Origin of the sequence: Nonomuraea sediminis, from assembly GCF_018531495.1 — a bacterium.
Taxonomy (GTDB): domain Bacteria; phylum Actinomycetota; class Actinomycetes; order Streptosporangiales; family Streptosporangiaceae; genus Nonomuraea; species Nonomuraea sediminis.
The window spans coordinates 169,402-223,380 of the sequence record NZ_JAHDTI010000009.1 but is presented as its reverse complement, the minus strand read 5'-3'; the positions used below and the strand labels follow the sequence as shown (position 1 = coordinate 223,380).

Annotated in this window: 60 protein-coding genes and 1 tRNA gene (2 of these 61 cut by a window edge); 32 read left to right on the top strand and 29 right to left on the bottom strand. The window is 70.0% G+C overall.

Features of this window, described 5'->3' with window-relative positions; all coding sequences use genetic code 11:
* The 3 genes in view from KIK09_RS32725 to KIK09_RS32715 are tightly spaced (each overlapping or abutting the next) and all read right to left on the bottom strand, a layout consistent with a single transcriptional unit that may run on beyond the window.
* Positions 1 to 710, bottom strand: partial view of a sugar ABC transporter permease gene (locus KIK09_RS32725; protein ID WP_214323270.1) — the 5' portion only. Its footprint begins 514 nt before the window's first position; 710 of the gene's 1,224 nt are visible here — the first part of the coding sequence; it begins with the start codon at positions 708 to 710; its stop codon lies beyond the left edge, outside the window.
* Positions 707 to 1,480, bottom strand: coding sequence for an ATP-binding cassette domain-containing protein (locus tag KIK09_RS32720; RefSeq protein ID WP_214323269.1), 774 nt, complete (start codon positions 1,478 to 1,480; stop codon positions 707 to 709). The genes KIK09_RS32725 and KIK09_RS32720 overlap by 4 nt, the downstream gene beginning before the upstream one ends.
* Complete coding sequence (locus KIK09_RS32715) at positions 1,480 to 2,547, bottom strand: ABC transporter substrate-binding protein (RefSeq protein ID WP_214323268.1); 1,068 nt, start codon at positions 2,545 to 2,547, stop codon at positions 1,480 to 1,482. The genes KIK09_RS32720 and KIK09_RS32715 overlap by 1 nt, the downstream gene beginning before the upstream one ends.
* A gap of 195 nt (positions 2,548 to 2,742) precedes the next feature.
* Here KIK09_RS32715 and sigJ point away from each other — a divergent pair, with 195 nt between their 5' ends.
* Positions 2,743 to 3,591, top strand: coding sequence for an RNA polymerase sigma factor SigJ (gene sigJ, locus KIK09_RS32710; RefSeq protein WP_214323267.1), 849 nt, complete (start codon positions 2,743 to 2,745; stop codon positions 3,589 to 3,591).
* Between the two features lie 90 nt (positions 3,592 to 3,681).
* Here the strand turns inward: sigJ and KIK09_RS32705 are convergent, their stop codons facing one another.
* From KIK09_RS32705 to KIK09_RS32695, 3 genes are all read right to left on the bottom strand, one after another.
* Complete coding sequence (locus KIK09_RS32705) at positions 3,682 to 5,043, bottom strand: hypothetical protein (protein ID WP_214323266.1); 1,362 nt, start codon at positions 5,041 to 5,043, stop codon at positions 3,682 to 3,684.
* Positions 5,044 to 5,074: 31 nt separating this feature from the next.
* Positions 5,075 to 6,025: a sugar-binding transcriptional regulator gene (locus KIK09_RS32700; RefSeq protein WP_214323265.1), complete on the bottom strand. Its 951-nt coding sequence runs from the start codon at positions 6,023 to 6,025 to the stop codon at positions 5,075 to 5,077.
* A gap of 350 nt (positions 6,026 to 6,375) precedes the next feature.
* A complete protein-coding gene (locus KIK09_RS32695) occupies positions 6,376 to 7,353 on the bottom strand; it encodes a helix-turn-helix domain-containing protein (RefSeq protein ID WP_308164414.1) in 978 nt (325 codons plus the stop codon).
* A 58-nt stretch (positions 7,354 to 7,411) separates the two neighbouring features.
* On the opposite strand from KIK09_RS32695, the gene KIK09_RS32690 reads away from it, so the two are divergent.
* Positions 7,412 to 8,611 carry an MFS transporter gene (locus tag KIK09_RS32690; RefSeq protein WP_308164413.1) on the top strand — a complete coding sequence of 400 codons (1,200 nt, stop codon included), beginning with the start codon at positions 7,412 to 7,414 and terminating at the stop codon, positions 8,609 to 8,611.
* Here the strand turns inward: KIK09_RS32690 and KIK09_RS32685 are convergent.
* Complete coding sequence (locus KIK09_RS32685) at positions 8,577 to 9,557, bottom strand: LacI family DNA-binding transcriptional regulator (protein ID WP_372455706.1); 981 nt, start codon at positions 9,555 to 9,557, stop codon at positions 8,577 to 8,579. The two genes, KIK09_RS32690 and KIK09_RS32685, sit on opposite strands and share 35 nt — an antisense overlap.
* 68 nt (positions 9,558 to 9,625) lie before the next feature.
* Between KIK09_RS32685 and KIK09_RS32680 the strand changes: the two genes are divergently transcribed.
* Together KIK09_RS32680 and KIK09_RS32675 are read left to right on the top strand one after the other, a co-directional pair.
* Positions 9,626 to 10,786: a CynX/NimT family MFS transporter gene (locus KIK09_RS32680; protein ID WP_214323263.1), complete on the top strand. Its 1,161-nt coding sequence runs from the start codon at positions 9,626 to 9,628 to the stop codon at positions 10,784 to 10,786.
* Positions 10,776 to 11,438 (top strand): (2Fe-2S)-binding protein, encoded by a 663-nt coding sequence (locus tag KIK09_RS32675; RefSeq protein WP_214323262.1) that lies wholly within the window; start codon positions 10,776 to 10,778, stop codon positions 11,436 to 11,438. Before KIK09_RS32680 ends, KIK09_RS32675 begins: the two co-directional genes overlap by 11 nt.
* On the opposite strand, the gene KIK09_RS32670 is transcribed toward KIK09_RS32675, so the two are convergent.
* Both KIK09_RS32670 and KIK09_RS32665 read right to left on the bottom strand, forming a co-directional pair.
* Positions 11,410 to 11,922 (bottom strand): cysteine dioxygenase, encoded by a 513-nt coding sequence (locus KIK09_RS32670; protein ID WP_214323261.1) that lies wholly within the window; start codon positions 11,920 to 11,922, stop codon positions 11,410 to 11,412. The two genes, KIK09_RS32675 and KIK09_RS32670, sit on opposite strands and share 29 nt — an antisense overlap.
* Positions 11,919 to 12,785, bottom strand: coding sequence for an amidohydrolase family protein (locus tag KIK09_RS32665; protein WP_308164412.1), 867 nt, complete (start codon positions 12,783 to 12,785; stop codon positions 11,919 to 11,921). Before KIK09_RS32665 ends, KIK09_RS32670 begins: the two co-directional genes overlap by 4 nt.
* A gap of 169 nt (positions 12,786 to 12,954) precedes the next feature.
* Here KIK09_RS32665 and KIK09_RS32660 point away from each other — a divergent pair, with 169 nt between their 5' ends.
* On the top strand, positions 12,955 to 13,947 hold the full coding sequence (locus KIK09_RS32660; protein WP_214323259.1) for a LacI family DNA-binding transcriptional regulator: 993 nt from the start codon (positions 12,955 to 12,957) through the stop codon (positions 13,945 to 13,947).
* Between the two features lie 334 nt (positions 13,948 to 14,281).
* Here KIK09_RS32660 and KIK09_RS32655 read toward each other — a convergent pair whose 3' ends face one another.
* On the bottom strand, positions 14,282 to 15,157 hold the full coding sequence (locus KIK09_RS32655) for an NAD(+)/NADH kinase (protein ID WP_214323258.1): 876 nt from the start codon (positions 15,155 to 15,157) through the stop codon (positions 14,282 to 14,284).
* A 326-nt stretch (positions 15,158 to 15,483) separates the two neighbouring features.
* Here KIK09_RS32655 and KIK09_RS32650 point away from each other — a divergent pair, with 326 nt between their 5' ends.
* The 11 genes from KIK09_RS32650 (at position 15,484) to KIK09_RS32600 (ending at position 25,955) form a co-directional block, all read left to right on the top strand.
* Entirely contained in the window at positions 15,484 to 17,004 is a 1,521-nt protein-coding gene (locus KIK09_RS32650; protein WP_214323257.1) for a phage tail sheath family protein, read from the top strand.
* 15 nt (positions 17,005 to 17,019) lie between these two features.
* On the top strand, positions 17,020 to 17,463 hold the full coding sequence (locus KIK09_RS32645) for a phage tail protein (protein WP_214323256.1): 444 nt from the start codon (positions 17,020 to 17,022) through the stop codon (positions 17,461 to 17,463).
* Positions 17,460 to 17,888, top strand: a complete 429-nt coding sequence (locus tag KIK09_RS32640; protein WP_214323255.1) for a hypothetical protein — start codon at positions 17,460 to 17,462, stop codon at positions 17,886 to 17,888. The genes KIK09_RS32645 and KIK09_RS32640 overlap by 4 nt, the downstream gene beginning before the upstream one ends.
* Positions 17,885 to 18,049 carry a DUF6760 family protein gene (locus tag KIK09_RS32635; protein ID WP_214323254.1) on the top strand — a complete coding sequence of 55 codons (165 nt, stop codon included), beginning with the start codon at positions 17,885 to 17,887 and terminating at the stop codon, positions 18,047 to 18,049. The genes KIK09_RS32640 and KIK09_RS32635 overlap by 4 nt, the downstream gene beginning before the upstream one ends.
* Before the next feature lie 1,915 nt (positions 18,050 to 19,964).
* On the top strand, positions 19,965 to 20,402 hold the full coding sequence (locus KIK09_RS32630) for a phage tail protein (RefSeq protein ID WP_214323253.1): 438 nt from the start codon (positions 19,965 to 19,967) through the stop codon (positions 20,400 to 20,402).
* A gap of 2 nt (positions 20,403 to 20,404) precedes the next feature.
* Positions 20,405 to 21,160 carry a CIS tube protein gene (locus KIK09_RS32625; protein WP_214323252.1) on the top strand — a complete coding sequence of 252 codons (756 nt, stop codon included), beginning with the start codon at positions 20,405 to 20,407 and terminating at the stop codon, positions 21,158 to 21,160.
* The gene (locus KIK09_RS32620) at positions 21,150 to 22,787 is read left to right on the top strand and encodes a VgrG-related protein (RefSeq protein ID WP_214323251.1); all 1,638 of its coding nucleotides are present in this window, start codon (positions 21,150 to 21,152) and stop codon (positions 22,785 to 22,787) included. Before KIK09_RS32625 ends, KIK09_RS32620 begins: the two co-directional genes overlap by 11 nt.
* Complete coding sequence (locus KIK09_RS32615) at positions 22,787 to 23,071, top strand: PAAR domain-containing protein (protein ID WP_214323250.1); 285 nt, start codon at positions 22,787 to 22,789, stop codon at positions 23,069 to 23,071. The genes KIK09_RS32620 and KIK09_RS32615 overlap by 1 nt, the downstream gene beginning before the upstream one ends.
* The gene (locus KIK09_RS32610; protein WP_214323249.1) at positions 23,068 to 23,475 is read left to right on the top strand and encodes a GPW/gp25 family protein; all 408 of its coding nucleotides are present in this window, start codon (positions 23,068 to 23,070) and stop codon (positions 23,473 to 23,475) included. Before KIK09_RS32615 ends, KIK09_RS32610 begins: the two co-directional genes overlap by 4 nt.
* Positions 23,472 to 25,409 carry a putative baseplate assembly protein gene (locus tag KIK09_RS32605; protein ID WP_214323248.1) on the top strand — a complete coding sequence of 646 codons (1,938 nt, stop codon included), beginning with the start codon at positions 23,472 to 23,474 and terminating at the stop codon, positions 25,407 to 25,409. Before KIK09_RS32610 ends, KIK09_RS32605 begins: the two co-directional genes overlap by 4 nt.
* A 3-nt stretch (positions 25,410 to 25,412) precedes the next feature.
* Complete coding sequence (locus KIK09_RS32600; RefSeq protein WP_214323247.1) at positions 25,413 to 25,955, top strand: phage tail protein I; 543 nt, start codon at positions 25,413 to 25,415, stop codon at positions 25,953 to 25,955.
* Between the two features lie 2 nt (positions 25,956 to 25,957).
* Here KIK09_RS32600 and KIK09_RS32595 read toward each other — a convergent pair whose 3' ends face one another.
* Both KIK09_RS32595 and KIK09_RS32590 read right to left on the bottom strand, forming a co-directional pair.
* Positions 25,958 to 26,230 (bottom strand): hypothetical protein, encoded by a 273-nt coding sequence (locus KIK09_RS32595; RefSeq protein WP_214323246.1) that lies wholly within the window; start codon positions 26,228 to 26,230, stop codon positions 25,958 to 25,960.
* An 18-nt stretch (positions 26,231 to 26,248) separates the two neighbouring features.
* A complete protein-coding gene (locus tag KIK09_RS32590) occupies positions 26,249 to 26,638 on the bottom strand; it encodes a hypothetical protein (protein ID WP_214323245.1) in 390 nt (129 codons plus the stop codon).
* A gap of 237 nt (positions 26,639 to 26,875) precedes the next feature.
* Here KIK09_RS32590 and KIK09_RS32585 point away from each other — a divergent pair, with 237 nt between their 5' ends.
* The 4 genes from KIK09_RS32585 (at position 26,876) to KIK09_RS32570 (ending at position 30,712) form a co-directional block, all read left to right on the top strand.
* Positions 26,876 to 27,499, top strand: coding sequence for a helix-turn-helix transcriptional regulator (locus tag KIK09_RS32585; RefSeq protein WP_214323244.1), 624 nt, complete (start codon positions 26,876 to 26,878; stop codon positions 27,497 to 27,499).
* Positions 27,496 to 28,092, top strand: coding sequence for a Pvc16 family protein (locus KIK09_RS32580; protein WP_214323243.1), 597 nt, complete (start codon positions 27,496 to 27,498; stop codon positions 28,090 to 28,092). Before KIK09_RS32585 ends, KIK09_RS32580 begins: the two co-directional genes overlap by 4 nt.
* Positions 28,089 to 29,807 (top strand): zinc ribbon domain-containing protein, encoded by a 1,719-nt coding sequence (locus KIK09_RS32575; RefSeq protein ID WP_214323242.1) that lies wholly within the window; start codon positions 28,089 to 28,091, stop codon positions 29,805 to 29,807. The genes KIK09_RS32580 and KIK09_RS32575 overlap by 4 nt, the downstream gene beginning before the upstream one ends.
* A 173-nt stretch (positions 29,808 to 29,980) precedes the next feature.
* Positions 29,981 to 30,712: a fasciclin domain-containing protein gene (locus tag KIK09_RS32570; RefSeq protein ID WP_214323241.1), complete on the top strand. Its 732-nt coding sequence runs from the start codon at positions 29,981 to 29,983 to the stop codon at positions 30,710 to 30,712.
* Between the two features lie 53 nt (positions 30,713 to 30,765).
* Here KIK09_RS32570 and KIK09_RS32565 read toward each other — a convergent pair.
* From KIK09_RS32565 to KIK09_RS32555, 3 genes are all read right to left on the bottom strand, one after another.
* A tRNA-Lys gene (locus KIK09_RS32565) sits at positions 30,766 to 30,839 on the bottom strand.
* A gap of 34 nt (positions 30,840 to 30,873) precedes the next feature.
* Positions 30,874 to 31,785 carry a nucleoside hydrolase gene (locus KIK09_RS32560; RefSeq protein WP_214323240.1) on the bottom strand — a complete coding sequence of 304 codons (912 nt, stop codon included), beginning with the start codon at positions 31,783 to 31,785 and terminating at the stop codon, positions 30,874 to 30,876.
* 284 nt (positions 31,786 to 32,069) lie between these two features.
* A complete protein-coding gene (locus KIK09_RS32555; protein WP_214323239.1) occupies positions 32,070 to 32,462 on the bottom strand; it encodes an OsmC family protein in 393 nt (130 codons plus the stop codon).
* Between the two features lie 52 nt (positions 32,463 to 32,514).
* Between KIK09_RS32555 and KIK09_RS32550 the strand changes: the two genes are divergently transcribed.
* Together KIK09_RS32550 and KIK09_RS32545 are read left to right on the top strand one after the other, a co-directional pair.
* Positions 32,515 to 33,201 (top strand): ferredoxin reductase domain-containing protein, encoded by a 687-nt coding sequence (locus KIK09_RS32550; protein WP_214323238.1) that lies wholly within the window; start codon positions 32,515 to 32,517, stop codon positions 33,199 to 33,201.
* 51 nt (positions 33,202 to 33,252) lie between these two features.
* The gene (locus tag KIK09_RS32545; RefSeq protein WP_214323237.1) at positions 33,253 to 34,029 is read left to right on the top strand and encodes an FAD:protein FMN transferase; all 777 of its coding nucleotides are present in this window, start codon (positions 33,253 to 33,255) and stop codon (positions 34,027 to 34,029) included.
* Here KIK09_RS32545 and KIK09_RS32540 read toward each other — a convergent pair.
* Entirely contained in the window at positions 34,026 to 34,301 is a 276-nt protein-coding gene (locus KIK09_RS32540) for a hypothetical protein (RefSeq protein WP_214323236.1), read from the bottom strand. The genes KIK09_RS32545 and KIK09_RS32540 overlap by 4 nt on opposite strands.
* A 111-nt stretch (positions 34,302 to 34,412) precedes the next feature.
* On the opposite strand from KIK09_RS32540, the gene KIK09_RS32535 reads away from it, so the two are divergent.
* The 4 genes from KIK09_RS32535 (at position 34,413) to KIK09_RS32520 (ending at position 38,210) form a co-directional block, all read left to right on the top strand.
* Positions 34,413 to 35,600: a cation:proton antiporter gene (locus KIK09_RS32535; RefSeq protein ID WP_214323235.1), complete on the top strand. Its 1,188-nt coding sequence runs from the start codon at positions 34,413 to 34,415 to the stop codon at positions 35,598 to 35,600.
* A complete protein-coding gene (locus KIK09_RS32530) occupies positions 35,597 to 35,974 on the top strand; it encodes a phage holin family protein (protein ID WP_214323234.1) in 378 nt (125 codons plus the stop codon). The genes KIK09_RS32535 and KIK09_RS32530 overlap by 4 nt, the downstream gene beginning before the upstream one ends.
* Before the next feature lie 8 nt (positions 35,975 to 35,982).
* On the top strand, positions 35,983 to 37,287 hold the full coding sequence (locus KIK09_RS32525) for an aromatic amino acid ammonia-lyase (protein WP_214323233.1): 1,305 nt from the start codon (positions 35,983 to 35,985) through the stop codon (positions 37,285 to 37,287).
* Between the two features lie 131 nt (positions 37,288 to 37,418).
* Positions 37,419 to 38,210: a hypothetical protein gene (locus KIK09_RS32520; RefSeq protein WP_214323232.1), complete on the top strand. Its 792-nt coding sequence runs from the start codon at positions 37,419 to 37,421 to the stop codon at positions 38,208 to 38,210.
* A gap of 557 nt (positions 38,211 to 38,767) precedes the next feature.
* Here the strand turns inward: KIK09_RS32520 and KIK09_RS32515 are convergent.
* From KIK09_RS32515 to KIK09_RS32495, 5 genes are all read right to left on the bottom strand, one after another.
* Positions 38,768 to 40,546: an alpha/beta hydrolase gene (locus KIK09_RS32515; protein ID WP_214323231.1), complete on the bottom strand. Its 1,779-nt coding sequence runs from the start codon at positions 40,544 to 40,546 to the stop codon at positions 38,768 to 38,770.
* Positions 40,547 to 40,611: 65 nt separating this feature from the next.
* Positions 40,612 to 41,259 (bottom strand): adenylate kinase family protein, encoded by a 648-nt coding sequence (locus KIK09_RS32510; protein WP_214323230.1) that lies wholly within the window; start codon positions 41,257 to 41,259, stop codon positions 40,612 to 40,614.
* Positions 41,244 to 42,074, bottom strand: coding sequence for a CDP-alcohol phosphatidyltransferase family protein (locus KIK09_RS32505; protein WP_214323229.1), 831 nt, complete (start codon positions 42,072 to 42,074; stop codon positions 41,244 to 41,246). Before KIK09_RS32505 ends, KIK09_RS32510 begins: the two co-directional genes overlap by 16 nt.
* A complete protein-coding gene (locus tag KIK09_RS32500; protein ID WP_214323228.1) occupies positions 42,071 to 43,186 on the bottom strand; it encodes a CU044_5270 family protein in 1,116 nt (371 codons plus the stop codon). Before KIK09_RS32500 ends, KIK09_RS32505 begins: the two co-directional genes overlap by 4 nt.
* Positions 43,179 to 43,778, bottom strand: coding sequence for an RNA polymerase sigma factor (locus KIK09_RS32495; RefSeq protein WP_250574126.1), 600 nt, complete (start codon positions 43,776 to 43,778; stop codon positions 43,179 to 43,181). Before KIK09_RS32495 ends, KIK09_RS32500 begins: the two co-directional genes overlap by 8 nt.
* A gap of 118 nt (positions 43,779 to 43,896) precedes the next feature.
* Here KIK09_RS32495 and KIK09_RS32490 point away from each other — a divergent pair, with 118 nt between their 5' ends.
* Complete coding sequence (locus KIK09_RS32490) at positions 43,897 to 44,697, top strand: SAM-dependent methyltransferase (RefSeq protein WP_214323227.1); 801 nt, start codon at positions 43,897 to 43,899, stop codon at positions 44,695 to 44,697.
* Here the strand turns inward: KIK09_RS32490 and KIK09_RS32485 are convergent.
* From KIK09_RS32485 to KIK09_RS32470, 4 genes are all read right to left on the bottom strand, one after another.
* Complete coding sequence (locus KIK09_RS32485; protein WP_214323226.1) at positions 44,694 to 45,842, bottom strand: thiolase family protein; 1,149 nt, start codon at positions 45,840 to 45,842, stop codon at positions 44,694 to 44,696. The two genes, KIK09_RS32490 and KIK09_RS32485, sit on opposite strands and share 4 nt — an antisense overlap.
* Positions 45,843 to 45,844: 2 nt before the next feature.
* The gene (locus KIK09_RS32480; protein ID WP_214323225.1) at positions 45,845 to 47,134 is read right to left on the bottom strand and encodes a M14 family zinc carboxypeptidase; all 1,290 of its coding nucleotides are present in this window, start codon (positions 47,132 to 47,134) and stop codon (positions 45,845 to 45,847) included.
* Between the two features lie 65 nt (positions 47,135 to 47,199).
* Complete coding sequence (locus KIK09_RS32475; protein ID WP_214323224.1) at positions 47,200 to 48,120, bottom strand: slipin family protein; 921 nt, start codon at positions 48,118 to 48,120, stop codon at positions 47,200 to 47,202.
* A 52-nt stretch (positions 48,121 to 48,172) separates the two neighbouring features.
* Complete coding sequence (locus KIK09_RS32470; protein ID WP_214323223.1) at positions 48,173 to 48,556, bottom strand: nuclear transport factor 2 family protein; 384 nt, start codon at positions 48,554 to 48,556, stop codon at positions 48,173 to 48,175.
* 58 nt (positions 48,557 to 48,614) lie between these two features.
* Here KIK09_RS32470 and KIK09_RS32465 point away from each other — a divergent pair, with 58 nt between their 5' ends.
* Complete coding sequence (locus tag KIK09_RS32465; RefSeq protein WP_250574124.1) at positions 48,615 to 49,052, top strand: MarR family winged helix-turn-helix transcriptional regulator; 438 nt, start codon at positions 48,615 to 48,617, stop codon at positions 49,050 to 49,052.
* Positions 49,042 to 49,440, top strand: coding sequence for a RidA family protein (locus tag KIK09_RS32460; protein ID WP_214323221.1), 399 nt, complete (start codon positions 49,042 to 49,044; stop codon positions 49,438 to 49,440). The genes KIK09_RS32465 and KIK09_RS32460 overlap by 11 nt, the downstream gene beginning before the upstream one ends.
* Here the strand turns inward: KIK09_RS32460 and KIK09_RS32455 are convergent.
* A complete protein-coding gene (locus KIK09_RS32455; RefSeq protein WP_214323220.1) occupies positions 49,427 to 49,996 on the bottom strand; it encodes a DUF421 domain-containing protein in 570 nt (189 codons plus the stop codon). The genes KIK09_RS32460 and KIK09_RS32455 overlap by 14 nt on opposite strands.
* Entirely contained in the window at positions 49,993 to 50,766 is a 774-nt protein-coding gene (locus KIK09_RS58165; RefSeq protein ID WP_214323219.1) for a DUF2127 domain-containing protein, read from the bottom strand. Before KIK09_RS58165 ends, KIK09_RS32455 begins: the two co-directional genes overlap by 4 nt.
* Positions 50,767 to 50,795: 29 nt before the next feature.
* Here KIK09_RS58165 and KIK09_RS32445 point away from each other — a divergent pair, with 29 nt between their 5' ends.
* A complete protein-coding gene (locus KIK09_RS32445; RefSeq protein WP_214323218.1) occupies positions 50,796 to 51,017 on the top strand; it encodes a CDGSH iron-sulfur domain-containing protein in 222 nt (73 codons plus the stop codon).
* Here the strand turns inward: KIK09_RS32445 and KIK09_RS32440 are convergent.
* Positions 51,004 to 51,978, bottom strand: a complete 975-nt coding sequence (locus KIK09_RS32440; RefSeq protein ID WP_214323217.1) for a rod shape-determining protein — start codon at positions 51,976 to 51,978, stop codon at positions 51,004 to 51,006. The two genes, KIK09_RS32445 and KIK09_RS32440, sit on opposite strands and share 14 nt — an antisense overlap.
* Positions 51,979 to 52,097: 119 nt before the next feature.
* On the opposite strand from KIK09_RS32440, the gene KIK09_RS32435 reads away from it, so the two are divergent.
* On the top strand, positions 52,098 to 53,435 hold the full coding sequence (locus KIK09_RS32435; protein WP_214323216.1) for a threonine/serine exporter family protein: 1,338 nt from the start codon (positions 52,098 to 52,100) through the stop codon (positions 53,433 to 53,435).
* Here the strand turns inward: KIK09_RS32435 and KIK09_RS32430 are convergent.
* The gene (locus KIK09_RS32430; RefSeq protein ID WP_214323215.1) at positions 53,409 to 53,918 is read right to left on the bottom strand and encodes a PadR family transcriptional regulator; all 510 of its coding nucleotides are present in this window, start codon (positions 53,916 to 53,918) and stop codon (positions 53,409 to 53,411) included. The genes KIK09_RS32435 and KIK09_RS32430 overlap by 27 nt on opposite strands.
* 56 nt (positions 53,919 to 53,974) lie before the next feature.
* On the opposite strand from KIK09_RS32430, the gene KIK09_RS32425 reads away from it, so the two are divergent.
* Positions 53,975 to 53,979, top strand: the 5' portion of a protein-coding gene (locus KIK09_RS32425; RefSeq protein WP_308164411.1) for an MDR family MFS transporter. The gene runs 1,429 nt beyond the window's last position; the window shows 5 of its 1,434 coding nt (coding positions 1-5); its start codon is at positions 53,975 to 53,977; the stop codon falls past the right edge of the window.

Sequence of the window (53,979 nt, the reverse complement as noted above, 5' to 3'; positions counted from 1 at the left end):
AACCCGAGCCCGACCAGCAGCGCCGCGCTCCTGATGACCAGCGTCGACAGGCCGCGCGCCGACAGGTTCGCCTTGCGGCGTTCGCTGGCGTGCAGGTAGCCGGTGACGAACAGCCACGCCGAAGCCGCGATCACCAGCGCGTACGACAGCCACGGCGGGACGAAGTCCAACTGGGCGAAGTTCACCAGGCCTGAGTCGAACGGCAGGTTGACCGCGCCCTTGGTGCCGAGCACGTAGATCTGCAGTCCCAGGAACGTCAGCAGGCCGGCCAGCGTGATGACGAAGCTCGGCACCCCGAACCGGTTGAACAACTGGGCGTAGATCCAGCCGATCACCGCGCCCCCTGCCACCGTGATCGGGATCGCGGCCCAGACCGGCCATCCCTTGGTCACGAACAGGATGGCCAGCACCGCGCCCGAGAATCCGCCCACCGACCCGACCGACAGGTCGATCTGGCCGACGAGCAGCACGCACACGATGCCCAGTGCCACGATCCCGATCGCGGACAGGTCGAGCAGCAGGTTCACCAGGTTCGCGCTGGACAGGAAGATCGGGTTCAGTATCTGCAGGACGGTCCAGATGACCACCAGCCCGACCACCACCGGGATCATCCCGAGGTCGCCGCCCCTGGCCCGCTCGAGCACGTCGGCGACCGCGCCGCCGATCCCTCCCTGCAGGCGCTCGTCCTGCCTGTCCGTTGTCAGAGTCACGAGGGCTGTCCTTCTGTACGGCGGGCCGCGCGCTGGGCGACGACGTTGTCCGTCGCGCCGGTGATGGCGGCGATGATGTCCTCGGTGGTGACGTCCCCGACGTCGAACAGCCCGTTGTTGCGGCCGAGCCTGAGCACCGCGACCTTGTCGGCCACCGCCCGCACGTCGGCCATGTTGTGGCTGATCATGATGACGCCCAGGCCGTTCTCCCGCAGCCGCTCGACCAGGTTGAGCACCTCGGCCGTCTGGGCAACGCCGAGTGCGGCCGTGGGCTCGTCCAGGATGATGACCTTCGGGTCGCCCAGCAGCGACCTGGCGATCGCCACGGTCTGCCGCTGGCCACCGGAGAGCGAGGCCACCGGCACCCGCACGCTGGGGATCTTCGCCGAGAGCTGCCGGAGCAGCTCCCACGAGCGGGTCTCCATGGCCACGTCGTTCAGCCGCAGCGGCCGGACCTCCTGGCCGAGGAACAGGTTCTGGATGACGTTGAGGTTCTCGCACAGCGCCAGGTCCTGGAAGACGGTGGCGATGCCGAGCTTGTGCGCGGCCGCGGGTGTCGGGATGTCGACCTCACGCGACTCGAAGGCGATCGTGCCCGAGTCGGGCGGATGCACCCCCGACAGGATCTTCACCAGCGTCGACTTGCCGGCGCCGTTGTCGCCGACGACGGCCACCACCTGACCGGCCTCGACGTCGAGGTCGATGTCGGTCAGGGCGGCCACCGCGCCGAAGGTCTTGCTGATCCCGCGCAGGGACAGGGTGGGGGACATTACTTGATACCCAGCTCCTCGCACCCCTTGGCGTACGCGCCGGTGCAGGCGTCCGAGGCCTTCATGATGCCGCTGTCGAAGAGCACCTGCTTGATGTTCTCCTTGGTCACCACGCTCGGCACGAACAGCTGCGACGGGGTGTTGTACAGGGTGGTCTTGCCCTCGGGCTTCTTGCCCTGCATGAACTGGTAGGCCACGTCGGCCGACGCCTCGGCCACGATCTTGATCGGCTTGGAGATCGTGTTGTACTGGTCGCCGGCGATGATCCGCTGGGCGGCGGCCAGCTCGGCGTCGTTGCCGGTGATCGGCGGGACCTTGACCCCGGCCGCCTTGAAGGCGGAGATCGAGCCGCCGCCGGTGCCGTCGTTGGCCGCGACCACACCCACGATCTGGTCCTTGAACTGGGTGATCTGGCCGCCCACCCACTCCTGGGCCTTCTCCGGCTTCCAGTCGGGCGTGTCGTACTCGGCCAGCAGCTTGAAGCCGCTCGGGTCGACCGCGCTGTGGATGCCCTTCTTGATCAGGCCGGCCGCGGCGTCCGTCGGGGAGCCGTTGACCTGGAGAATGCCGCCCTGGGCGTTCTCCTTCTTCAGGTGGTCGACCAGCGACTGCGCGATCATCGCGCCGATCTTCTCGTTGTCGAAGGAGATGTAGTAGTCGGCGGGCGTGGCAGGGATCGGCCGGTCGTAGGCGATGACCGGGACCTTCTGCGACTGCGCCGACTTGACGATGGTGGCCGCCGCCGCGGAGTCGACCGGGTCGATCACGATCGCCTTGACGCCCTGCGCGAGCGCCGAGTTGGCCTGCTGTTGCTGCTTGGCCGCGTCGGAGTCGGCGTTCTGGTAGATGACCGTGCAGCTCGGGCAGAGCTGCTTCATCTTGGCCTCGAAAAGCGGCTTGTCGGCCAGCTCGTACCTGGTCGAGGCGAGGTCCGGCATCAGGAAGGCCACCTTGGCGTTCTCGGCGCCGCCTCCGCTGCCGCCGGTGCCTCCGGAGGACCCCGAGCCGCACGCGGCCAGCGTTGAAGCGGCGAGTACTGCCACTGCGGCGATCTGAGCTTTGTTCACGGGTCTTCCCTCTCGCTCGGCGTGTTGCTCCCCCGAGGTTCACAAGGGCTTGGCCCCTGCGGTGCGCCTCACGCTAGCGCGCAGTCGGAATATTTGTCCAGCACGAATGTTCACGCCGCGTTTACCTGCGGGGATGCTTGGTAGTGTCACATCCGCCCGATGCGGGGCGTCAAGAGAGATGTGAGAGTGCGAGTGATGGACGACAGCGATCTTCTGGCCGAACGCTTCGAGGAACACCGAGCCCATCTGCGGTCGGTGGCCTACCGGATGCTCGGCTCGGTCAGCGAGGCGGAGGACGCCGTCCAGGAGGCGTGGATCCGGCTGAGCCGCTCCGACGTCAGCGAGGTGCAGAACCTGGTCGGCTGGCTCACCACGGTCGTCGGCCGCATCGGCCTCGACATGCTCCGCTCGCGCGAGTCGCGCCGCGAGGAGGTGGTGGACACGCACGTGCCCGACCCGATCGTGACGATCGACCCCGAGCAGGAGGTCGTCATGGCCGACTCGGTCGGGCTCGCGCTCATGGTCGTGCTCGAGATGCTGGCGCCCGCGGAACGGCTCGCCTTCGTGCTGCACGACATGTTCGCGGTGCCGTTCGACGACATCGCCGCCATCCTCGGCAAGTCGGCCGCCGCGACCAGGCAACTGGCCAGCCGTGCCCGCCGCCGCGTGCAGGACTCGGGCCCGGTCGCCGACCCGGACGTCAACCGCAAGCGCGAGATCGTGTCCGCCTTCGTCGCCGCCTCACAGGGCGGGGACTTCGAGGCCCTCGTCGCGCTGCTCGACCCCGACGTCGTGCTCCGCGCGGACGCGGGCGCCTCGTCGGTGTCCAAGCTCATCAGCGGCGCCGCCGCGGTCGCCGGTCAGGCGCTCACCTTCCAGCGCATCGCCCACCTCGCCCAGCAGGTGCTCATCAACGGCACCCCCGGCCTGGCCACCCGCGTGGACGGTCAGCTGGTCGCCGTCATGGACGTCACGATCGTCAACGGCAAGATCGCCGAGATCAACATCCTCGCCGACCCGGTCCGTCTGGCCGCCCTGAGCTGACTCTCCCGTACGGCGAGCCATCCACCCCGGCTCCCCCGACGAATACGCCACGCCACCCCTCCCGGAGCGGCCCCCACCGGCGGGGGGTGGTCACACTCCCCGCCGGGGACGCCTCGCCGTGTCCGTGCGAAGCGCCCGCACCAGCGCCCGGCAGTTCGGCCCACGATCCGGAATCCAGCCCGCCGCGTGCGTGATGCCCGCCGCGCGCAGGTCGCCCCGGATCCGCCGCCCCAGCGCGACCGCCACCTGCGGCCTGCCCCGCGTGAGCGTCAGGTCGACGTCGCCGAAGGCGAACGCGCTGTCATCCGGGTCATGCATCATGATCTCCACCCTGGCGATCACGTCTCCCGGTCGCTCCTCGCCCACCGGTTCCCACAGGCGGCCGACCATCCGCCACACAGCCCGCTCGTCACCGGCCACCGCCGGGCGGGCCGTCACCTCGCCGTCATCCCCGAGCACGGCGACATACAGCACGCGGTTGTCGTTGCACGGGGTCAGGAAGTTGTGATGCCGCGCGCATCCCGGATCCCAGTGGTAGCCGTAGTGGACCAGCGATGCCGCAAGGTCGGGATGTGCGTCGGCCCAGACGTCGTCGAAGAAGAACCACTGGTCGAAGTAGTCGCGCCAGGTGCTGATCCACAGATATGCCACGTGCTCGTCCTTTCGGACGACCGATCGCTCCAGATACCGGTACGGCGACAGTGCGGCCCCGTCGATCAGGCGCAACGCGCTCTCGTGAGAGCGCGGGATCTCGTCACAGGGTTCTGTGTAGTCGGGCCACAGGTTGGCGCGCTCGAGGGCGTCACCGATGCCGCTCTCGCCCGGCCCCACCAGGGCACGCAGGACGCGCAGCTCCACGGGCCAGTCGTCGGAGTCCTCGGTTTCGCGTAGCACGGTGCCCAGCTCGGCCAGCCGTACGCCGGAGAAGGTGTGGGGGTTGGACCAGCCGATGCTGTCGTGCCGGGCCTTGCACGCCAGGATGACCGCGTACGTCGTCCCCTCGCCGGAGCGGCGCGTGAGCTCGATCGGGGTGACAGGTGGGGTGAAGGAGCCTGTGGGACCAGAGGCGTCGGGTAACGGGCCGTCGTGGAGGGGGAAGGACCAGCGGGACGGGTCGGCGGCGGCTGCGGCGTCGTCGACCAGGTAGTAGGCGACCTCGTGGTCGAGGCCGTAGGCCAGGCCGCGCAAGCTGTGGTCGTCGACGTTGCACTGGATGGACTCCGACAGCCAGGTGCGGGCCAGGGCGCGTAGCTCATCCATGCTCGCCGGAGGTGGGCCGCCGCTCATCAGCAGGTGGTCGAGCCCGTAGACGGCGACGCCGAGGAGGTCGACGAGGTGCTCGTAGGTGCCCTTGCCCCACAGGTCGCGGATCCAGCCCAGGACGGTCGGCTGTGGCAGGTGGCGGACCACCTTGCCCAGGGGCGATTCCCACGACCGGTAGATCAGGTACACGCGGCAAAGGTAGCCGCCGACACCGACAGGATCAGGGGTGGGCGGCGGCCAGGAGGGATTCGGCGGTGGTGGCGTCGGTCACGAGCTGGTTGAAGTAGCCGCCCCTGGCGGCGGCGATGATGGAGGTGATCTTCTCGCCGCCCACCGCCACCGCGATGGAGGCGGGGATGCGGCGCAGTTCCTCCAGGCCCGTGGCCACCAGGCGTTCGCTGCCCGGGTACTCCACCGGGTCGCCGTTGCGGTCGTAGAAGCGGGAGCAGACGTCGCCGACCGCCTGGCGCAGGCTGGGCGCCTCGCGGGGCACGAAGGCGGGCACCACCTGGCGCATCAGCGGGGCCGAGCCGACGCCGACGATGGCGCACTTGGCGTGCGCCCACAGGTCCATGACGCGGCGGACCGAGGGCTCGTGCTGCAGCGAGCTGAACAGCTCGGGCCCCGGCAGGGCGGGCGCGTAGAGGTAGCTGGGGACGCCGCCGAGGCGTTCGGCCAGGATGCGGGTGGTCTCGTTGGTCTGGAACCAGGGTTGCGGCTCCTCCTGCCCGCCCACGGCCGGCGCGATCGTGACGCCGGGGAAGCGGCCGAGGCCCTCACGGGCGCACTCGTAGACGGTGCTGCCCGAGGAGACCAGCACCACGTCGCCCGCCTCCAGGCCCACCGCGGCCAGCGCCCTGGCCAGCCCGGGGGCCAGCCACGGTCCGAGTGCCGGGCCGCTGACCTTCGGCACCAGGAAGACGCGCTGGATCCGCAGGGCGTCGGCCACCTGGGCGGCCAGCGGGCCCTCCTCCAAGGTGGCGGGGCGATGCACGCGGATCTCGACGATGCCCTGCCTGCGCGCCTCGGTCAGCAGGCGGCTCACGGTCGCGCGGCTCACGCCCAGCCGCTTGGCGATGTCGGCCTGGGTGGCGTCCTCCAGGTAGTACTGGGAGGCGGCCGCGTACATCAGCTCCTGCGGGAACCGGGCCTCCTGTATGGCGTCGGTCATGGCGCGCGCCTCCCTGGTCCCGTGAACACTTGTGCAGAACGGATGCGCAACGACTATACCCTCGTGCCTCCGAGGGAAAGGCTAGGCACTCCACGCGTCCAGCGCGACCCATCCCCAACCCCCTTCCAGGACACCAGTCCCGGGCTGGGACCTCCGAGGAACCCCCGGGCCCCGGGAGGGTCGGCGAAAGTCGGCGCCCTTGTACGGCGGGCCACCCGAGACCGTGGTGCCCGCGATCCGAAGTGTCGTGGCGGCGAGAAGGAATCCCCGACTCGCCAGAAGCGCCGGTCACGGGCCCTCAGCCGAAGTACGGAGGGCGGACGGTGGCGGCGGCCCGCCGTACCAGAAGATCAAGCCTCGACCAGGGCATCTCCCAGCGGCGTGCGGGTGTAGAGGACGTGGCGGGAGGAGCGGGAGCCGGTGATCAGGCCGGCGTTGCGCAGTGCGGCCAGGTGGCCGCCCGTGGTGCCGAGGCTGAGCCCGAGCAGCCCCGCCAGGTGCGTCGTCGTGGCGGGCGCCGCCAGCTCCGTGAGGATGCGCGCCCGTGTGCGCCCGATCAGCGTGGCCAGCCCAGCGGCCGGCGCGGGGATCTCGGCCGCGACGCCGCGTGCGGGATAGACCAGTGCGTACGGCCAGGCGTCCTCCAGGTAGGTGCCGAGGCTGTGGCAGAACACCGAAGGCAGGAACAGCAGCCCGCGCCCGCCGAGCCGGTGGGTGCGGTCGGTCAGGCTGAGCATCTGGCATTCGACGAACCCTTCGGGATCCCAGCGCACCCGCGGATGCAGGTCGTCGAGCGCGACGGCCCAGCCGTAGGTGGCCAGCTGCCCGGCCCTGTGCACCACCTCCCGCTCCAGAATCGCGCGGAAGCGCGGCCACTCGGCGGCGACGATCTCCGTCCAGAGCGCCTCGTAGGCGTCGGCGAGCAGCCGCACCGCGTCGGGCCCGAGCAGCAGGTCCCTGATCCAGCCCGGCACCGGCGGGAGCGCGGACAGCACCTTGGCGACCTCGGCGCGCGCCTGCGCGGGCGGCGTGGCCCGCATCGCGGCCAGCTCCCGCTCGAACGGCACGCTCAGCCCGGCAGGCGGCGGCGCGATGAAGTCTACGTTCGCGGAGCCCAGGTTCCCCGTGATCGTCAGCACGGCCCGCAGCGCCGGATGCCCCTCGAGCAGCCTCAGGTACGGCTGCCGCCAGCGATCCGCCCAGGCGCGCAGGACCCCGGGCCCGACCCGCCCGTCGAGCACCCACTGGGCGTGCATGGTCTCGATCAGCGGCGAGATGGCGAACCGGCTGGCGACGACGTCCTGCGGGGTCACCTCGATCCTCAGCACGTTTCGGTTATATCCGAAGGATTGGCCCAGGAAGGAGTGCCGACCGACCATCGTCCGCGTGACGGTGAAAGGTGCCACCTTCCGCGAGGTCTTCGCGGTCAGGGAGTTCAAGGTGCTGTTCGGCAGCTACGCGCTGCTGATCGTGGGCGATTCGATCAAGATGCTGGCGCTGTCGGTGCTGGTGTACGCCCAGACGGGCTCACCCGGCCTGTCGGCGGCCGCCTACATGGTGGGCTGGTTGCCCTACATCTTCGGCGGCATGTTCCTGCTGTCGCTGGCCGACCGGCTGCCGCCGCGGGGCGTGATGGTGGCGGGCGAGCTGGTGCGGGTCGTGGTGTGCCTGCTGCTCGCCTACGGCGGGATGCCGGTCTCGGCGATGCTCGCGCTCGTCCTGGTCACCGGGCTGTTCTCGCCGGTGTTCGGCGCGGTGCGCAGCGCGATGCTGCCGGACGTGCTGCCCGGCGACGCGTTCGTGCTCGGGCGGTCGCTGCTCGGGGTCACCTCGGCGGGCTCCCAGATCGCCGGGCTGGCCGTGGGCGGCACGTTCCTGGCCGTCACCGGGCCGCACGGCGCGCTGGCGATCACCGCCGGGCTCTCCGCGGCGGCCGCGCTGGTGCTGAGATTCGGCCTGCCGTACAGGAAGGCCAGAGGCTCCGCGAGGCGGGGTGCCGTGCGGACGACGCTGCGGGTGAACGGCAGGCTGCTGGGCGACCCGCGGGTGCGCGGGCTGCTGCTCGCCGGGTGGCTGCCGTCGATGTGCCTGGCGGGGGCCGAGTCGATGGTCGTGCCCTACCTGGGCGGGCAGGGACAGGCGGGGGTCGTGCTCGCGGCGGCGGCGGGCGGGATGGCCGTGGGGGAGTTCTCGGTGGGCCGCTTCGCCACGCCGCCGTGGCGGGAACGGCTGTCGTGGCCGCTGGCGGCGTTGATCGGGATACCGCTGCTCGGCTTCGCGGCCGCGCCGGGCATCGCGTGGGCCGCGGTGCTGAGCGCGCTCGCGGCCGCCGGGCTGTCCTACCAGCTCGGGATCCAGCGGCGCTTCGTGGACGCCGTGCCGGAGGACGTGCGCGGCCAGGCGTTCGGCCTGCAGTCGGCAGGACTCATGAGCGGCCAGGCCGTCGGCGGCGCCCTGATCGGCGCGCTCGGCCAGGCGATCGGGCCCGGCCCGGCGATCGTGGCGGCCGGCGTGGCAGGGGTCCTGGTGGCACTCGCCCTGGGGCCGGTGCTCAGGCCGGAAGCTCGCCCGAGCCTCGCGCGATGAGCTCCACGGGCAGCTGGACGTGCTCGGCGGGCCCGCTGTCGCCCGACAGCCTGCGGAACAGCAGCTCCGCCGCCACCCTGCCCAGCCCCGACGGATCCTGCGCCACCACGGTGACGCCGGGATCGAGCAGGTCGGCCAGCTCGAAGTCGTCGAACCCGACCAGCGCCATCGGCCTCCCCTTGAGCGCGCGCAGCGCGGTCACGGTGAGCCGCCCGTTGCCGGTGAACACCGCCGTCGGCGGATCCTCCAGTGCGAACATGCACTCCAGATCGGCCCGTACGGTGTCCAGGTCCGGAGCCCGCATCGACACCAGCCGCTCGTCGAACAGCTCGCCGAGCGTCGCCCGGTAGCCGCGCAGCCGCTCGGCCGCGGTGAAGATGGACGGGTGGTCGCCGAGGAACGCGATGCGCCGGTGGCCGCTCCTCCTCAGGTGGGCGATCGCCTGCCTGGCGCCGTCAGCGTTGTCGGCCAGCACCGTGTCGGCCTCGATCCCGGGCCCGGGCGGCCGGTCGACGAACACCGCCGGCGTCCCGGCCTCCAGCTCGGGCCGCAGGTAGGAGTGGTCGTCGCCGGCGGGCACCACGATGAGGCCGTCCACCCTGCGGGCGCAGAACGTGAGCACCAGCTCCCGCTCCCGCTCGGGCTCCTCTCCCGAGGAGCCGCTGAGCAGCAGGCAGCCGTGCTCGATCGCGACGTCCTCCACGGCCCTGCTCAGCCCGGAGTAGAACGGGTCGGCCACGTCCTCGATGACCAGGCCGATGGTCGCCGTCCTGCCCCTGCGCAGTACCCTGGCACTCTCGTTGCGGCTGTAGCCGAGCTGCTCGATGGCCTCGCGCACGCGTTCCGCGGTGGCGGGGTTGACGCCCGGCTCGCCGTTGACGACGCGCGAGACGGTCTTGAGTGCCACCCCTGCGGCCGAGGCGACGTCCTTCATCGTGGGTCTCACGCTTCGATCATTTCCCAAGTCGAGCCCGTAGACAACGTTGTCAGCGCCTATGGGAGAGTAGGAGCCCTATGTCGCTGAGATCCGCACTGCTCGTCGCCGGATTCGTGCTCGCCGCGCTGAACCTCCGCCCGGCCATCGCGGGCCTCTCCCCGCTGCTCGACGAGATCATGCGGGATGTCGGCCTGACCCCCGCGGGCGGCGGTGCGATCACCACGGTGATGATCGTGTGCCTGGGCGTTTTCGGCCCGCTCGCCCCCGTCCTCGCCCGCCGGATCGGCCTCGACCGCACCCTCCTGGTGGGACTGGTCGTGCTCGCGATCGGCATCACGCTGCGCGCATTCGACGGCGTCCTCGCGCTGTACGGCGGGGCCGCCGTGGCCGCCACCGCCATCGCGGTCATGAACGTCTCCATGCCGGGCCTGGTCAAGCAGCACTTCCCGAGCCGCGCCAGCCTGTTCACCGGCCTCTACAGCGCCTGTGCCGCGACCGGCGCGGCGACGGCCTCCGCCCTGATGATCCCGCTCGAGCGGGCCACCGGGTACGGCTGGCGCGGCGTCACCGCCCTGGTCGCGGTGCCCGCGGTGGTGGCCGCGCTCGTCTGGCTCCCGCAGGCCCTGGGCAGGCAGGCGGGCGGGCAGAACGGTCCGCGCCCGTTCGGCATGGTGCTGCGCAACCGCGTCACCTGGTACGTGACCGGGCTCATGGGCCTGCAGTCGCTGACGTTCTACGTCATCCTGGCCTGGCTGCCGACGATCTTCCTGGAGGCGGGGATCCCGGCCGACCAGGCGGGCTACCTGCTGAGCATGACTACCCTGGTGCAGGTGGTGGCCACGTTCGTGGTGCCGGTGCTGGCCGGGCGGCGGCGTGCGCAGTCCGGCTACGTCGCGGCGGCGGTCGGGTTCACCATGGCCGGCTACCTCGGCCTGCTGCTCGCGCCCGCGTCCATGCCCTGGCTGTGGATGATCGTGCTCGGCGTGGGGCAGGGGGCGGCGTTCGGGCTGGCGCTGCTGCTGATCACGTTGCGGGCGCCCGATCCCGCGGCGGTGACCGCGCTGTCGGCGGTGGCGCAGTCGGTCGGATACGTGCTGGCCGCGCTCGGGCCGGTGCTCTTCGGCGCGCTGCGGCAGGCGTCAGGTGGGTGGAGCGTGCCGCTGCTCACCGGGCTCGGCATCCTGGTGGTGCAGCTGACCGTCGGCTGGCTCGCGGGAAGGGGGCAGCATGCTCACTGACGTCCTCGAACGGCTTGCCGCCTCGCGGGGCGGGGTCATCGGGGTCGAGCCCGAGCTCGTGATCACCTCCACGGAGGGGTGGACCCCGGCGGGCTCGCTGGTGCGGGAGCCGTACACGCTGCTGGAAGAGCTGGTGGACGAGACGGCGGCGCGGTGGGGCGCGCCGGCGCACGTGGGCGCGGCGCTGTTCTGGAAGACCTACACCTACTGGCACGTCCTGCCGATGGCGCTGGGGTGGGCCCTGGACGGGCGAATCCCGATCCCGAAATTTCGGGACACGTACTTCAAGGTGTCGGGCGCCGGGGTGACAGTGGCGGCCACCTCGCTGACGTGGGGGACCGCCAGGGACATCCGGGACGCGCTGATCGAGTCCGAGGAGCCGCTGGTGCGGGTGATCAGCCGCCGGTACCGGGTGGGGGAGCGGACCCTGTGGGGCTCGACCGCCGAGGCGTTCGCCCACCCGCTGACGCAGATCGTCCGCGGCGACTACATGGCGCTGCTGCGGGAGATCGGCGAGCCGGTGGACGGGCTGGTCGAGCCCTTCGGCGAGGACTACTTCCGCAGGACCTGCTGTCTGTGGATCGCGCTGCCGGACGTCGAGCCCTGCGGAAGTTGCTGCGTGCTCAGGCCACGGCCTCGTCCATCGGCCTGAGCTCGTCGGCGTAGCTCACCGAGACGCGGCGCATCACGCCGGAGTCCTCGATGGAGTACTGGCCCAGCCGCCACAGCGGCGGCGAGTAGGCGTGGATCGACACGCTGCTGTCGACGGCGCCGTTCAGCCGGTGGATGTGGTCGGGGCCGAAGTGGAACGACTGCCCCTCGGTCACCACCGTCTCCAGGTGCTTGCCGCCGATGCGCGGGTTGCACTCGAGCAGCGCGCCCTGGACCACGTGCACCGCGCCGGAGGAGATGTCGTGGTCGTGCCAGCCCGTGTCGTCCTCCGGACGCCAGCACAGCAGCCAGACGTCGACGTAGGCGTCACGGTAGAGCGAGGCGTAGTGCCTTCCCCCGTCCTCGGGAAACTCGATCTGGCTCCGCCACTCGTCAGGGTTGGCTGCCAGCTCGTCGACCAGCTGACACAGCTCGCGCCTGTCGAGGGTGCGTTCGGGGAGCCTGGCCTGGATCTCTTGGCTCACGGACGAATCTCCTTTCTGCCGAGTAGACGACGGGGGTTGGTCACCCGGATGGCGTGGCCGGCGGCCGCGCCGAGCCCGGGATCGGGGGCCGTGGCGTAGGGGGCATCGGAGCCGTTGACGACGACGTCGATGCCGAGCTCGCGGACGATCGCGTCGATCGCGCGCGGGCCGTAGGAGGAGGTCTCCACGAAGCAGTCGGTGTCGACCAGGCCGCGGGAGTCGCCGCCGCGAGTGATCAGGCGCTCGGAGTGCAGCGGGGCCAGGCCGGCCAGCAGGGCGAAGCAGACCCTCAGCCCGGGGTGCCTGGGCCTGATCTCGGCCTGGAAGTGGTACCAGGCCTGGTGCATCTGCTGGACGTAGGGGACCACGGCGGGCCACCAGCCGGGCCTGGACTTCTCGTGGTCCGCGGCCCCCGGATGCACGAACAACGGCTTGTCCCGACTTGTCAGGACTTCGAGGAGTTCGTCCTGGTGGATGGCCGTGGCCGGGATCTGGAGGCCGGCGAAGCCGCGGTCCAGGTCCTCGGCGAGGCGGTCGGGGTCGGGCCGGCTGTGGCAGGTGGCCGCCCAGGCGCCGTACGGCTCGGGGAGCTTCAGCGCGCCCTCGTGGTAGGCGTCGATGAGCGGCCAGGCCTCCTCCGGCGGCAGGAACTCGATGCCCAGCGGGCTGGACAGCGACACCAGTGCCAGCTCCAGGCCCGTGGTTTCCCTGTCGGCGTGGTCGGCCGGGTTCACCTCGTAGGGCGGCTCGCCGTCGAGGTGGAGCGTCCAGCCGTCGAGGTAGGGCGGGGACGTGCGGCGGCGTAGCGCGTCGACGAACTCGGGCGTCCACAGGTGCTGATGCACATCGATGCTCAAGGCCACACCTCCCTCTATTTCCTACTGACTTTATAGGTAAACCGTACCCTGTGCGCGAAGCGTTGCGGATCGATCTAGGTGAAGCGATTCAGTGATACGGTTCAGTGAACCGCTTCACACGATACTTGTCAATCGCTTGCCGGAATCTGTCGGCCGTACGCAATAGGCTGGCGAGATGCCTCGCAAGAGAGCGACGATCCGGGAAGTCGCCCAGGCCACCGGTCTGTCCCCGGCTGCTGTCTCATACGCGCTGCGCGGCCTGCAGGTCTCGGAGGAGACCATGGAGCGGGTGCGCGCCGCGGCCGCTGAGCTGGGCTACGAGGCCGATCCCATCGCCCGCGCCCTGGCCTCCGGCCGCACGGGCATGATCGGGCTCCTCTGCGGATCGCTCGAGGACCTGTGGCAGCAGTCGCTGGCCGTGGGCATCAGCAGGGGCCTGTTCGACAAGGACCGCTACGCGCTGATCCTGGACGCCGTGGGCGATCCCGCCCGCGAGCGCTCCCTGGCCCAGCAGCTGCGCGACCAGCGCGTCGACGGCATGATCGTGCAGCCCATCGACCCGGCCGCCGAGTTCTGGCCCGGTCTGTGCGAGTCGGTCCCCGTCGTCTCCATCGGCGACTCCATCTCGGGCACGGCCGGCGAGGTCGTCTTCGACAACCGCCGCGGGGTCACGCTCGCGCTCGAGCACCTGCAGACACACGGCCACCGCCGCGTCGCCCTGCTCACCCCCACCAGGGCCAGCACCCCCGACAGGCCCGCCGACGTCTACGTCATCGCGGAGGGCGAGCGGCTCGGGCTGGACATCGAGGTCGCCACGGCTCCGCACGACCTGGCCGGCGCCACGGCGGTCGCCCGCGACGTCCTGTCCGACCGGCGCGCCAGCGCCATCTTCTGCTTCGCCGACTCGATCGCCTACGGCGTCTACGCCGCGGCCGCCGACCTCGGCCTGTCCATCCCCGGAGACATCTCGGTCATGGGCTACGACGACCATCCCATGTCAGGCCTGCTCACCCCCGGCCTCACCACGGTCGACTGGGACATCGACGGCATCGTGCGCGCAGCGGTCCGCCTCGTCGTCGCCGCCGCCGACGGCGCCACCCGCCGCCGCCGCGTCGTCCAACAACCCACCCTCCACCCCCGCGCCTCAGTAGCCCCCTGCCCCACCTGACCGGCTCACCCGGCCTCCACCGACGCTTCCGCCACGCCCGCCGCCCGAACGCGCCGCCCGAACGTGCGCCGCCGAACGCGCTGCCCGCCGAGAGCGAGCGCTTGTCGCGGTGCAACTCGGCGTCCACCGACGGTTCTGCCGCGCGCGCCGTTCGAGCGTGCGCCGTCTGAGCGGGTTGGGTCGCTGAGGGTGAGCGTATGTCGCGGTGCAACCCGGCGGGAGGTGGGGCGTCGTCCGCTGTGGACGGAGGGGGCGGCGACGTTCTTGGCCGGGTGATCTGGCTGTGGGGCGGCTAGCAGCCCCGGGTGGGCGGGGGCTGGCCGTACGGGATGGGTTATCTGTCCCAGGGGGTGCTGATTTCGAGGCTGCCGTCGATGCGGAGTTTGCGTCTGGCGCGTTCGTAGAACGTGGTGCCCAGGCGCACCACCTTGGCAGCCCCGGCGATCGCCGTCACCGTGACCTGATCGCCTGGGCACAGGTATCCGACGACCGCGCCGTCGACCTCGACCGCCAGGCGCCCGCTCGTCGGCAGGAGTTCGAGCGCGACCTCCTCGTCGGCGGGCAGGACGAGCGCCCGGTTGAAAACCGAGTGCGCCGCCGCCGGCACCACCAGTACGGCCTCCACGCGCGGCGAGATCACCGGCCCTCCGGCCGAGAAGCTGTAGGCGGTGGAGCCGGTCGAGGTGGCTACGATCACCGCGTCCGCCGAATAGCGGACGAACGGCTGGCCGGCCGCGGTGACGGTGATGTCGGCCATGCCCTCGCCGGGGATGCGCACCAGCGCGATGTCATTGAACGCCAGCAGCCCGGCGACGCCGTCCAGCTCGGTTTCGAGGGCCATGCGCGGCTCGATGGTGTAGCGGTGCTCGTCGATGGCCGACAGCGTGCCGGGCAGTTCCGCCACGTCGATCTCGGCGAGGAACCCCAGCCGTCCCAGGTTGACCCCGAGCACCGGGGTCTGACGTCGCGCGATGAGCCGCATGGTACGCAGCATCGTGCCGTCGCCGCCCAGGCTCACCAGCAGGTCGGCCCGCTCGACCAGGGCTTCCGCGTCGACGGCCACGGCGCTGCAGTCGATGCGTCCCACCTCGTCGGGCAGCCCGAGAACCGCGGCGCCCTTGCCGCCGGCCCAGCCCACGACGGCGTCGATGGCCTTCTTCGAATCGCGCTGAGGATGCAGCACCAGCCCAACCGTCGCCACCATGCCCATGCCCCCAGCCTAAGACGCCCGTGCCACGGATCGGTGCTGTACGGCGCGAGACGGATCGCCGTAGCTCGCCGGCCAGGGCGGTACAGATGCTTTCGAACTGGCGGGCCCACGCTGACCGTCGGGGTCAGTCCCAGGTGCATCCTGGCGGCCCACGGTCACGTGTCCGTGGCCGGAGTCGGGGTCGACGAGGACCGGAACGTGGAGCTCTGCCCGAAAGGTCCGTCCGACAGGCTCGCGCACTCCGCCTTGATGGTCGCCCGATGACGCTGCCGTCACGGCGGCGCAGTGGGGAGGACACGACGTAGCCGTATCGCCGAGGAGGGACGATGTCTGAAAACGTGCAATCGCCGGGCGTCTATGTTTTCCCGGCCGACTCCGGCTCCCGGCCGATCGAGGGCGTGGGTACGGCTGTCGCCGCGTTCGTCGGATTCGCGAGCATGGGGCCGAGCGAGCCCACGCTGGTGACGAGCTGGACCCAGTACACCAAGGTGTTCGGGTCGTCCTTCGCGGGCGGCCTCCTCGCACACGCCGTCTACGGGTTCTTCCTCAACGGCGGCAGTGCCTGCTACGTGGTCCGGATCGGCGGCGACGGCGCCGCTCCGACCCCGGTGCCGCAGGCGATGCTCGGCTCCTTCCGTATCGTCGCCAAGGAACTGCCCGAGGGCGAAGGATCGGCCATCAGCGTCTCGGTGACCGAGGCGCCCGTGCCGGAAGGTGAAGAGCCGTCGGACGAGCGGTTCACGATCACGGTCAAGCGCGGCGGCGAGGTCAAGGAGACCTTCGAGTTCCCCCCGAAGTCCGGCAAGGGCAGCCTGGCGACGGTCGTCCGGCAGTCGAAGCTGATCAAAGTCGAGGAGACGGGTGCGGAGCTGGCCACGCTGGAGCCGAAGACCGTCACCTTGACGACACCAGCCGCGCCCCCTGTGCTGCCCGCCAAGATGACACCGGACGTGTACATCGGGAGCGAGGACGAGCGCAGCGGCGTCAAGGGGCTCGCGGCGATCGACGAGGTGACGATGATCGCGATGCCCGACCTGATGGGCGCGTTCGAGCGGGGCGCCATCGATGCCGACGGCGTCAAGAGCGTGCAGAACGAGCTCAATGCCCACTGCGCGGAGATGAAGGACAGGATGGCGATCCTCGACGCGCCACCGGGACTGTCCGCGCAGGGAATGCTGGAATGGCATACGACACTCAACCTCGACAGCATGTGGGCCACCCTCTACCACCCGTGGATCAAGGTCTTCGACCCGGAGACGAAGGGGACCAGACGCATCCCGCCGAGCGGCCACATCGCCGGTATCTGGGCGCGCAGCGATGCCACCCGAGGGGTGCACAAGGCGCCGGCCAACGAAGTGATCCAGGGCGCGATAGCCCTGGAGTCGCAGCTCACCCGCAAGGAGCAGGACCTGATCAACCCGCACGGTATCAACTGCATCAGGGTCATGCCCGGCCGGGGAATCCGCGTGTGGGGAGCGCGCACCCTTGCCACCACCGACACGCAATGGCGGTACTTGAACATCCGGCGTCTGTTCAACTACCTGCAGGAGTCGATAATCAACGGCACCCAGTGGGTGGTCTTCGAACCCAACGACGATGCCCTGTGGGCGAGGATCCGGCGCACCATCGCCGCCTTCCTCGTCATGGAGTGGCGCAGGGGCGCGCTGTTCGGGCTCACGCCCGACGAGGCCTTCTACGTCAAGTGCGATCGCGACACCAACCCGGCCGAGAGCATCGAGCAGGGCAAGGTCGTCTGCGAGATCGGTGTCGCACCGGTGAAACCAGCCGAGTTCGTCATCTTCCACCTGGCCCAGATGGCCAGCGGCGTCAGCCTCGTCAGCGAGTAGCACAGGAGATCGCAGATGGCACTTCCCGACCTCGACACCGCGGTCGCCCACTCCTTCGGCCTGGAAGTGGACGGCATCGTCATCAAGCAGATCAGCGAGGTGTCCGGGCTCAAGATGGACCAGGACGTCATCGAGCTGCGGCAGAACACCCCTGACGGCAAGTACGTCGTCAAGAAGCTGCCCGGCCGTCCCAAAGCTGGCGAGGTGACGCTCGTCCGTGGTCTGACCGCCGACAACAGCTTCGAGAAGTGGGCGCAGGAGGCGCAGTTCGGCCGGATGTCCAACGCCAGGAAGGGCGGCGCGATCATCGTCTACGACTTCGAGAACAACCCCATCAAGCGCTACAAGCTGCTCAACGCCTGGCCGAAGAGCCTGGAGATCAGCGCCATGAAGGCGGGCGACACCAACGTGCTCACCGAGACCCTGGTCGTCACCTACGAGCAGATGGAGGTCGAGTGAGCATGTGGCGATCGACGGCCGTCGCCGATCACCAGACGCCCTCAGGGGAGCCGCCGCTGCGCACCGAATTCCCCTTCCGGCTGCCACGCGGATACCTCGACGGGTCCGGCACCGTACACCGTGACGGCGTCATGCGCCTGGCCACCGCTCGCGACGAGCTCGTCCCGCTACGCGACGACCGGGTGCGCGAGAACCCCGCCTACCTCACGGTCGTGCTCCTCGGGCGGGTGGTCACCCGCCTGGGGGGCATCACCGACGTGCACCCCGGGATCATCGAGAACCTCTTCGCCGCCGACCTGGCGTTCCTGCAGGACCTCTACCGCAGGGTCAACAGCGAGGGGCACGCGCGCGCGGGCGTGGCCTGCCCCGGCTGCGGGCACGAGTTCAGCGTCGATCTCTCGGGCAGCCGCCTGGGGGAATCGTGACCCACGCGCCGAGCCGTCTCTACGAGGAGATCGCCTACGTCGCGTACCACTTCCACTGGCCTCTCGATGACATCCTGGACCTGGAGCACGCCGACCGCGAGCGATTCGTGACCCAGATCGCCGCCCTGGTCGACCACACCTCGCAGGGCACCCCTCGATGAGATGGCCCTGGCGCGCCTCCCGCCGCTCGCGGCCACCGGCGCCCGCCTCACTGACCGACTGGCAGACCCTGCCTCCCATCACCCTCGCCGTCGCCCCGCATCCTGTGCTGATCCTGCATGCCCGCTTCGCGGCGACGCTCGCGTCCTGGCACAACCCGTCCTTCCTGGCCGCCCTGGCTCACGAGCGCGCCGCCGAAGCCCCCTCCGGCCTCATCCACAACCTCGCCACCCCGATCCCGCTCGCCCACGCCATCCGCCCCACCCCACCGCCTGCCCCACCCGAAGTACGCCCCACCCGCTCGCCCGCCGCGTCCCAGCCCGACGTGCAGCCCACTCGCTCGCCGGTCGTGTCTGAGCCTGATGTGCGGCCTGCTCGGTCGCCCGTGGTGTCTGAGTCTGGCGTGCAACCTGCTCGCTCGCCGGTCGTGTCTGAGCCCGACGTGCGGCCCATTCGCTCGCCGGTCGTGTCTGAGCCTGATGTGCGGCCTGCTCGGTCGCCCGTGGTGTCTGAGCCTGATGTGCTGCCTGCTCGGTCGCCTGTCGTGTCTGAGCCCAGCGCGCAGCCTGCTCGGTCGCCTGCCGAGCCCGCGATCGACTCGCGCTCTGCGTCGCTGCCTGCCGCTCACGCCCCTGGCGTGGGGGACGCTCCATCGGCTGCCTCGCCTGAGGTCGAGGTGCGATCCACCCCACCCCTCGAAACTCCCGCATCCGTCCCGCCCCGGCTCGCCCCCGCCCCGCCCGCGAATGTGTCGTCGCACGTGACGCCCGCCCCACTGACCCCTGCCGCGGAGCTGGTGCCACCGATCTCTAACCCGGCACAACCCAGTGGTCCACATCCCGAGCCCACACCACCCGCGTCGCAGCCCGCACCACCCACGAGACAGCCGGAGCGGGTGGCGTCACAGCCCACGTCGCCCACGAGACAGCCCGAGCGGGCGGTGTCACAGCCCGCGCGGGCCGTGTCGCAGCCCCACGATTCCGTACGGCAGGCGCCGCCGACCCCGCCTATCGCTCCCGAAGGGGAACCCCCTCCTACGCGCCACGTCTCCGCACCCACCACCGGTGCGCCTGCCGTACCTGGCGACATGACCGCGCAGGTCGGCGACATGCCCGCAACCCCATCGGCCGACCCGGCTCCGAGCACCTCCGATGGCGGGCTCGACCTGCCGGTCATGCCGCGACCGGCAGGCGATGCCCCTCGGTCTCGCCCGCTGGGCCTGGGCGAACCACTCATCGCCCCGCCCGTACGGCGGGCTCAGGAGCCGACCACGACCGCCGGCGAGCATCCTGGGCCCAGCACGCCGAACCAGCCGGACGCCGCCATCGTCACAGGGACCACCACCGAGTCCCCTCGTGAGCATGTCCCCACGCTCGGCGCGCCCACGCCGGGTTCCTTCGCACCGGGTCTCTCCGCACCCGCGCCAGGTCTCTCCGCACCGAGGACCTCACGTGGCGGCGGCATCGACAGGGACGGCGACGTGCGGCGAACACCAGCCCCGCCAGGGGATCGCACAGAACCCCCGACGAAAGGTCGGATCCCCAGGCACGAGCCCGCCCGGCCGAGATACCAGGAACGGGCGACCGTGGTACCGGCGGGCGGGCAGGCACCGGGCCCGTCGGCAGGAAGGGAGCCCCGCAACGGGACGCCTGCCGTACACGAACCTGACCTGGAGGCGCAGGGGCGCTGGGGTTGGACGCAGGCCGTACCAGGACCTGGGGGCGAGGCGCGCGCCGAACACGCTCCAGAAGAGCAGCCCGCGCGGGCGGCGGAGAGCGGTGAAGCAGGGGGCGTGAACGTGGAAGAGCTGGTGGAGACGGTCTATGAACCGCTGCTGCGCAGGTTGAGAGCCGACCTGCGGCTGGAACGGGAGCGGCGGGGGCTGCCCATGGACTCGCGGTACTGAGGGGGACGGCGATGGCGGAGGAGGAGATCGCGGTCGCGGTGTGTTACGTCCTCAAGATCGACGGCCATGACCTGGGGACGTTCGACAGCTGCGACGGGCTCGGCTGCGAGGTGGAGATGGAGCAGCGCGAGGAGGGCGGCAACAACGGCTATGTCTGGCAGCTGCCGACCCGGGTGAGGTATTCCCATGTGCGGCTGTCCCGGCCCGTCACCGCTGCCAGTAAGGACGTCACCAAGTGGTTCGCGGAGACGGTGCACGGAGCGGCGCGCAGGACGGCGACCATCGAGGCGCGCACCCTGGCGGGCGAGTTGATCACGAGCTGGGGACTGCGTGACGTCGTTCCTGTCAGGTGGACGGGGCCGCGGTTCGACGCGGGGACGCCCAGGGCCGCCACGGAGACGGTCGAGCTGGCCCACCACGGGTTCTTCGGACCGGGCTGGGGAGGCTGACCGTGTCCACGCCTGTCGCGTTCGCGGCGTCCGCGCCGTCCTGGACCGCCGGCCAGGGCCCGCCGCCCAGCCTGGAACGGGCCTATCTCGAGGTCCTCCACCCGCCGAGCGGCGGCATCGGCAAGCCGGGCACCCGCTACGACACCATCGGCTTCCAGTTCAACCCGAACGAGCTGTCGTTCACCAAGGCCGCACGATGGCGGCGGAGCCCGCAGCGCAACACCAGGAAGAGCGGCGTGCCCCAGTTCCAGGGACCGGAGCCGTGCAAGCTGACGCTGGAGATGTTCTTCGACGCGAGCGACACCATGGACGACAAGGTCGTCAAGGCGGTGGAGAAGCTGTTCACCTGCGTGGTCCCCACGGACAGGACCCTGGCCAACGCCCAGTCGTGCCCGCCGTGGGTGGTCCTGCGGTGGGGGCTGCTGAACGGGTTCACCGCGTTCGTGAGCAACGTGACGGCCAGGTTCACCCTGTTCACCCCGGGTGGCCTGCCGATCAGGGCGGTCTGCTCGGTGACTATGGAGGAGATCGCCGAGGTCCCGCCGAGGCAGAACCCGACCTCGGGCGCACTCGGCGCCTTCGACGTCCACGTGGTGGTGGCCGGCGAGTCGCTGGCGGCGGTGGCCTACCGGGCGTACGGCGACCCCGGCCTGTGGCGGGCCGTTGCCGAGGCGAACGGCATCGACGACCCGATGCGGCTGCGGCCGGGAACGCGGCTGCTGCTCCCGACGATCGAGGAGCTGACCGGTGGCCGCTGAGTTGTTCACCGGTGGCCTCATGGTGGACGTTGAGGGCAACCCTCTGCCGGAGGACGTCGCGATCCGGCTCGTATCGGGATATGTCGAGGACAGCGGTCACCTTCCCGACATGTTCGTCCTGCGCTTCCGCGACGACGCCAACGTGGCGCTGAGCAAGGGCGGCTTCGCCATCGGCGCCAAGGTACGGCTGAAGGTGCAGACCTCCGACCCCGGTGGTCCCCGCCTGCTGATGAACGGTGAGGTCACCTCGGTGGCACTCGACGTGACCCCCGACGGGACTTACGCCGAGGTGCGGGGGATGGACGAGGCACACCGGCTCATGCGAGGCCGGCGTGTGGCCGTATATCCGGATATGACGGTCGCGGACATCGTGCGCAAGGTGGCGCGCCGGGCGGGCCTGCAACCGGGGGAGATCGACCCGCTGCCAGGTGTCGGCGGCCGCCCCGGCACGCAGATCAACCAGGACGGGATCAGCGACTGGGAGTTCCTGTGCCGGCTGGCCCGCCGTACCGGGGCGAGGGTGCGCGTCACTGACGGGAAGTTGTCGTTCCGGCTGCCCAGGCCGCCCGCGGGGCCCGCGGTCTCCGTCGAGGCGGGTGGCGCCCTGCTGTCGCTCCGCGCCACCGTCACGGCCGGGGGCCAGGTGCCCGAGGTCGAGGTGCGTGGCTGGGATTTCGAGAACAAGCAGGAGGTCGCCGCCATGGCCACCCCCCGCGCGGCCGAGGCGGAGGTGCCCGGCGCCGACCCGGTCGCGTTGGGCAAGCGGTTCGGCGCGCCGTCGTTGACGGCAGGCGAGAGCACGTACCGCACGCAAGCCGACGTGGCAGCCGCGGCCGGCGCGCTGGCCGCGGAACTGGGCGGCAGCGCGGCCGAACTGGAGGGCGTGGTCAGGGGAGATCCGGTGCTGCGCGCGGGCACCGTGGTCGCGCTGACCAACGTCGGCGCGCCCTTCGAAGGAAAGTACACGCTGTCGACGACGCGTCACGCGTTCTCCGGCGTCACCGGCTACACCACCGCCTTCACCGTGTCGGCCGGATGCCCCCCTTGCCCGGCACCGCCCGGCGGCCTGGGACTGGTGCCCGCCATCGTGAGCGACGTGCACGACCCGGCGGGGCAGGGCAGGCTCCGGCTGAGCATGCCCTGGCTCGCCGCCGGATACACCAGCGGCTGGGCCAGGGTGATCACCGCCGGTGCGGGGAGCGACCGGGGAGCGGTGCTGCCCGCCGAGGTCGGAGACGAGGTGCTGGTCGGCTTCGAGAACGGGGACTTCGACCACCCGTACGTGCTCGGCGGTCTCTACAACGGGCAGGACGCGCCACCCGGCCTGTCCACCCCGATGATCGACGACGTCAGCGGGCAGGTGAACGTTCGCGCCCTGGTCTCCAGGACCGGTCACCGGCTGGAGCTCGTCGACTCGGTCACCGGCGGCAGCGGAGTCCTGCTCGCCTCCGGTGACGAGCGGCTGACGGTACGGCTGGACGCGCGTACCGGCATGCTCGCGATCAAGGGAGCCAACGGCGTCACCATCGACGCGGGCATGGGGCAGCTGGAGCTCAAAGGCGCCCGCGTCACCATGACCGGCCAGGCCGACGTGGAGATCAGGGGCACCCAGGTGAGGATCAACTGATGGGCTTCGCGGCACGGGTGGGCGACCCGACGGATCACCCAGGCGTCATCACCGGGCCTGGCGTGCCCACGGTGCTCATCGGCGGGATGCCCGCGGCGACGCTCACCACGATGCACGCCTGCTCGTTCCCCTCACCCACGACGCCGCACCCACCCACGCCCATCGTCGGGCCCGGCAGCGCGACCGTGCTCATCGGCGGGCTGCCCGCCGCACGGGTGGGCGACCGTGCCGGATGCGGGGCCATGATCCTCGTCGGCTGCCCGACGGTGATGATCGGCGGATGACCATGAGCAGGGACTTCATCGGCGCGGGCTGGGCCTTTCCCATCAGGATCGACCGGACCGGGTCGATCGAGCTCGCCGCAGGGGAGCGGGAGATCGCGGAGAGCATCCACCTCATCCTCGGCACCTCTCCCGGCGAGCGGCCGATGCGGCCGGAATTCGGCTGCGCCATCCATGATCTGGTGTTCGCGCCCACCAACGCGGCCACGGCAGGGCTGATCTCCTACGAGGTACGGCAGGCGCTGGAACGCTGGGAACCCCGCATCCGCCTGCACGACGTCCACGTGGGCTTCGACCATGTGGACGAGGGGATCCTGCTCATCGACCTCCGCTACGCCATCCGCGGTGACAACGACCCGCGCAACCTCGTCTTCCCCTTCTACGTCATCCCGAACGAAGGAGCATGATGGCGCTTCCCGCTCCCAACCTCGACGACCGCCGTTTCCAGGACCTCGTGGACGAGGCCAAACGCCTCGTCCAGGAGCGCTGTCCGGCATGGACGGATCACAACGTCTCCGATCCTGGTGTCACGCTCATCGAGGCGTTCGCGTTCATGGTCGACCAGCTGCTCTACCGTCTGAACCGGGTCACCGACCTGCACTACCTTCGCTACCTGGACCTCATCGGCGTACGGCGGTTCCCGCCGGCACCGGCGCGTTGCGACCTCACGTTCACGCTGTCGGCGGCCAGGCAGCAGCCGGTCACGATCCCGGCGGGCACGCCCGTGGCGAGCGAGAGCACGGTGGACGCGAGCGATCCCGTCGTCTTCATGACCGAAGCCGACCTGGTGATCGTCCCGTGTTCGCTTGTTCAGCTCTCCACCGGCTCCGTCGGATCCGCTCCGGTGGACCAGAACGACGAGCTCGCGGAAGGGACGGGTGTGGACTGCTTCGCCCGCTCACCCCGCCAGGGCGACGCGGTGTACTTCGGGCTCTCGAACGCCGTGCCCGGATGCGTGGTCCGCCTCAGGTTCGACTGCGCGGTCGCCGGGCCCGGAGTCGATCCCCGCGACCCACCGCTCGAATGGCAGTACTGGAACGGGGAGACGAGCGACTGGACGACGTGCGGGGTGAGCCGTGACACCACGGGCGGGCTGACCCAGGACGGCGTGGTGGAGGTGCACGTACCGGGCGACCATGTGGCTTCCGTGCTGGGAGAGCACCGGGCGGGCTGGCTACGGTGCCGCGTGGTCGAGGCGAGGGAAGGTCAGCCGTCGTACACCGCCACGCCGCGCGTCATGGCGGTGAGCGCCGCGACCGTCGGCGGGACGGTCGCGGCCTTTCACGCCGACGTCGTGGCGGACGAGATCGTGGGCGTCGCGGAGGGCGTTCCCGGGCAGCGGCTCGCCGTGTTGCGCCCGCCCATGGTCGCCACCGACGAGAGGCTGGTGGTGCACGTGCACGCGCGTGGCGGTACGCAGGAGTGGACCGAGGTGAGCTCCTTCGCCACCTCGGGACCCGGTGACCGGCACGTCATGGTGGACCGGGCCGCGGGCGAGATCGTCTTCGGGCCCGCGGTACGGGAGGAGGACGGCTCGTTGTGCCGCTACGGTGACGTGCCGGAGAAGGGCGCCTTCATCCAGGTGCCGCGCTACCTGACCGGCGGGGGGTCCCGCGGCAACGTGGCACGCGGGGTGCTCAAGGTCCAGCGCGAGCCGATGCCGTTCGTGAATTCGGTCACCAACGGCAAGCCCGCGATGGGCGGCGTGGACGCCGAGTCGACGGCCAACGCCGCCGCTCGGGGCCCGCTGCAACTGCGCATCAGGGACCGCGCCGTCACCGTGGAGGACTACGAGGCACTCGCGCGGGAGGCGGCGCCGGAGGCGGCACGGATCAAGTGCGTCCCCGCGCCGGGTCAAGGGGTCCGGGTGCTGGTGGTGCCACGCGTGAACGCAACCAGGATGAGCTTCGAGCACCTGCAGCCCACCAAGGAACTGGTCAGGAAGATCGGGCTGTACCTGGGTGCCCGGCGTTGCCTGGGGGCGCGTGTACTGGTCGAGCCGCCCTACTACCAGGGTGTCACCGTCGTGGCCAGGCTGCTGGCGAGGTCGGGCTCGATCCGCGAGGCGGTGTACAACAACGCCGTGCTGGCCCTCGACACCTTCCTCAACCCGATCACCGGTGGTCAGTTCGGCACCGGCTGGCCGTTCGGCCGCATGGTGCAGTCGGGGGACGTCCACGCCGTGCTCCAGCGAGTGGGCGGCGTCGAGCTCGTCGAGGACGTCCAGTTGTTCGAGGCCGACCCGGTCACCGGGGAGCGCGGCGAGCCCACCCAGCGGATCGTCCTGGAACAGGACGCCCTGGTCTTCTCCTACAGGCACCAGATCAGAGTGGAGCAATGAGCGATGCGTGGAGCGGTCACCCACCTGGCCAGCGCCCATCCCCTGGGCGAGCAGCTGCCGGCCATGTTCGCCGACGACCTCGCCCAGAACCTGACACAGGCGCTGGACGAAGTGCTCGCCCCCATCCTCACGACGCTGGACTGCCTCGACAGCTACCTCGACCCCGCCCTCACGCCTTCGGACATGCTCCCGTGGCTGGCGAACTGGGTCGCCATCGGTTTCGGCGAGCAGATGACCGAGGCCCAGCGACGCGCGCTCGTGGCCGACGCCGTGTCACTGCACCGCGGGCGCGGCACCCTGGACGCGCTGGCCAGGCTGGTGAACACCCTCACCGGCGTCGACGCGCAGGTCACCGACACGGGCGGCGTCGGCTGGTCCACCAGGCCGGGCGGCCATCTGCCGGGCACGGATGAGGCCAAGGTCACCATCCACCTTCCCGACGAGACGGAGGTCGACCGTACCTGGCTCAAGGAGGTGCTCGAGCTGGGCGTACCCGCTCACGTCAGCGTCGAGGTGACCATACTCAACCCGCCCGGCCAATCCTGAATTCAGAAGCAGGCGTTATGCGTCCAGGTGCACATTCCGGGCGGATAGCGCCGCTGAACCAGAATGGCATTGATTCTGGCCGCGAAGTTGTCCATGATTACCGCGACATCCTCCGGCGACGGTGCGGAAACCTTGAGCGACTGCCAGGGACGCCCGTTGAATCGCAGGCAGACGTCGAACACGGGGAGCTCGGTGAGGTCCACCTCGGCGTCGTCCGGCAGTTGCTCGGGGAGTTCGAGGTCGGGCAGTGTCTCCAGGTCCGGTTCAGTGCTCATGTGCGCTTTCCTTTGCCGTCAGAGGGTGAAGACTCGGACACCGATTCGCGTGCCGCTCGAGTCGGTGTCGTGGACCAGGGAAATGCTGTAGTCGCAGTCACCCACAGGCGAGACGCCGTCGGCTCGGAGCGGGAAACCGCTGAACTCCACCCAGCCGGTGCTGGTGTCGCCCTCCTGCCAGGTCAGGGCGGCCTCCCCGAGGAACAGCCCGCTGCCTTCGGGGTCGGTGACCACGAACGTGCAGGTGTTGCCGTCGCCCCTGTCGTTCTCGGCGGAGATCTGAACCGTCAGCGGGACGCCGGGCGTGGCCAGCGCCTTCCCTGACACGGGGAAACCGTTGCTGACATTGAACGAGCTGCCCAGGCCGGAGGACGTGGTGTCGTCGATGGACCTCACTGCCACATTCATGTTCGTTCTGACGCTCAGTGTCGCCATGTTCCGCCCCCATCGAATTCCTGTGCTCCAGATTGGAGAATAGAATCCGCTCTCGCGAAGAAATAACGACATTCGTACGCCGTGTGGCAAAGGTTTGTTGATCGAATTCTGGCGCTGCCCTGGGCGACGCGGGCACATTCGGAATGCTGGATATGCGATTTTCGGAGGTATCTGCCTTGCCGGATCGAGCGGGCGCCGAATGGAGATCGGATGGAGCGTATCCAGGTGGTCGTGCGGGCCCACGACCCCATCTCCCGTGCCGGGGTGCTGAGCCAGCTCAAGCAGCGGTCCGAGGTCGAGATCCTGGAGGCGGACCACCCGGAGAACGCGCACGTGGCACTGGTGGTCGCCGACACCGTGTGCCAGGAGACCCTGGGCGTCCTGCGCACCCTGCGCTGCCACGGCGACCTCCGGCTGGTGGTCGTCGCCGGAACCGTGGACGACTCCGGGCTGCTCGCCATCGTGGAGATCGGGGTGTCAGGCGTCGTACGGCGGGCGGAGGCGAGCCCCGAACGACTCGTCTCCGTGATCCGGTCGGCCATCGCGGGCGGAGGCTCCATGCCGGCCGATCTGCTCGGCAGGCTGCTCGCCCAGGTCAGCCGGGTACAGGGCGACCTGCTCACCCCGCGCGGACTGAACTTCTCCGGCCTGGCCGAGCGCGAGGTCCAGGTGTTGCGTCTCATCGCGGACGGCTATGACACCGCGGAGGTCGCCGCCAAGCTGGCGTACTCGCAACGCACGGTGAAAACCGTCCTGCACGACATCACCACCAGGCTTCACCTCCGCAACCGCGCCCACGCGGTCGCCTACGCCCTGCGCAACGGGCTGCTGTGAGCAAACAGGACGGGGTGATCGGCGAGGTCGATGACGCGCTGCGCGAGCTGATCCGCCGGGAGGCGCTGGCCCGCTCCAAGGCCGAGGTTCTCCTCAGCGCGCCCGGAGCGGAGCCGGCGGCCGAGGGCGAGGCGCCCGCGGTGCACCTCCGCCTCTACGACATCCGTGAGGACCTGGGCAGGCGACGGCAGGGCACGATCAACGAGGTCAACGCCGACGGCGCGGTCACCGCCAGGCGCCGCCCTCCCCGGTACCTCAGCCTGTCGTACCTGGTGACGGTCCGCGCTCCGGAGCCGGAGGAGGAGCATCGGCTGCTGAGTGCGATCCTGCGCGCGCTGCTAGCCCATGACACCATCCCGGCCGACCGGCTGACGGGCTCGCTGGCAGAGCTCGGGCTCCCGGTCACGATGGCGGCCGCCTGCCCACCGCGGGAGGACCGGACCCTCGAGGCCGCCGCTGGGCCGCGGCCGTTCGTCAATGTCGTGGTCAGCGCTCCGATCACGCCGGACTCGCCCGCGCCCGTCGCGCCACCGGTAAGGGAACCGCTCGGAGTCCGCGCGGAAGAACGCCACAGCCCCGAAGGACTGGGATGAGCATCACCTGCCCGAACTGCGGCGACGTCAACCCGGACGGCACCAGGTTCTGCGTCGAGTGCGGGGAGTATCTCGCCTGGGACGACCGCGACCGTGAGCCGGAGGACAACCGCCTGCCGCAGCCCGAAGAGCCGCGTCCGCCTGAGCAGCATGCGGAACTCGTCGCCGGGTTGTCCGAGCGATGGGTTTCCGTCACGCCCGGCGAGCAGGCATCCACGACCGTGACCGTACGCAACAGGGGTACCCGGGTCGAGCGGGTCGACGTCGAGGTCGAGGGGGACGCGGCGGCGTTCGCGACCGTGGAGCCCGACGAGCTCGTGGTCCCGCCTGGAGGCACGGCTACCTGCGCGATCAGCTTCGCCCCGCCACATTCCCCGTCCGTTCCCGCGGGGGAGGCGGAGTTCACCGTACTGGCCCGCTCCCGGGTCAGCAGGGGCGTTTTCGCGTACGCCGAGGGGACGTGCATCGTCGGCGGCTTCGACGACCTCAAGGTCGAGCTGACCCCTGAGGTCTCCCGGGGCCGGTGGGCGACCCGCCATTCGATCACCCTGAACAGCCGGGGCAACCTGACCCACCGGGCTCGGCTGAGCGCCTCCGACCCTGAGGACGCACTGCGCATGTCGATGCCGGTGACCGATCTGCCGATCGACCCCGGTCGCACCGTGGTGCCTCTGCGAGTGTCCGCGCGCCCTCCGTTCACCGGGAAACCACGGGAGCTCCCCTTCTTCGTGACGGCGAGCATCGACGACGGTGAGACGTCGTTCCGTGTCAAAGGCACCAGGGTGGCGCTTCCGCTGATCGCGCCATGGGCGATGAAAGCCCTGGTCGCGGTCATGGGCATCGCCCTCGTCGCCGTCGTCGCGATCGTCGTGATCAACTTGCGGCGGCCGGAGCCGAAACCGGTGTTCCCCGCCGGGGAGACCTACGTCGCCGGAAGCGGCGCGCTCAGCGGCGGGTACGCGTCCGTCGCGGTGCCCGGGCTGTCCGACGATGCGAAGATCTTCGTTACCTCTGACCTGTCCGGGATCGCCGGGAACTCGGCCCATCTCGGTCAGCCGCGTACCCGCGAACTGCGACCCATCGGGTCCCTCGGCGTGACCGGCCGCGAGGGCGGCTCCTTCTCGGTGGCGCCGATCGACGGGGAGAGCGTGGAAGGGATGGCCTTCGGCTACCTCGTCATGAAGCGGGCCAAGGGGACGATAGGCGGCATGCCCTATGAGGCGGGTTCCGGGTCCATCCCGCAAGGGGAGAACAGCCTCGATGTGCCGGCGGACACGGTCAAGAGCGGCTCGGTGATCCTGCTGACCGTGGAACTGGCCGAGCCGTCGGAGCACGAGATCACCGGACTCAAGGTGGACGCCAAGAACGACGGCGTCTTCACGGTCGCCACTCTCGACCTGTCGCCGACGCCCGTGGACGTCGGGTTCAACTGGGTCGTCATCGACTCCGGCGACCCCTCGCTGGCCGGGGTGAACACGACGGACGCCATGACCGACAGCGGGGATCCGGTGCGCATCCGTTCCCCTCTCGCGGACGGCTCCGGGATCATCCTGCTCACCACGGACGCCGCACCCCGGGGGTTCGCCGGTGTCGCCATGCCGGGAGTGTGCGTGGGCAGCCAGGGTGACGGCGCCTTCACGGTGGAGTGGTTCTCCGACCGGATCACCGTCCTGCCCACGGACTTCGACTACCTGATCGTTCAGAGGAGAGAGTGACTCCGCACTTCCGTGCGTCCTGAAGGGCGGTGATTTCCGTCCTCAGGGCGGCCTGACCTGCGCTGGTCGTAGCCGCGGTCCCGGTGACAGCGTCAGATGACGACTGTTTTCGGGGGTATCAGTCCATGAATCGTAGAACGCGCCTTTCATTCGCTTTCGCAGCGGTTTGTGTGATGGCGACCCTGGCCGGCGCGCCCCCGCTCGCCCCCGCGAAACCCCTGTCCTCAATCCCGGCCCCGGATGACACGCCTGACACGCCTGACACGCCTGACACGCCTGACACGCCTGACACGCCCGAGACGCCCGAGACGCCCGAGACGCCCGAGACGCCCGAGACGCCCGAGACGCCCACCACCCCCTCCCCGGACTGGTCGCCGTCTCCGCGCCCGTCCTGGACCCCCACGCCCACTCCCCGTATCAGCGAGCCCACCCCGACGCCGGTAGCCGGCTGCGACATCCTCCCGCCCTCAGGGCCCGGTAGCCGCGACACGATGTCCGGGCAGCAGGTGGTCGCCGCCATGTCCGGCATTCCGGAGCTGTCGACCTTCGTCTCGGCCATCAACCAGGCGTCGTACGCGGCCACCTTCGCCAACTCCCGCGACATCACCGTCTTCGCACCGGTGAACTCCGCGTTCGACAAGCTCCCCGAGGGGCGGCTCGACAAGTGGCTGGCCGACCGCGAGGCGCTCCTCGGCCTCCTCGGCTACCACGTGGTCCAGGGCCGCAAGACCCCGGCCGACCTGGCCGACGCCAAGCTCAGCACGAGGCAGACCGGCACCATCACCACCGAGGTGACCGACGACACGATCACGGTGAACGGCAAAGCCGAGGTGCTGTGCCCGAACATCCGGACGGCCAACGCGACCGTCTACCTCATCGACACCGTCCTGGAGCCGCCCAAGTAAGCGCGTCCGGATACACAAAACCCCAGGTCAACATTTGACCTGGGGTTTGTCTGTGCGCCGCCAGGGACTCGAACCCCGGACCCGCTGATTAAGAGTCAGCTGCTCTGACCAACTGAGCTAGCGGCGCTTGCGACAGCAGTAACTGTAGCACCTCCGGCACATCACCCAAGCCGTCGCGCCAGCTCCTCGTAGGCCCCGATGACGAGATCCCAGAAGCGCTTGACGTCAAGAACGGTTGCCACCTGGGCGTTTCCCTGGGAGACCCGGAAGTCCGTGACCGTCATGCCTGAGGTGTACGCACCCTTCGTCTCCACGTCGACCCGGGCCGGGACGGAGGTCACGAGCGTGGGGTCGAGCGCGTAGGCCACGGCGACGGCGTCGTGGATCGCGGGGCCGCCGTCGGCGCTGATGACGCCGTAGTACTGGGCTGCGGGCACCAGGAGGTCGGACAGGCGGCCGAGGCCGCGCATGCGGTCGAGCACCTCCGAGGTGACCAGGGCCGTGAGCGTGACGTCCAGGCCCATCATGTGCACCTGCCAGCCCGCGTCGAAGACGATCGAGGCCGCCTCGGGGTCGGCGAGGATGTTGAACTCCGCCGCGGGGTTGTGGTTGCCGCGCGTGAAGGAGCCGCCCATGATGATCAGCTGCTTGGCCCACTCCACGACGCGAGGCTCACGGAGTACGGCCAGCGCCACGTTCGTCAGCGGCCCGATGGCGATCAGCGTGATCTCGCCGGGGGAGGCGGCCAGCGTCTCGATGATGAAGTCCGCCGCGTGCCCCTGCGAGGCCGGCCGTACGGCAGGCGGCAGGACGACGTCGCCGAGCCCGGTGTCGCCGTGGACGTGCGGAGCCCGCACCGTCTTGCGCATCAGGGCGCCCGCGGCGCCCGGCGTGACGGGCACGTCGCCGAGATCCAGGAACTCGCGGAGGGCGAGCGCGTTGGCGGTGGTCAAGGAGAGATCTACGTTGCCGCCGACGGTGGTGATGCCGACGATCTCCAGGCGGGAGGCGGCCAGAGCGAGCGCCAGGGCATCGTCGATGCCCGGATCACAGTCAATGAGGACCCTTGTCACGATGTCAGAGAATATCCGGACAAGTCGGTCAGGTGGGCCGTCTGCGGGCATGAAATCGGGGCCGGACAGTTCCCCCAAACCTGTCCGGCCCCGATCTATGGCGGTCCAGGCCGATGCTTTCCCCCAAAAACATCGGCGGTCCCGCACTGCAGACGACGGTCCCCCTCCGCGTCCGCATCGGTAAAAGTCTGCTAGTCAGTCGCAGGACTCTTGACCTGCTTCGACACTAGCGAGGCGAATGCAACGGACGCGTCATAACCAGGTCGAATATCCGCCTAATCAGGCTAGGGAAGCTCCAAACGGACGTCAGTTCCCTCCTGGAGCGAGCGCGAGACCGTGCAGTACTTCTCGTGGACGCGGGTGGCGACCGCCCGGTAGACCTCGTCGGCCTTCTCGGAGGGGACCTCCACATCGTAGGTGACCGTGACCGGCCCGAGCTTGTTGGGCTCGACCTTCTCCGCCTCGACGGTCATCGCGAGCCGGATCAGCCGCTGTCCGCGCTGTGCCGTGAGGGGCTCCACGGTCACGATGTTGCAGCCCCCGACCGCCGCCAGCAGCAGCTCGACCGGGGTGAACACCCCGTCGTCGTCGCCACCGCCCATCCGTACCTCGGCGCCCCTGGCGTTCGTCGCCACGAACCCACCGTCCTCAGTACGCTCAACTCGCACGTTAGCCATGTCTTAGACCTTACTCAGACAGATCTCATCTTTGGCGCGCATCGTCGATGGCATGGCTGGCGAGGCAACACCCAAGCAATGGCCCGTCATCTTCTGGGCCGGAGTCGTGGTAGCCGAGTTCGGGGCGCTCCAGCCGGGCTTCGGATACCCGTGGAAACCGTCCGCGTACGCGGTCACCGCACTGCTCGTCGCACTCGGCGTCGTGACCGTCTGGACGGTCGAGCGCTTTCTGTCGGAGCAGAACCGGCAGCGGCTGCGGCTGGCCGGCTACCTCGCGGGCGGCCTGGTGCTGGCCCACCAGTTCGCCTCCACGGCGTACGTGACGAGCCTGAGCCGCACCGGCTCGCTGCTGCTGTACGGCACGGCCGCCGTGATGGCCGTCTGGAGCCACAAGGCCCCCGAACCGGCGAGGGGCTCGGTCCTCATCGCCTCGGGCGTCGCGCCCGCCCGAATCCGGCAAATCCTAAAAGATCGCGACACGGTGGCCATCTACCGCGCCGAGCGCGCCACCCCCGAGCTCCGCGAGCTCGAGGAGAGGTACGGCGTGCGGCTCGTCCTCGGCGGCGAGCACGATCCGCGGGCCAAAGAGCTGGTCAGCGCCTCCGGGCTGGAACGTGAGATACCCGACATCGCGCAGCGCGAGGTGACGATCGCCGGTCCCCGCTCGTTCACCAGGTACGTGCGCGGGTCGCTGCGGCGGCTCGCCGTACAGCGGGTCAAACGTAAGAAATGCGTTTAGCCCGGCATTACGCCTTCCGTGGGACGGTTGGCTGCGGAGTAAGGAGGCAAGGTGACGACATTCCCCGGAAGCGCCCGTGTGGAGATGGTCATGGGCATGCCGGTCAGCGTGGACATTCGCACGGCCCTGCCGAGCCGGGAACTGACACCCCTGCTCGACGACGCCTTCGCCTGGTTGCGATGGGTGGATGACACCTTCAACCCGGTCAAGGAGGACAGCCAGATCTGGCGGCTCAACCATGGCCTGACCATTCGCCAGATCCCCGAGCTGATCGAGGTGCTGCACCGCTGCGAGGGCCTCAGCGAGGCCACGGACGGCTGGTTCGACGCCCGCATCAAGGGCGTGCTCGACCCGTCCGCCTACATCAAGGGCTGGGCGCTTGAGCGGCTCTCGCGCGCGCTGACCCAAGCCGGAGCGGTCGACCACCAGGTCAACGCCGCGGGAGACATCCGCGTCCGCGGCTCGGCGGCGCCCGGCAAGCGCTGGCACGTCGCCATCCGCGACCCGCGCACCGACGTCGTACGCAAGATCGTCCACGCCAACTGCCTGGGCATCGCCACCTCGGGCGGCGCCAGGATCGTCGACCCGCGGACCGGCGCGCAGCAGACCTGGCAGGGCCAGGTCACCGTGCTCGGACCCGACCTCGGTGTGGCCGACGCCTACGCCACCGCCATGTACGCCATGGGTCCGCTCCTGGCCAGGCGCTTCGCCACCGAGCTCGCCGAGGCCGAGCCGTACCAGACCTTGATCGTCGGCAGGGACGGGCAGGAGTTCAGCACGCCGGGACTGGCGGAGTACAGCGGGACGGAGGCCCGGCTGGCGGGCTAGGCGTCCGGGTGCTTGGTCAGGTAGTCGATGTAGACGGGTTTGAGCGCTTCGCCGAGCTCGCCCTCGCCTGCCGCGATCGCGTCGCTGAGGAGCGCGGAGACCCGGCTGAGGTCGTTGGCGGATTCGTCGTCGTTTCCGCTGGCGGCCTCGGCGGCGGGGATCACCTTCAGCAGGTTCCACAGGAACCCGAAATCGCCGTGGCGCACGGCGTAGCGTACGGCGCGATCGTGCAGCTCGTTGGCCGGCAACGACTCCAGACCATTGGCGTCCATCTCGCTCCCTCCCCTGCGGAGACCTTCCCCCCAATGCGGCATCGATAACGCCAACCCTACTCGAACGATCACGCTTGACTACGGATCGTGATCGCCGGGCATTTAGCGTGCATGTTCAGCATCGTGATCGTCGTGCTCGCGTCTGCCATCGCGCCGATCCTGGCGCACCTGATGCGGCGCGTGATCAGGATGCCGAGCGTGGTGCTGGAGATCCTGCTCGGTGTGCTGGTGGGGCCGGTCGTCCTGGGCTGGGTCGTGGTCGACGCCTCGGTGAACCTGTTCTCGAACTTCGGCCTGTCGATGCTGATGTTCATGGCCGGGTTCGAGATCGAGTTCGACCGGATCAAGGGCAGGCCGATCAGGCTCGCGACGATCGGCTGGTTCGTGTCGATGGCGGCCGGGATGCTGTTCGGGCTGGCCGTCGCCGGCTTCTCGCTGGCCGCGCAGCTGATCGGGCTCGCGGTGACGACGACCGCGCTCGGCACGATCCTGCCGATGGTGCGCGACGCGGGGGCGCTGGAGCGGCCGTTCGGCGGGCGGGTGCTGGCGATCGGGTCGCTGGGCGAGTTCGGGCCCATCATCATGCTGGCGCTGATCACCACCGAGGGCGCCAAGCTGCACACGATCATGCTGATGGTGGTCTTCGCGGTGATCGCGGTCGTGGCGGCGGTGATGGCCGCGCGGCCGCGGCATCCGCTCCTGGCCCACCTCGTCACCGTCACGATGGACACCAGCGGGCAGCTGGCCATCAGGATCGTGATGCTCATCCTGATGGCCATGGTCTGGATCGCCGACGAGTTCGGCCTGGACGTGCTGCTCGGCGCCTTCTCCGCGGGCATCGTGGTACGGCTGGCGCTGAAATCGGGCCCGCACGTGGAGGAGCGGATCATCGGCATCAAGCTGGACGCGATCGCCTTCGGCCTGCTCGTCCCGTTCTTCTTCGTGGTCAGCGGCGTCAAGCTGGACATCACCGCGATGCTCGCCAACCCGCGCAGCCTGGTGCTGATCCCCGTGTTCCTGGTGCTCTTCCTGGTCGTTCGCGGCGTGCCCACCTACCTGCTGCACCGCCGCGACCCGGGCCTGCGCCGCGGCGAGCCCAGGGCGCTGGCGCTGTTCGCCTCGGCCGCGCTGCCGCTCGTCGTGGTGATCACCTCCGTCGGCGTGCAGGAGCGGGTGCTCCAGCCGGCGCAGGCCGCCGCGATGGTCACCGCCGGGGTCTTCTCCGTGATGATCTATCCGCTCGTCGCCCTGAGCCTCTATCGGAGAGCCGATCAGAGATGGGAGGATCAACCAGCGTGAGATTCATCATCAGAACCCTGGCGGCCGCGGTCGCCCTCTGGGTGGCCATCCAGCTGGTGCCGGGCATCACCGTCACCACCAGCTCCACGACGAAGTACTGGGGCACGCTGCTCGTCGTCGCCCTGATCTTCGGCGTCATCAACGCGATCGTGAAGCCGATCGTCAAGCTGCTGGGGTGCGCGATCATCGTGCTCACACTCGGCTTGTTCCTCCTCGTGATCAACGCGGCCATGCTGATGCTGACCAGCTGGATCGCCGGTCAGCTCGACATCCCCTTCCATGTGGTGGACTTCTGGCCCTCCGCGGTCGTCGGCTCGATCATCATCAGCGTGGTCAGCTGGCTGCTCGGCCTGTTCATCCCCGACAACGACTGATCTCCCCGATGGAGCTTGACGGTGCCGGCCTGACCTGCGCGCAGGTTCATGAGGTCGCGTACGGCACGGCCCGGGTCACGATCGCCTCGGTGGATCGGGCTCGGGCCGCTTGGCGGGCGGCGCAGGAGCTGACCGGGCCCGTGTACGGGCAGAGCACCGGGGTGGGGGCCAACAAGGACGTGCCCGTCTCGGGTGGCGGGTTCGGGCTGCTGCGCAGTCACGCCGGTGGGGCCGGGGAACTGGTGGAGCCGTTCCGGGCGCGGGGGATGCTGGTGGTGCGGCTGAACCAGCTTCTGGTCGGCGGGTCCGGGGTCTCTCCTGGGGTGCTGCCGGTGCTGGCTTCCGCGATCAACGACGGGTTCACCCCACCAGTCCGGACTTATGGGGCTATCGGCACCGGTGACCTTACTGCCCTGTCTACGACTGCTTTGTGCCTGCTGGGGGAGGTCGCCTGGCAGGGCCCTTCCGGCGATCCGCCCCGCTATGCGCTGGACTCCCGTGACGCCCTGCCGTTCATCAGCTCGGGCGCGCTGACGCTTTCCGACGCCGCGATCGCCTGCCACCGCATCCGCACCCTGCTCTCGGCCGCCGTGGACGTCGCCGCCCAGTCCTTCTCGGCGGTCGACGCCTCCGCGGAGCCGGTGGCGGTAGCCGTACAGGAAGCCCGGCCGCACCCCGGACAGGCCCTCGTCGCCGCGCGGCTGCGCGAACTCCTGAGCGCCGAGACGGCGGCGCGCGTGCAGGATCCGTACGGCTACCGCGCCTTCGCCCAGGTGCACGGCGCGGCCCTGGACGCGCTCGAGCGAGCTTCGCGGGTCGTGGAGACCGACCTGAACGCGGCACTGGAGAACCCGCTCATCGCCGGGGGCCTGGCCTGGCACAACGGCAACTTCCACGGCGCGCCCGTGGCGCTCGCCCTCGACGCCCTCCGCGCGGCGATCACCCAGACGGCCCAGCTCAGCACCGCCCGCCTGGCCACTCTCATGGACCCCGGCATGACCGGGCAACTCCCCTTCCTGGCCGCCCGCCCCGGCGACTCGGGCGCCATGATCCTCGAGTACGTCGCCCACGACGCCCTCGCCGAACTATGCCACCTGGCGACGCCGGTGACGACGGGCACGGCGGTGATCTCCCGCGGCACAGAGGACCACGCCTCCTTCGCCACCCAGGCCGCCCGCCTCTGCCTCCGCACCCTCGAACCCCTCGAAATCATCCTCGCCTGCGAACGCGTAGCCGCCACGCGCACCCACACCCCCACCCCCGACCACCCCCTGGACACAGCCATCACCGAAGCCCGCCACACCCTCCACTGAAGCTCCGCCACCTACGCAACCTGGGGCGCAAGACCGAGGCGTGGCGCTCGCTCAACGCTCTGTGGGCCACAGACATGGACTGGAGCCACATCCCACCAGACCGCAAAAGCGAAACTCCTGGGAGAACTCGAATGAACCCGATCCACTTCGAGCCCCTCGATGCCTTCGTGAACGTCTACCTGCCCGGGGAAGCGACTCCGGTCGAAGTGCACTGGCAGGGGCTTTACGGCGACTGGCCGTCGGAGGAGCCGACCCCATACACGGAGTTCGCGATCAACAACTGCGAACGTGAGGAACTCGCGGTCTATCAGGGGCTCGTCTGGGAGCTGAGCGAGGGTTTCGCCCGCTACGCCATCCCCTTATGGCACCGTGACTCGGCCGCTCAGAGTATCGGCAAGCCCTTCTCCTTGGTCGACTGGGAGTACTCCATCGATGCCGAGAAGCTCGCGGCCGACCGCATTCAGGGCTTCACCCCGGCTCGCGCCGGCGTATCGATACCGTCGACGCCGTGGGAACGCGCGCACGCCCACCAGGCCGGCCTCTTCGAAGTGGACGCCTTCGCTGACCTCGTTCACCTTCAGCAGGCCCTGTGGGACGCCTCCTCCTCGATCAACCTGTTCGCAGTCGCCCCCGGCCCTCACCGCAAACAACGCCTGCTCACCTCGCTACGGTCTCCCCGCCCGCCCCAGCTGGAAGACGTACTCGAGCAGAACGAACTCCTGCTCGACCTGACGGTGGGCATGGACCTGGACGACTGGACCTCGATCACAGTCGCCTCCCTCACCGACCAGCAAGCCCGCCTCAAAGCCCTGAGCACCGCCCTCAACACCCGAGTCCGTACCTACGAAGCCCAGGCACCCTCCATCCCCGACGTCCCCACCTTCCTCCACGCAATGGCCCACCTCGCAGCCCGCCTACCTTGATCAGCACGAGGCGACTATCCGCAGCCGGACGATACGCCCCAGGAAGCCAGCCCTGACCGCTCACATCATCCGTAGATTTGCTTCCCTATTTGGATTCTGGTGTTCCGTCGGGCCAGACGCAGGGAGATGCGACATCGAGGAAGAGGCTGTCGCTTTCGGCCCACGTTAGTGAAAGCCGAAATCCGTCTGGCTCAGTTTCCGCACTGAGGTCCGGGTTCCCTGCTTGGCCGGATGCGGTGATTCGGTGACCTTGGCTTTGCCAGTAGGCGCGGACCTGCCGGGATACGGTCATGAACTCGGCCTTGGGTACCTCCCGCAGCCAGTAGGCGCGGTTAACGACAACTTGATCTTCGGCGTGTGTGCCGTCCAGGCAGGCGCTGGACGCACTCCCGTGGACGACGGGATCGAGCTTTGGTGTGGGTGAGATAGCTGATGCGGTGTCGCGAATCAAGCGTTCGACTCGAGTAAGGGCTTGCGCTTGAGTCATAGTCTGATCATTCATTGTGCACCCCGATATGAAAAGAAAGAGGACGAATATAGAGCGGACCACTTACACGTCACCTCTCGGGCGGCTGGACCAGGTCGGGAGCTAGTTCCGGCATTAGTAGTTGCGGGTGCTGGTTGAGTGGCTCCGGCGATGTGAGCTTGTCGTACTGGCCATTGATGATTCGTCCCATATTCCGCAGCGAAGGTGAGGCTCGGTCCCAGTAGCTGCTATGGGCGGAGGTCCAGACTTGGCGGCCTACCGGGAAGGGGGTGGCGCCGAAGGATTTGTGGCCGGGGTCGGTTTTGAAGCGGCCGAGGGCCGCTACCGGGTCGCCGCCGGCTTCGCCTACCCAGACGTGTTTGGAGTCCAGGCCAAGGTCCGACGCATGGTGGACGTCTACGCCGGGGCTGCCGATGAGGATGAGGTCGTCCGCCAGTTTGCCTGGGCGGAGGGTGGCCGCGTGGCCGGTGGTGAGGGAGCCGTAGCTGTGGCCGACGATGACGGCGCGAGCCGTACTCGAGGGTGCGTGGGCGGCGTGGAGGCCGTCCTGGAAGGCGGCCAGGGCCGCGCCGCCCTTGGTGGCGGCTGATGAGGAGGCCACGGAGCGGCCGGGGTCCAGGAGGCCGGGGTCGAGTTGGGGGGCGTCGTAGCCGTACCAGGTGATGGCGGCGACCGTGTGGTCGCCGCTGGTCTTGGTGGCCTGCTGCCACAGGGATCGGGAGCGTTCCAGGTCGCCGTGGACGGAGTCCAGCTGGGACGACAGGCCGGATACCGACGTGATGGTGGTGTCGGCGGTGTCGGGGTTGCCCCAGGAGAGGATGAGGCGGCCCTGGCCGGTGGGGTTGAAGGACAGGAGCATGGGGGGTGGGAAGCCGTGGACGGGGTGGAGGGTCTGTTCGATGAGGGTCAGGCGGCGCAGTTCGTTGGAGATGCGTTCCCACGCGCCGAGGAGGGATGGGTTGGCGCGGACGTCGGTGGCGTCGAGTTCCTGGGTCAGGCGGGTCTTCTCGATGGAGAGCCAGTGGCGGTTGGCCTGGTCGCGGGCCGTGGCGGGGAGGCCGTTGAGGAGGCCGAAGGCCGGTATCTCCAGGAGGGATCGCTGGAGCCCAGGGGACAGGGTGTGCCACCAGGCGTTGATACGGGCGGCGAGAGTGGGGTCCTTGCCCCGTTCCTGTACGGCCAGCATGGCTTGGACCGCAGCGGGGTCGCCCGCCGCCACGCCTGCCAGGAGGGGGGCGCTCGCAGCGGGGTCGCCTGCCGCCACGCCTGTCAGAAGGGGAGCGCTCGCGGCGGAGGCGAACAGGTCGTAGGCCGCCACGGAGGCGGGCAGGGTGGTCCACGGGACCGTTCGCTGGATGCGGGTCAGGCGGCGGCGGAGGTCGGTGCCGGTGGTCGCGGTCCACTGGGCGATGCGGGCCAGGGTCCGGCCGGGTTGGGGAGAGAGGCCCTGGGCGGACAGAGCGGACGACAGGCGGGTCCCGGCGGCGGGCAGGGTGTGGGAGGCGTGGTCGAGGGTGGAGATCAGGGCCGTCATGGCGTGCGGGTCGATGCCCTGGTAGCCGCTGGGGGCCGGACTCATGGTGGTGACCGAGGTGGTCAAAACCGGGACCGCGGGTGGCGGGCCGCCGTGCCGTACGACCAGGTCCGCGAGGGAGCGCAGGGCGTCGGTGAGGGCGGATTGGAGGGCCGCGCGGTGGGCGGCGAGATCGGCGGCGAAGGCGGGGGCGCCACCGCCGACCCAGGTGTGCGCCTGCATGAGGCGTACCGGCTGGTCGAGGTCGGCGTGATGACCGGCGGCGAGGGCCGCCACCTGCCCGAACGCGGCTTGGGCCGCTGTGTACTCCGCCATGACCCGGCCAAGGATGACAGTCCTCGGCGGGCCCGGCCCGGTGATCGTCGGCTTGCCCGGAAATGTCAGGGGACGTAGGCGGGCAGGTCGAGACGGGTCCTGATGGTCTGCTGGACCGTGGTCTTGTCGGCGCGCGCGTCCACCGTCGTGACGAACTCCTTGCCGCGGAACAGCTCGAGCACCGGATCGATCTTCCCGTGGTACTCGCGCAGCCGCGTGGCCAGCGCGTCAGGCGTGTCGTCCGCCCGGCTGACCAGCTCGCCCCCGCACACGTCGCACCGCCCCTCGACCGAGGGCCGGTGGGCGATGAGGTTGTAGTCCATCCCGCACCGCGAGCACAGCCGCCGCGCCAGGACGCGCCGCCACACCTCCTCGTCAGGCAGGTCGAGGTGGATGACCCCGTCGATGTCGTAGCTCTCCAGGAAGAACTCCGCCTGCTTCCTGTTGCGCGGGAACCCGTCGATGACGAAGCCGTAGTTCCAGTCGTGCTGCTGCAACCGGTCACGCACGACGTTCTCCACCATGTCGTCCCCGACGAGCTCGCCGGCCGCCACGATGCGCTTGACCTGGGCGCCCAGCTTGGTGTGGGTCTTGACGTGCCAGCGGAAGATGTCGCCGACGCTGATGTGCACCAGGTCCAGGTCGGCCGCGAGCAGCCCGCACTGCGTGCCCTTCCCGCTGCCCTGGACCCCCATGATCACGTATTTACGCATCGCTCACCCCGCTCTGAGTTGTACGGCAGGCCGGGGAACTTGGCCAGTTCCCGCGCGAGGTCGCGTGTCGACATCCACAACTTGACCATGATGGCCAGCTCGAACACCAGCAGGAGTACCCCGGCGGCCACCGTCACAGACACGATCCACCCGGTCAGCGGCCCCACGATGAACACCGCCATCTGGAACTCGATCCCGCTGACCAGATGCGCCCGCACCCGGTGGTCGCGCAGCCAGTCACGAACCAGGATGTACCACCCGAAGTGTGCGCGGAAGTTCTGCTGGAGATCGGCCGGCTCCTGCGGTTCCCCCGCCGCCTCGTCCAGCCGCCGCCGCATCTCCCGCCGTACCTTCGCCACCTGCAGCGCGTCGACGTACCGCAGCATGTCGAGGAACACGACCAGCACGCCGAGCACCAGGTAGAACTCCCGCCCGGTCAGGCTGAACTGCCCCCAGGTGAGCGCCAGCGCGCAGGCCAGCACCCGGATCCGGTCGAAGACGTAGTCGAGCCAGCCACCCAGCACGGTCCCCGTGCCCTTGAGCCGGGCGATCTTGCCGTCCACGCAGTCCAGCACGAAGCTCAGGTGGTACAGCACCGCCCCCGCCACCAGCCACGGCCGGTCGGCCCCCAGGAAGCACCCGGCGGAACCCAGACCCAGCAGGAAGGCGGCCCAGGTGATCTGGTTGGGCGTCACCGGGGTTCTGGCCAGGAGCCGCACCAGGCGTCCCGCCAGCGGGTCGACCAGGAACACGGTCCACCAGGCGTCCCGCGCCTTGTACGTCTGCGCGCGAATCTGGTCAAGGGTCACTCTCATGGGGTCGGCTCCTCGTCGGTCCAGCCGATCTGCTGGTAGGCGGTGAAATAGCCGACCTCGACGTCGCGGCCGTCGGCGGTCCGGCTTGGGTTGGTGGTCTGCTGGGCCAGCGGCAGCCCGCTGCCCGGGTCGACGACGAGCCGCTCGTCGGTGAGCCGCCCCTCCCTGACGACCTGGTAGCCCAGCGCCTGCCCGGTACGGCCGAGCGGATCGGTCACCTGGCCCTCGGCCCGCATGCCGGGGATCGAGGCGAGGATCTCGTAGGCGGCCGCCCGCACCTCGGGCGGGACGGGCAGCGCCGTGATCAGCTCCAGGCAGGTGTCGCGCAGCTCTGCCTCCATCTCGCGCCCGACGTAGGCACCGTTCTCGCGGACGATGGCGCTCACCAGGAAGGCACGCAGCCTGGCCGGGTCGGCGGGGACCGTGCCCAGCGCCTTCCAGGTGACCAGCTGCTTGGTCAGGATGCCGTCGGCGTTGCGCCAGCCGACCCGGTGGATCCCGCCCTGCTGGACGCCCGGCGAAGCCTGCACCAGCGCCTGCGGCGAGATGCGGCCGAGCCCCGCCACGTCCGCCGGGTAGCGCCACCTGCCGGGCTCGCCCGCCTCCCGCCAGGCCTGCTCGTCCTTGGCCGTGGCCGGGTGGGCGCCGAGGTAGCGGCCGGTCCAGCGGTCCCGCCCGCCGTACCTTCTGAGCCAGATCTCACGCTCCGACCTGCGCTCGATCACGTAGCGGCGGTCGGGGGAGAGGAACAGCTGGCCGGTCACGATCCCGGTCCGCCAGTACGCCCCGTCGGCCGGCGCCCTGGCCATCGCGCCGGCCGCGGTCAGTAGCACCTGCCGGGCGCTCGGCAGCTCCTGGTCGGGATCGGGCGAGATGCGCAGCGAATCCGACGGCACGGCCACCGCCAGCGCCACCGCGATGGCCGCGGCCGCCCCGATCAGCCCGTTCCGCACCGGCCTCCACCAGCGCCCCCGCCACCTCGCCGTGGACCGCTCACCATGAGAGTCCTGTACGGCGAGCAGAGCCTGGAGCTGGGCACGGCCCGAGGCGACGGCCTCGGGCGTGGGCGCGGGTTCGGAGAGGAGTTCGCGCACGGCCTCCAGCTCATCCATCGAGCCCTCCGATCATCGGGTTGACGCTGCCCAGGGCCCTGCGCAGCTTCTTGCGCACCCGGTTGAGCCGCGACCCGACCGTCCCGAACGGGATGCCGAGCGTCTGGGCCACCTCCTCGTAGCTCAGGTCGGCCAGCGCCACGAGCAGCAGCACGTCGCGGTCACCGTCGGACAGGCGCTTGAGCGCGGCCGCGAGCCGCCCCTGTACGTTCGCGGCGGCCACCTTGGCGGTGACCCGGTCCTCGTGCCCGTCCTGCGCCGGCTCTCCCGGCGCCCGCTGTAACGCCGCCAGCCTGCGGGTCTCGCTCCTGCGATGCTGGGCGAGCAGGTTGGTGGCGATGCCGTACAGCCAGGGCCGTACGGCGCCGCGCTCGGGATCGAAGGCGTGCCGTTTCCTGAACGCCACCAGGAACGTCTCCGCGGCCAGGTCGTCGGCGATCTGCGTGCCGAGCCGTCCGGCGACGTAGCGGTGGATCTCGCCGAAGTACCGGTCGTACAGGACGGCGAACGATTCCGGATGGTGCGCCGACCGCACGATGATCGTGGCGTCGTCGGCTGCCACGGGCACCTCCGGGGGCGCGACCATACGCATGCGGTCCCTTCGTCGGGGTTACATCTCTATTCCGCCGATCCCGCCGGTCCTCTTCACACTTTTTCCAGAAAACCCAGAAGGGTGGTGGAAACCCGCAAAAGTCGCGATCATCTCCCGTATGTCGGAAGAGTGGGCGCCCAAGGGTGTCGATCCCACCGTGCCCAACCCCGCGCGGGTCTACGACTATCTGCTGGGTGGCAAGGACAACTTCAAGGCCGACCGCGACGTGGCCGAGGGTGTCCTCCGGGTGCTGCCCGAGACCAGGCAGGCCACCAGGATGTACCGCAGGATGGTCGGCCGGTTCGTGGAGTACCTGGTCGGGCAGGGTGTGCGGCAGTTCCTCGATCTGGGTTCCGGGCTGCCGACCCATCAGAACGTGCACGAGGTGGCGCCGCCCGACGCCCGCGTGGTGTACGTCGACAACGACCCCGTCGTCTGCACGCACGGCAGGGCGCTGCTGGCCGAGCCCGACAGGGTGGTGATGGTGGAGGCCGACGCCCGCGACGTCGACGGCATTCTCATCGAGGCGCGGAAACACCTCGATCTCGAGCAGCCCGTCGCGGTGCTGATGCTGTTCCTGCTGCACTTCGTGCCCGACGAGCAGGACCCCTACGCGATGGTCGCCGCCTACCGGGACGCGCTGGTCCCCGGCAGCTACCTGGTGATCTCGCACACCGCCGGCGACACGGACCCGGAGCGGATGGGCAGGCTCGTGGACAACTACCGCCAGACCGGAACCCCGTTCAGGCCCCGGTCGGCGGCGGAGATCATGCCCTTCTTCGGTGACTTCGAGCTCATCCCGCCCGGGCTGGCCAACGGCGTGACGCACGAGTGGCCCTTCGGCGATGAGCAGGACACCATGTTCTGGGACGAGAAGTGGTCGAAGCTGTCCTACTCGGGCATCGCCCGCAAGCCCTAGCGTTCCAGCACGACCGCCAGGCCCTGGCCGACGCCGATGCACAGCGCGGCCACGCCGGTGCCCGAGCCCGCGGCGGCCAGCTGGTGGGCCACGGCTCCCGTGACGCGGGCACCGGAGGCGCCCAGCGGGTGGCCGATCGCGATGGCGCCGCCGCGCGGGTTGACCAGCGCGGGATCCAGCTCGGGCAGCTCGGCCAGGCAGCCGAGCACCTGGGCGGCGAAGGCCTCGTTCAGCTCCACGACGGACAGCTCGCCGAAGCCCTTGCCGGCGCGGCCCAAGGCCTTCCTGATCGCCTCGACCGGGCCGAGCCCGAAGTACTGCGGCTCAAGCGCGCTGACCCCGCTGGCCGTGATGCGGGCCAGCGGCTCCCGGCCGATCGCCGCCAGGCCGGCCTCGTCGGCCAGCAGCAGCGCCGCCGCGCCGTCGTTGAGCGGGGAGGAGTTGCCCGCGGTGACCGTGCCCTCCGCGCGGAAGACCGGCTTGAGCTTGGCCAGTGCCTCCAGCGAGGAGTCCGTGCGGATGCCCTCGTCCCTGACGGCCTCGCCGATCGGCACGATCTCGGTGCCGAAGTCGGCCTTGGCCGCCTTCTCGTGGCTGGCCAGCGCGAAGGCGTCCTGCTCCGCCCTGGTCACGCCGTGCCGGTCGGCGACCAGCTCGGCACCCTCGCCCAGCGCGACGGTCCACTCGGCGGGCATGCGCGGGTTCACCAGCCGCCAGCCCAGCGTGGTGGACACCAGTTCCTGGTTGCCGGCCGGGAAGGCGCGCTCCGGCTTGGGCAGCACCCAGGGCGCCCGGCTCATCGACTCCACGCCGCCCGCCACGACCACCGAGGCGTCGCCGAGCGCGATCGCCCGGTAGGCCTGGATGACGGCCTCCATGCCCGAGCCGCACAGCCGGTTGACGGTCACGCCGGGCACGGACACGGGCAGGCCCGCGAGCAGCGCCGCCATCCTGGCGACGTTGCGGTTGTCCTCGCCTGCGCCGTTGGCGTTGCCGAGGATCACCTCGTCCACGGTGGCAGGGGTCCTGGCCAGCAGTTCCTTGACGACGTGGGCGGCCAGGTCGTCAGGGCGGATCCCGGCCAGGATCCCGCCGTAGCGGCCGAAGGGGGTGCGGACGGCGTCGACGACATACACAGAGTTCACGGTCACGACGGTATGGTGCGCGCGGCCCGCCGTACAGTCGCCCGCAGGTGGGCGGCGCTGATCAGGGCGGCCCTGGTCTGGATCTCCACGATCCTGGTCAGCGGGTCGTCGGGGGTGACGACCTCGGTCTGCGCGGCGGCCGACAGCCGGTGCAGCACGGCCCTGGCCTCCATGTGCACCGCCAGCCCCGCTGCCGGCTCCTCCTCCAGCAGGCGCACGAACATGCCGGCCGTACGCAGGGACAGGCGGCGGACCGTGTCGCGGATGCCGCCGACCTCGGCGCGGGAGACGGGGCGGGTGGCGGTGGCCTGGAGGGCGGCGCGCTTCATCGCGGCGATCAGCCGGTCGCACACGTCCAGCGTGTCGTCGACCGCGGCGTGGAAGGGCGAGGTGACCGCGGGTCCCGTGGCCTCGCGCAGCCGGGCGATCGGGGCGATCTCGTGGCGCAGCCGTACCGTGGCCTCCTCGAGCAGCCGCCGTTCTGACACGCCTGCGGGGGCGCGGTCGTCGCAGCCGGGCGAGGTCCACAGCGGCACCTCGGCGATCAGCGTGAACGTGCCGTGCCGGTCGGCGTACTGCCAGCTGGAGGCGCCGTAGGTCGGCTCGCCGCCGCAGGAGTCGGCGAAGTCGGTCCAGTCGGCCGAGGGCAGCAGCGTGACGCCGGGCCCGGCGACCTCGTAGCCGACCGTGTCGATGGGGGCCAGGTCGAGCGGCACCCCGTGGCTCACCGCGAGCGCGGCCAGCTCGCCGGCCAGGCCGGGCAGGGGGCGGCTGATCTGGAAGTAGGCGCCGCCGAAGTCGGCGTTGTGCAGCGAGAACAGGAACGCGGGCCGCAGGTCGTCGATGACCCGCATCAGCGCCCTGGTCTCCGGCAGCGGCCTGTTGAAGCGCTTGGCCCCGGCGTCGACCGGGAACGTCCACTCCGGCTGGTCGGCCAGCGCGGGCCGGTAGAAGTGGCGGTGGTGGTGCGCGACGGTGAACGGCCCGGAGTACCAGCCCTCGTTGAGCCGGGCGCCGTCGGGGTCGACGCAGCCGATCAGATGCCAGGTGAAGCCGTGCCGCTCGCCCTCGCACAGCAGCTTGGCCAGGCGTAGCACGGTCAGGAAGCCGACCGGCTCGTTGGCGTGCGGGCCGCCGATGACCAGCGCGTGCTCGCGGCCGTCGCCGATGGAGAGCATGTCCAGCGGCTCGCCGAGCCGGGAGTAGCCGATCCGGCGCGTCCTGCACAGATCCGGATAGAGAACGCAGATCTCGCGCAGCTTCGCGGCCACGACATCGACGGTCGGAATCACGTCCGAGAGCTCCCTCGCGGCCGGGGCGCCAGCGGCCAATGGCGCCCGATGCCACGAAGCTAAATTCAGGAAACGCCGCTGTCCAGACCACTCTCCTCTGGCGCTGAGATTTCGGGTACGGCCGGCCGTTCCGCGAGGCCCTCGGGTGTGGGTTGCTTGGGTACGGCGGGCCGCTCGGCAGGCCGCTCCGCCCGTTCCGCCGACGCCTTCTCCGAGCGCTGCTCGGCCGGTTGGCTGGCTCTTTCGAAGAAGCGCAGCAGCTCGACGGGCAGTGGCATGACGAGCGTGGAGGTCTTCTCTGCGGCCACCTCGACCACCGTCTGCAGCAGGCGCAGCTGGAGCGCGCCGGGTGTCTCGGACATGATGGCCGAGGCGTCGGCCAGCTTCTGCGCCGCCTGGTACTCGCCGTCCGCCGTGATGACCCTGGCTCTGCGTTCGCGCTCGGCCTCGGCCTGGCGCGACATCGACCGCTTCATGGAGTCGGGCAGTTGCACGTCCTTGATCTCGACGCGGTCGATGTGGATGCCCCAGCTGAGCGCCGGGCTGTCGATCATGAGGGCCAGGCCCTTGTTGAGCTCCTCCCTGTTGGTCAGCAGGTCGTCCAGCAGGCTCTTGCCGATGATCGACCGGAGCGAGGTCTGGGAGACCTGCTCGACCGCGAACAGGTAGTTCTGCACCTCGATCGCCGCGCGCAGCGGATCCTGCACTCTGAAGTACGCGACGGCGTCCACCTGCACGGAGACGTTGTCGCGGGTGATGCCCTCCTGCGTGGGGATCGGCATGGTGACGATCTGCACGTTGACCTTCCTCATCCGGTCCACGTACGGGATCAGCAGCGTGAGCCCGGGCCCGCGGATCTGCCGCTGGGCCTTGCCGAACCGGAAGACGACCCCGCGCTCGATCTGGTTGACGACCCTGATTCCGGCGAGCACCGTCCAGATGACCGCCAGCGCGACCAGGGCGAGGACGATGAAAGTAGCAACCATGATGGTGTCCCTTCCACTTCGAGAGTAGATCCGGACACCGGGGAACGGGAGGTCAGCGGCCAGGGGGAGTGGCGATCGGGCTGTAGTGCAGCCCGGCGAGCAGCCTGCGGCCGTCACGGCGCACGCTGATCTGGGTCACGCGGAAGCGCCCGTCGGCCGGCCGGCCCTGGAACTCCGCCTTCTGGGTGACCACCCCGACGGCCACGGTCACGTCGCCGTACTCCCTGATCGTGTAGTCGTCCCAGCTCAGCTCGTGGGTGACCAGGCCGCCGTTGCCGTAGCGGTTGACCCACTGGTCTCGGACGAGCACGAAGCCGAGCGGGCCGACCAGCGTGAAATCGTCGGCGGCCAGCTCCGCCAGCGCGGCGTTGTCGCCGCGCTGCTCGGCCTCTGCCCAGCGCTGTCCGAGTTCGCGTACTTCCTGGTTGGTATCCATGGCCATTACGTTAGATATCTAAGCGTTAGATGTCAAATGTTATGCTATGATCGGCTCCATGACAGGACCGATCGGGCTCAGGCTCACGAACACCGCCAGGGTGCTGAGCAGGGCCTTCGATGACGCGCTCGCCGAGGCAGGCGGTTCGCTGCCGATCTGGCAGGTGCTCCTCACGGTCAAGTCGCGCACCCAGGGCAACCAGCGTCAGATTGCGGCGAGCATCGGCATCCAGGGCGCCACGCTCACCCACCACCTCAACGCGATGGAGCGCTCCGGGCTGGTCGTGCGCCGCCGCGATCCGGAGAACCGGCGGGTGCACGTGGTCGAGCTGACCGAGGAGGGCGAGCGGCTCTTCCACCGGCTGCGCGAGGTCGTGGTGGACTGGGATCGGCGCCTGCGTACCGGGCTGGAGGAGGAGGACGTGGCCGCCTTCGAGCGGGTGCTCGCCCGGCTCGAGCAGAACATCCAACTGAACCGGAGTGACCATGGCGCTTGAGTACCTCAATCCCGCCGACCTGCCCACGCCGCAGACCTACAGCCACGTGGTGATCGGGACGGGCACCAGGCTGGTGTTCATCGCGGGGCAGGAGCCCGAGGACGAGCGCGGAGACCTGGTCGGCCCCGGCGACCTGGCCGCGCAGGCCCGCCAGGCGTTCGCCAACCTGGGCCGCGCGCTGGCGGCGGCCGGTTCCGGCCCCGAGGAGGTCGCCAAGATCACGATTTACGTGGTGGGCTTCCAGCGGGAGCACATCCCGGTGATCGAGGAGGCCAGGGTGCGGCTGTTCGGTGAGCTCAAGCCGGCCGACGCGCTGATCGGGGTGGAACGGCTGGGCGGCGACGGCTACCTGATCGAGGTCGAGGCCTTCGCCGTCAGCGCCGGTTGACCAGGGCGTCGAGCTGCCGCTCGATGTGCTCGAGGCGGTCGGCCAGGGAGGAGATGTCGCCGCGGGTGGCGTTCTCCTCCTCCTTGCGCAGGCGGACCACCACGGCGCCGCCGGGCTCCAGCGTGACCAGGCTGGTGTCGCGGACGCTGTTGCCGCCCTGGCGCTGGATGGAGACGTCCACGTCCGCCTTGCGCAGGCCCAGCCGGGCCAGGATCCCGTCGTTGTAGTGGCCGTCCTGGGCCAGGACCGTCGCGTGGCCCTCGAACAGGTCGGCCACCCACGGGACCCTGGCCGCCAGCCGTACCACCAGGGCGTTGAAGGCGACCAGGATCACCGCGCCCTCCAGGCCGCCGACCAGCGAGTTGTCGGGGCCGATGATGGCATTCTGCACGACGTTGCTGAGCAGCAGCATGACCACCAGGTCGAAGCTGTTGAGCTGGGCGAGCCCGCGCTTGCCCGCCATCCGCAGCAGCAGCGCGACGACGAGATAGACGGCGATCGTCCGTATGGCCTTGTCGGCCAGGGAGACGCCGGCGACGAGCAGGTCCTGGGTCATTGCCCCGCCGCCATGCGCTCGACCTCGATCAGCGAGGCGCTGTGGCGTTCGGCCTCGTAGGCGGCGCGGCCGCCGCGCACGCCGAACAGACGCTTGGTGTAGATGAGGTAGACGCACAGCGCCACGTTGATGAGGAAGATCACCACGCGTACCCAGGTGACCCGCTCGATCAGCTCGTAGATCTCCAGCGGCAGAAACAGCGCGGTGGCCACGAAGGCGAAGTACTCGCCCCAGCGCTTGAGCAGCCACAGGCCGACCGCCTCGATCAGTTCGATCAGCGCGTAGAGCGACAGGCCGAGGCCGACCAGCGTGAGCGTGGTGGTGCCCGCCGTCAGCGACGCCTCGACCCAGTGGTAGATCTTGGAGTGGCTCAGGTCGATGCCCTCGTTGCCGAACAGGGTCCTCAGCAGCGGCAGGTCCCGCTCGAGCACGCGCTGGATGGACTCGCGGTTGTGCGCGAAGCGGAACACCCCGTAGGCGGCCAGCCCGATGACCAGGCCCCGCAGCAGCCGCTCGATCGCGAAGAAGCGCAGCACGAACGCGTCGCGCAGTTGCTTGCCGCGCCCCACGACGGGCGCGTGGTCGGCCGGGCCGTGTCCGGTGGGCGGCCCCACCACGTACGTCGCGCAGCGCAGGCACCGCCAGGCCTCGCCCGCCGCGGTCGTGACGTGCAGCCGCCCGCGCAGGGCCTCCTCGTCGGGCGCGTAGGTCACGTGCTTGGTGAAGGCGCAGGTGAACAGCGACCAGTCGAGCGGCCAGGAACGTTTCACGGATTCCTCCACGGGATACGGCACTGATCGTGCGTATCGAAGTGACCCCGAACGGACCTTACTCGGTCAGCGGGTCGGTGCCCATCAGGAAGCAGATCATCGGCACGGACGAGCGCGGCCAATCCGTGAGCTGGGTCGAGGGCGAGGCGTATCCCGCCCGCGAGCGGTACGAGCTGTGCCGGTGCGGCCATTCGCGCAACAAGCCGTTCTGCGACGGGACCCACGCCACCATCGGGTTCACGGACGGATGACCAGCCGGCCGGGGATCCGCCGCAGGTCGTCGACGCAGCGCCCCAGCCCGAGCGCCACCGACTCCACCGGCCGTTCGGCCCGTTGCACCGGGATGCCGAGCTCCTGCCGCAGCCGCTTGCCCAGCCCGCGCAGCAGCGAGCCGCCGCCGGTCAGCACCGCGCCGCGGTCGGCGATGTCGAGCGCGAGGTCGGGCGACAGGCCCTCCACCATGTCCGCGGCCGCCCGGGCGATGCGCTCGGCCGGGGTCTTGGTGGCCATGCTGACCAGCTCGGCCGAGATCGTGACCGTCCGGCGCTCGCCGGTGTACGGGTCGACCGCGGGCACCTCCAGCGGTTTGCGGCGCTTGGCGTCCTCGGCCGCCGCCTCGGTGATCACCAGGCCGTGCTCGCGCCTGACGAGGGCCACCAGGGCCTTGGTCACGTCGCCTCCACCGACGGGCAGGCTCCTGGCGGCGACCACGGCGCCGCAGGAGACGACCGCGATGCGGGTGGTGTCGCAGCCGATGTCGATGACCATGTTCCCCGTGGCCTCCTTGACGGGCAGCCCCGCGCCCATCGCGGCCGCCATGCCGTGGTGGACCAGGTAGACGCGCCGCGCCTCGATGTCGTAGGCCATGTTGCTCAGGGCGTCGCCGATGATCCCCGTGGGGTCGCTGGGCAGCGCGATCACCATGCAGGGGCGGGCGAAGGGATGCCCGTGCGCCTTCTTCAGGAAATGTCGCAGCATGTGGCGGGTGAGGTCTCCGTCGTACGGCAGGCCACCGCTGACCGGTCTGACGGTGAGGGTTTCCCCTTTGGGGGCCGGATCGGCACCGACGGCCACCACCTTGCCGGTGGCCAGGGAGCGCGTCACCACTGAGGGTTCGTTGAGGACGATGCCCTTGCCCTTGACGTAGATCTGCGTGCTTGCCGCGCCGAGGTCGATCGCCACGTCACGGCCGAGGAGGCGAAGCGGGTTCATTGCCGCAGTTCCGCTGTTGGCGTCATGTAACGGTCGTTACCGGTCAAGTTTCTCCGCAACACCAAGAACGGATCTCCCTTTGACCTTGCTGGGGCTCATGCTCGGGAAACCCTTTGGCTGTGGGGTTGAAGCGCGGCGCGCGGCAGGCCTGGGGGGTGCTCACCGGGCGGCGCCCCAAGGCCGTCACGGTGGTGCCGAGGGCGGACCTGCAGGCCCAGTGGACCCGCGAGTTCGCGACGTTCCTGTGCGAGCTCGGCGCGATGCTGGTGATGGCGGGCGCGCTGATCGAGGAGGTCGAGGACGCCATCAGGGACGTGGCCGCCAGGAACGGCGCCAGGGTCCGCTCGTTCATCGTCCCGACGGGGGTGTTCGTCCGGGTGGGGGAGGGCGCCTTCGAGGCCATCGAATTTTTGCCGATCGAGGGCGAAAGGCTCACGCTGGCCCAGATCCAGGCGCTCTACTCGCTGGTCGACAGGCTGAAGGACGAGCCCACGACGGCGGCCGACGCCATGGAGGAACTGCTCAGGATCTCGGCCATCCCCGAGAGGTTCAACCCGATCGAGTCGGTCGCCGGATACGCCGTGCAGACCGTCGGGCTCGGCGTCATCCAGCACGCCACGCTCCCCGCCGTGGCCGGGTACGTGGCGCTCGGGCTCGGGGTCGGCCTGCTGCGCATGATCGGGTCCAGGATCCCTTGGCTCGAGACGGCGCTGCCGGTGGTGGCGGCGGCCCTGGTGACCATGGCGGCGCGGGTCTGGGCAGGGCCGGTGCTGCACGAATGGGCCTCGCTGATGCTCGTCGCGCCGCTGATCGCGTTCCTGCCCGGCACCCAGCTCACCATGGGGGTGATCGAGCTGTCGCAGGGCGACATGCTGTCCGGGCTCAGCCGGCTGGCCAGCGCGTTCAACGTGCTGCTCCTGCTGGCCTTCGGCATCCTGGTCGGCACCTCGGTGGCCACGCAGGCCCCGATACCGGCGGGGCCTGCGGTGCGGGGGCTGGGCGCGTGGGCACCGTGGGTGGGGGTGGCGCTGCTCGGCATCGGGTTCGTGGTCAGCTACTCGGCGCCGCGGCGGCTGCTGCCGTGGCTGCTCGCCGTCCTGCTGGTCGCTCGGGCCGCGCAGGTGATGGGCAGCACGGCCGCGGGAGCGCCCTTCGGCGCGTTCGTGGCGGGGCTGGTGCTGCCGGTGCTCGCGCACCTGGTCCAGCGGCGGGCCAGGACGCCCTCGCAGGTGCTGTACCTGCCCTCGTTCTGGATGCTGGTGCCGGGCTCGCTGGGGCTGGCGAGCGTGAGCGAGCTGGTCGTCCAGCAGAGCGCGGCCAGCCTGGCCGACCTGGTCAACACGGGGGTCGTCGTGCTGGCGATCGCCCTGGGCGTCATGGTCGGCGCGAGCTTCGTGCCCCGCGAACGCCTCGAGGTGGCCACCACGCGCTCAGAGGCGAGAACGAAGTTCGGCTAGGCACTCGTCGGCCCAGGCCAGGCCCGTTCTGGTCTGGGCCAGGCCGAGCTTGAGCGCGAACCTGCCGAAGTCGGACTTGGACTCGGGGTCGGGGAAGCACTCCAGGACCGACAGCCGCTCCTCGAAGCTGCGCCTGATGCGCTCCAGCACGTCGATGGCCTGCGCGGTCTCCAGCAGGGGGAGCAGGAAAGCCTGCAGCGCGATGTCGCTGCGGATCGTGATGGCGGGCTCGTGGTCCCTGAGCCAGGCGTGCAACCGGCCCTTGCCGTCCTCGGTGATCACGTAGATCTTGCGACCGCGCGCTCCCTCGGACTGGACCGCGATCAGCCCGTCGGAGTCCATCTTCACCAGCTCGGGGTAGATCTGCGTGTGCCCCGCCTGCCAGACGTGGTTGAGCGAGCGTTCGAACGATTTGGCCAGGTCGTACCCGCTTGCCGGGCCTTTGGCCTCGAGCAGGCCCAGCAGCGCCATCCGCAGGGACATGATCCCACCTTAGTGCAACGCTTGACATGTAAGGAGTTACAGGTCAATCTTCACGTGTGAA

What these genes read in the sequence shown, in the direction of transcription:
- KIK09_RS32720 (WP_214323269.1), bottom strand. Translation starts at nt 1,480, where the DNA reads ATGTCCCCCACCCTGTCCCTGCGCGGGATCAGCAAGACCTTCGGCGCG.
- sigJ (WP_214323267.1), top strand. Translation starts at nt 2,743, where the DNA reads ATGGACGACAGCGATCTTCTGGCCGAACGCTTCGAGGAACACCGAGCC.
- KIK09_RS32700 (WP_214323265.1), bottom strand. Translation starts at nt 6,025, where the DNA reads ATGACCGACGCCATACAGGAGGCCCGGTTCCCGCAGGAGCTGATGTAC.
- KIK09_RS32680 (WP_214323263.1), top strand. Translation starts at nt 9,626, where the DNA reads ATGTCGCTGAGATCCGCACTGCTCGTCGCCGGATTCGTGCTCGCCGCG.
- KIK09_RS32675 (WP_214323262.1), top strand. Translation starts at nt 10,776, where the DNA reads ATGCTCACTGACGTCCTCGAACGGCTTGCCGCCTCGCGGGGCGGGGTC.
- KIK09_RS32660 (WP_214323259.1), top strand. Translation starts at nt 12,955, where the DNA reads ATGCCTCGCAAGAGAGCGACGATCCGGGAAGTCGCCCAGGCCACCGGT.
- KIK09_RS32655 (WP_214323258.1), bottom strand. Translation starts at nt 15,157, where the DNA reads ATGGGCATGGTGGCGACGGTTGGGCTGGTGCTGCATCCTCAGCGCGAT.
- KIK09_RS32650 (WP_214323257.1), top strand. Translation starts at nt 15,484, where the DNA reads ATGTCTGAAAACGTGCAATCGCCGGGCGTCTATGTTTTCCCGGCCGAC.
- KIK09_RS32645 (WP_214323256.1), top strand. Translation starts at nt 17,020, where the DNA reads ATGGCACTTCCCGACCTCGACACCGCGGTCGCCCACTCCTTCGGCCTG.
- KIK09_RS32630 (WP_214323253.1), top strand. Translation starts at nt 19,965, where the DNA reads ATGGCGGAGGAGGAGATCGCGGTCGCGGTGTGTTACGTCCTCAAGATC.
- KIK09_RS32615 (WP_214323250.1), top strand. Translation starts at nt 22,787, where the DNA reads ATGGGCTTCGCGGCACGGGTGGGCGACCCGACGGATCACCCAGGCGTC.
- KIK09_RS32610 (WP_214323249.1), top strand. Translation starts at nt 23,068, where the DNA reads ATGACCATGAGCAGGGACTTCATCGGCGCGGGCTGGGCCTTTCCCATC.
- KIK09_RS32605 (WP_214323248.1), top strand. Translation starts at nt 23,472, where the DNA reads ATGATGGCGCTTCCCGCTCCCAACCTCGACGACCGCCGTTTCCAGGAC.
- KIK09_RS32600 (WP_214323247.1), top strand. Translation starts at nt 25,413, where the DNA reads ATGCGTGGAGCGGTCACCCACCTGGCCAGCGCCCATCCCCTGGGCGAG.
- KIK09_RS32595 (WP_214323246.1), bottom strand. Translation starts at nt 26,230, where the DNA reads ATGAGCACTGAACCGGACCTGGAGACACTGCCCGACCTCGAACTCCCC.
- KIK09_RS32590 (WP_214323245.1), bottom strand. Translation starts at nt 26,638, where the DNA reads ATGAATGTGGCAGTGAGGTCCATCGACGACACCACGTCCTCCGGCCTG.
- KIK09_RS32585 (WP_214323244.1), top strand. Translation starts at nt 26,876, where the DNA reads ATGGAGCGTATCCAGGTGGTCGTGCGGGCCCACGACCCCATCTCCCGT.
- KIK09_RS32575 (WP_214323242.1), top strand. Translation starts at nt 28,089, where the DNA reads ATGAGCATCACCTGCCCGAACTGCGGCGACGTCAACCCGGACGGCACC.
- KIK09_RS32570 (WP_214323241.1), top strand. Translation starts at nt 29,981, where the DNA reads ATGGCGACCCTGGCCGGCGCGCCCCCGCTCGCCCCCGCGAAACCCCTG.
- KIK09_RS32555 (WP_214323239.1), bottom strand. Translation starts at nt 32,462, where the DNA reads ATGGCTAACGTGCGAGTTGAGCGTACTGAGGACGGTGGGTTCGTGGCG.
- KIK09_RS32550 (WP_214323238.1), top strand. Translation starts at nt 32,515, where the DNA reads ATGGCTGGCGAGGCAACACCCAAGCAATGGCCCGTCATCTTCTGGGCC.
- KIK09_RS32540 (WP_214323236.1), bottom strand. Translation starts at nt 34,301, where the DNA reads ATGGACGCCAATGGTCTGGAGTCGTTGCCGGCCAACGAGCTGCACGAT.
- KIK09_RS32535 (WP_214323235.1), top strand. Translation starts at nt 34,413, where the DNA reads ATGTTCAGCATCGTGATCGTCGTGCTCGCGTCTGCCATCGCGCCGATC.
- KIK09_RS32525 (WP_214323233.1), top strand. Translation starts at nt 35,983, where the DNA reads ATGGAGCTTGACGGTGCCGGCCTGACCTGCGCGCAGGTTCATGAGGTC.
- KIK09_RS32520 (WP_214323232.1), top strand. Translation starts at nt 37,419, where the DNA reads ATGAACCCGATCCACTTCGAGCCCCTCGATGCCTTCGTGAACGTCTAC.
- KIK09_RS32515 (WP_214323231.1), bottom strand. Translation starts at nt 40,546, where the DNA reads ATGGCGGAGTACACAGCGGCCCAAGCCGCGTTCGGGCAGGTGGCGGCC.
- KIK09_RS32510 (WP_214323230.1), bottom strand. Translation starts at nt 41,259, where the DNA reads ATGCGTAAATACGTGATCATGGGGGTCCAGGGCAGCGGGAAGGGCACG.
- KIK09_RS32505 (WP_214323229.1), bottom strand. Translation starts at nt 42,074, where the DNA reads ATGAGAGTGACCCTTGACCAGATTCGCGCGCAGACGTACAAGGCGCGG.
- KIK09_RS32500 (WP_214323228.1), bottom strand. Translation starts at nt 43,186, where the DNA reads ATGGATGAGCTGGAGGCCGTGCGCGAACTCCTCTCCGAACCCGCGCCC.
- KIK09_RS32495 (WP_250574126.1), bottom strand. Translation starts at nt 43,778, where the DNA reads ATGCGTATGGTCGCGCCCCCGGAGGTGCCCGTGGCAGCCGACGACGCC.
- KIK09_RS32490 (WP_214323227.1), top strand. Translation starts at nt 43,897, where the DNA reads ATGTCGGAAGAGTGGGCGCCCAAGGGTGTCGATCCCACCGTGCCCAAC.
- KIK09_RS32475 (WP_214323224.1), bottom strand. Translation starts at nt 48,120, where the DNA reads ATGGTTGCTACTTTCATCGTCCTCGCCCTGGTCGCGCTGGCGGTCATC.
- KIK09_RS32470 (WP_214323223.1), bottom strand. Translation starts at nt 48,556, where the DNA reads ATGGATACCAACCAGGAAGTACGCGAACTCGGACAGCGCTGGGCAGAG.
- KIK09_RS32465 (WP_250574124.1), top strand. Translation starts at nt 48,615, where the DNA reads ATGACAGGACCGATCGGGCTCAGGCTCACGAACACCGCCAGGGTGCTG.
- KIK09_RS32460 (WP_214323221.1), top strand. Translation starts at nt 49,042, where the DNA reads ATGGCGCTTGAGTACCTCAATCCCGCCGACCTGCCCACGCCGCAGACC.
- KIK09_RS32455 (WP_214323220.1), bottom strand. Translation starts at nt 49,996, where the DNA reads ATGACCCAGGACCTGCTCGTCGCCGGCGTCTCCCTGGCCGACAAGGCC.
- KIK09_RS32440 (WP_214323217.1), bottom strand. Translation starts at nt 51,978, where the DNA reads ATGAACCCGCTTCGCCTCCTCGGCCGTGACGTGGCGATCGACCTCGGC.
- KIK09_RS32430 (WP_214323215.1), bottom strand. Translation starts at nt 53,918, where the DNA reads ATGTCCCTGCGGATGGCGCTGCTGGGCCTGCTCGAGGCCAAAGGCCCG.